This window comes from Cellulosimicrobium sp. NPDC055967 (assembly GCF_042269845.1).
GTDB lineage: Bacteria > Actinomycetota > Actinomycetes > Actinomycetales > Cellulomonadaceae > Cellulosimicrobium.
This window is the reverse complement of the sequence record NZ_JBHJYJ010000004.1, coordinates 58,504-114,975: the sequence shown is the minus strand read 5'-3', so window position 1 is coordinate 114,975 and position 56,472 is coordinate 58,504. Positions and strand designations below refer to the sequence as shown.

Sequence of the window (56,472 nt, the reverse complement as noted above, 5' to 3'; positions counted from 1 at the left end):
GCGGCCCACCGTGCCCGCGGGTTGCCCAGCAGGAGCGGGCGCGACTGGTTGAGCCCGACGCGCGGCGCCGCGTGCGCGAGGCTCACGTCGAGGAACACCACGGCGCCGCCCGCCGCGACGTACGCCGCGAGGGCGGTCTGCGTGTGCTCGTCGAGGACGGCGCCACCACCCAGGGCGAGCACGCCGTCGTGGGTCGCGAGCGCCGTCGTCACGGCCTCGCGCTCCAGCTCGCGGAAGTGCGGCTCGCCGTGGTCGACGAAGATGTCGGCGACGGGCTTGCCCGCCGTGGTCTCGACGTCGGTGTCGGTGTCGCGCTGCGCGAGGCCCAGCAGGTCCGCGAGGTGGCGCGACACCGTCGACTTGCCGCTGCCGGGCGGGCCGACGAGGACGACGACCGGGCGCGTGCCCGGAGGGACGGGCGTCATCAGCGCTGCAGCTCCGGGATCGCCGCGAGGTACGCCTCGGCGTTGCGGCGGACCTCCGCGACGGAGTCGCCGCCGAACTTCTCGAGCGCCTGCTCGGCGAGCACGAGCGCGACCATGGCCTCGGCGACGACCGCCGCCGGCGGGACGGCGCACACGTCCGAGCGCTGGTGCTGGGCCTTGGCGACCTCGCCCGTGACGACGTCGACCGTCGCGAGCGCGCGCGGCACGGTGGAGATGGGCTTCATCGCGGCGCGCACGCGCACGACCTCGCCGTTCGACATGCCGCCCTCGACGCCGCCCGCGCGGTTGCTCAGGCGGTGGATGCGGCCGTCGGTGCCGCGCTCGATCTCGTCGTGCGCGGCGGAGCCGCGGCGGCGCGCGGTGCGGAAGCCGTCGCCGACCTCGACGCCCTTGATCGCCTGGATGCCCATGAGCACCGCGGCGAGACGGGCGTCGAGGCGCCGGTCGCTCTGCGCGTAGGTGCCGAGCCCGGACGGGACGCCGTAGGCGAGCACCTCGACGACGCCGCCGAGCGTGTCGCCCGCCTTCTGGCACTCGTCGATCTCGGCGACCATCGCCGCGGACGTCGCGGCGTCGAAGCAGCGCACCGGGTCGGCGTCGAGCGCGGCGACGTCGTCGGGCCCGGGCACCGCGGCGTCCTCGGGGACCTCGACGGGGCCGATGCCCACGACGTGCGACACGAGGCGGACGCCGAGCGCCTGCTTGAGGAACTTCGCAGCCGCCGCGCCGAGGGCGACGCGCGTCGCCGTCTCGCGCGCCGACGCGCGCTCCAGCACGGGGCGGGCGTCGTCGAAGCCGTACTTGCGCATGCCCACGAGGTCGGCGTGGCCGGGGCGCGGGCGCGTGAGGGGCCGGTTGCGGGCGATCTCGCGCACGTCGCCCGTCCCGGCGTCGACCTGGAGAGCCTCGGGCGGCACGGGGTCGGCGGACATGACGTCGACCCACTTGGGCCACTCCGAGTTCGCGATCTCGAGCGCGAGCGGGCCGCCCTGGGTCACGCCGTGGCGCAGCCCGCCGAGGACGCGCAGCACGTCCTGCTCGAACTTCTGGCGCGAGCCGCGCCCGTACCCGAGGCGACGACGCGCGAGCGCGGCCTTCACGTCGTCCGTCGTGAGCTCGACGCCCGCGGGCAGCCCGTCGAGGATCCCGACCAGCGCCTCACCGTGCGACTCACCCGATGTCAACCAACGCAGCATGATCGCCATCCTCCCACGTCGGCGCGCACGTCCCGGCGGCCGCCCGCAGTGCGGACCGGAGGGCTGTGGACGACGACGGCGCGCCCCCGCGCGGGCGCGCTACGGTGCCGCGCATGGTCCAGCAGGGGGACGGGACGACGGTCGACGGCACGCGGTCGTGCGGCGACGCTCCGGTGGCGGCTGCGCACGAGGAGGCCGACGCGCGGTCGTGGCTCCGGCGCCGTGGTGCGGCCCTGAGCCGGGAGCTCCGGGTGGCCGGGCCGGCCGGGGGCGTCCTCGCGGTCCTCGCGGCGGCCAGCGCGGCGTGGTGGTCCGCGACCTCCTGGGCGACGCCCGCCCTCGTGCTCGTCGCCGCGGCCGGCACGCTCGCGGCCGTCGTCGACGCGCGCACGCACCGGCTGCCCGACGTCGTCCTCCTGCCGACGTGGCTCGGGTCGGTCCTGCTCCTCGCCGTCGCCGCGCTCGGGACCGGGGACGGCGCCGCCCTCGTGCGCGCGCTTCTCGGGGGCGCCCTGGGCTTCGGCGCCTACGCCGCGCTCCGGATCGCGTACCCGCCGGGTCTCGGCTTCGGCGACGTGAAGCTCGCGGGGATGCTCGGCACGCCGCTCGCCTGGATCGGCTGGGGCGAGCTGGTCACCGGGCTCGTCCTGCCGTTCCTGCTCGGGGGCGCGTGGGCGCTCGGGCTGGTCGTCCTGCGACGAGCCCGTCGGGACACCGCCGTCCCGTTCGGGCCCTTCATGGTCGCCGGCGCGGGCCTCGCCGCCGTGCTCGGTGGCGCGATGGCCGGGGCGTACGCGCTCGCGTGAGCGGTGCCTCATGCCGGGCCGGCGGGCCCTGCGACGCGGGGACGCGCGTCAGGCCGGGACGCTCAGCGCGGACGTGAGCGCCCGATCCATGGCCTCCAGCGGCGCCACCCTGCCCGTCATGAGCCGCACCTGCTCGGCCGCCTGGTGCAGGAGCATGCGCTCGCCGCCGACCACGGTGCCTCCCGCCGCGGCCCAGGCCGCCGAGAGCGCCGTGGGCCGGGGGTCGTAGACGACGTCGAGCAGCACGCCTGCGACCGGCGCGGCCGCCTGTGCCAGCGCCTCGGCCACCGGGTCGGCCGCGCGCGACGGCAGGGTCGCCACGACCGCGTCGGCCTGCGCGAGTCGGGCGACGAGCGCGGGCGACGACGGGTCGAGGATCTCGAAGCGCGGCTCGACGCCCATGCGGTGCGCCGCGCGCTGGAGCGTGCCGGTGCGCCCGAGCGCGCGCACCATGACCGTCGGCGTGGTGCAGCCGAGCTCGGCGAGGGCGGCGAGCGTGGACGCGGCGGTCGCGCCCGCGCCGAGCACGACGGCGGTCCGCGCGTCCCGCTCCCCCAGCCCCTCGCGGAGCGCGGCGACGAGCCCGTGCACGTCGGTGTTCGTCCCGACGAACGTCGGGCGCCGCCCGCCGGTGGGCTGCACGACGAGCGTGTTCACCGCGCCGACGACGTTCGCGAGCGGGTCGACGTGGTCGAGCAGCGGGATCACGGCGTGCTTGAGCGGCATGGTCAGACTCAGGCCCGCCCACGACGCGTCGAGCCCGTTGACCAGCGCCGAGAGCTGCTCCTCGGTCGTGTCGATCGCCTCGTACGACCAGCCGTCCAGGCCGAGCGCCTCGTACGCGGTCCGGTGCAGCACCGGCGACAGCGAGTGGGCGACGGGGTGGCCGAGGACGGCCGCCCGTCGCGGAGCGCGCGCGGCGCTCACCCGCCGTTCTCCGCGAGCCACTGCCGGTACTCCTGCTTGAACTGCTCGAACTCGGCGTACGTGTCGGTGAACTTCGTCTCGCCCGTGTCCAGGTTGACGGTCACGTACCAGAGCCACGGGCCGTCGGGCGCGTTCATGACCGCCTGCACGCTCTCGCGGCTGGGGCTCCCGATCGGGGTCGGCGGCAGGCCCTGGTGCACGCGCGACGCGTAGGGCAGGTCGGGGTTCTGGAACTCCTCGGTCGTGATCTCGTTCTGAGGCTTTCCGAGCCCGTAGACGTCGATCGCGTCCATGCCGAGGGGCATGCCGTCCGCGATGCGGTTGTAGATCACCCGCGCGACCATCCCGCGCTGCTCGGCGTTCTTGCCCTCCCACTCGACGATCGACGCCATCGTGAGCACCTCCTGGAAGCGCTCCGGCGGGACGCCGAGGTCGGCGAGCTCGCTCAGGGTCTGGCTGACCATGCCCTGGATGATGCCCGTCGCGTTGACGTCGCCCGGCTCGAGGACGTACGTCGTCGGGTAGAGCCAGCCCTCGTAGTTGCCGTTCGCCTCCGCTGGCAGGCCCATGGCGGCGGTGTCGGCCATCGCGGCCTCGAAGTCGGCGACGGGGATGTCCGTCACGGAGGACGCCTTCTCGAGGATCTGCTTGACCGTGTAGCCCTCGGGGATCGTGATCTTGGTCTCGACCCGCGAGTCGTTCGCCACGAGGCGCGCGACGGCGTCCTTGGCCGGCATGCCGAGGAGCAGCGTGTGGGTTCCCGGCTGGATCTTCCCCGCGTTCGGGTTCTCCTCGAACGCCTTCGCGAACGCCGCCGAGCTGGCGACGACGCCGGCCTCGGTCAGGACCGCACCCATGTCGCGGCCGGTCGAGCCGGGCTCGATGACGACGTCGACGGGGTCCGTGCCCGGGCCCTCGAAGTCCTTGGCCTCGAGCGGGTTCGCGAACCCGAAGAGGTCGGAGGCGTTGTCGAGCAGCAGGTACCCCGCGCCGCCCACCACGAGGAGGGAGACGAGCAGGACGACGAGCGCGCGGCGACGCCGGCGCTGGCGTCGCTTCTTCGCCGCCCGGCGGGCGCGCTGCTCCGAGCGCGACGAGCGCGCGGGCTGCTGCTCGCCCTGGACGGCGGGCCGTTCGAACAGGTCGGTCACGGTCGGTGGTCTCCTGTCGGGTCTACAGGTTCTCCGGCGCGCGCCCCCGCGCCCCGCTCGGCCTCGAGAGCGGATTGCAGAATGATAACGGCGGCCGCCTGGTCGACGACGCTCCGGTGCTTGCGACCGGCGCGCCCCGATGCGTGCAGCGCCTGGTGCGCGCTGACGGTCGTCATCCGCTCGTCGACGAGGTGCACCGGCACCGGCGCGACGACGCGTGCCACCAGTCCAGCGTACGCCCGCGCCCCCTGGGCGGCGGCACCCTCTCCCCCGGAGAGGTGGCGCGGGAGGCCGACGTAGACCACCCGGGCGCCGCGCTCGTCGACCTCGGCCGCGATCCGCGCGACGTCCGTCGGGACCGCGGCTCCGGCCTTCGTGTCACGCGCGAGGGTCTCGACCGGGGTCGCGACGAGCCCGTCGGGGTCGCTCGCCGCGAGTCCGACGCGCACGCTGCCCACGTCGACGCCCAGGCGCGCCCCGCGCGGGACGGGGGCGCGCCCGTCGTCGGCGGGCAGCGGGGGGACGGCCGTCACGCGGCCGCCGCAGCGCCGTCGCGCACGCCCTGCAGGGCGGCGGGCAGCGCCGAGACGTCCGTGCCGCCGCCCTGGGCCATGTCGTCCTTGCCGCCGCCACCACCACCCAGGGTCTGGGCGGCCGCCTTGGCGAGCACGCCGGCGCGCAGGCCCGTCGCACGGGCCGACGCGTTGGTCACGACGACCACCTGCGGGCGGTCCTTCGCGACGCCCCCGACCGCCACGACGGCGGGCTCCGACTCGCCGAGGCGACCGCGCACGTCGAGCGCCAGCGCACGGAGGTCGTCCGCGGAGGCGACCTCGCCGGCGTCGTGCGCGACGACGCGCGTGCCGCCCGCGAGCTCCGCACCGGCGGCGAGCGTGCCCGCCACCGCGAGGAGCTGGGACTGCCGGAGCTGCGCGAGCTCCTTCTCCGCGTCCCGCAGACGCGACACGAGCGCGCCCACGCGGTCCGGGAGCTCCTCGGTCCGCACGTTGAGCAGCCCGGTGAGCTGGCCGACGAGCGCGTGCTCCTTGGCCTGGAACCCGTAGGCGCCGTCGCCGACCAGGGCGTCGACGCGACGCACGCCCGAGCCGATGGACGACTCGCCGAGCAGCGTGACGAGGCCGAGCTGGCCCGTCTGGCGCACGTGCGTGCCCGCGCACAGCTCGCGCGACCAGTCACCGCCGATCGACACCACGCGCACGACGTCGCCGTACTTCTCGCCGAACAGCGCCATGGCACCCAGGGCGCGCGCCTCGGTGATCGGCATGAGCTGGTCCGTGACCTCGAGGTTCTCCTGGAGCTGGGTGTTGACCCGCTCCTCGATCTCCGACAGCGCGCCCGCGGGCACGGCCGACGAGCGGCGGAAGTCGAAGCGGATGCGGCTCGGCGCGTTCTCCGAGCCGGCCTGGGTCGACTCCTTGCCGAGCGACTCCTGGAGCGCCTTGTGGATCATGTGCGTCGCCGAGTGTGCGCGGCTGATCGCCTTGCGGCGGTCGCGGTCGATCGTCGCGGTGCCGGGGTCGCCGAGCGCCGCCGTCCCCTCGACGAGGCGGCCACGGTGCACCGACAGGCCCTTGATCGGGCGCTGCACGTCGTCCACCTCGATGGTCGCGCCGCCGTCGAGCACGATCGTCCCGTGGTCGGCGAGCTGGCCGCCGGCCTCGGCGTAGAACGGGGTGCGGTCGAGCACGACCTCGACGTCCGCGGGCGCGGTCGCGGCGGGCGCGGGCACGCCGTCGACGAGCAGGCCCGCGACGCGCACCGACGCGGAGGACTCGGTGTACCCGAGGAACTCGACGGGGGCGGAGAGCTCGCCCGCGAGCGACTCGTAGGCGGCCGTGTCGACCCCGCCCGAACGCTTGGCGAGCGCGTCGGCGCGGGCGCGCTGGCGCTGCTCGGTCATGAGGGCGCGGAACGCCTTCTCGTCGACCTGGACGCCCTGCTCGGCGGCCATCTCGAGCGTGAGGTCGATCGGGAAGCCGTACGTGTCGTGCAGGGCGAACGCCTGGTCGCCGCCGAGCAGCGGCACCCCGCCCGTCCCCGCGGCGGCCTTGGCCTTGGTGACGGCCGTGTCGAGGATCGTCGTCCCCGAGGTGAGGGTGCGACGGAACGCGTCCTCCTCCGTGTACGCGACGTTCGAGATGCGCTCGAAGTCGGTCGCGACCTCCGGGTACGACGGCGCCATCGCGTCGCGGCTGACGGGGAGCAGCGCGGGCATCGCGCGGTCCTCGACGCCGAGCAGGCGCATCGCGCGCACGGAGCGGCGCAGCAGGCGGCGCAGGACGTAGCCGCGGCCCTCGTTCGAGGGGCGCACGCCGTCGTTCATGATCATGAGCGCCGAACGGACGTGGTCGGCCACGACGCGCATGCGCACGTCGTCCTCCTGGTTCGCGCCGTAGCGCCGGCCCGAGAGCGCCTCGGCGGCCGCGATGACGGGGAACACCTCGTCGATCTCGTAGAGGTTGTCCTTGCCCTGGAGCAGGTAGGCGACGCGCTCCAGGCCCATGCCCGTGTCGATGTTCTTGCGCGCGAGCTCCGAGACGATCCGGAACTCCTCCTTCGACTTCACGTCGTCGATCGCGTACTGCATGAACACGAGGTTCCAGATCTCGAGGTAGCGGTCCTCGTCGACGACGGGGCCACCCTCCTGGCCGAACTCCGGGCCGCGGTCGATGTAGATCTCCGAGCACGGGCCGGCGGGACCGGGCTGGCCCGTGGACCAGTAGTTGTCCTTCTTGCCGCGCGCCTGGATGCGCTCGTCGGGCAGGCCGGCGATGCGCTTCCAGAGCTGCCGTGCCTCGTCGTCGTCGTGGTAGACGGTCACCCAGACGGTCTCCGGGTCGAACCCGTACTTGCCCTCCTCGCGCGAACCCGTGACGAGGTCCCACGCGTAGGTGATCGCGCCTTCCTTGAAGTAGTCCCCGAAGGAGAAGTTGCCGTTCATCTGGAAGAACGTGCCGTGACGGGTCGTCTTGCCGACCTCGTCGATGTCGAGCGTGCGCACGCACTTCTGGACGCTCGTCGCACGGTCCCAGGGCGGGGTCTGCTCGCCCGTCATGTACGGGATGAACGGGACCATGCCCGCGATGGTGAACAGCGTGGACGGGTCCGGGGAGACGAGCGACGCCGAGGGCACGACGGTGTGGTCGCGGTCGGCGAAGTAGTCGAGCCAGCGCTTGCGGATCTCGGCGGTGCGCATGATGTCCTTCGGGTGCGGTCGGTGGTCGTGCGGGGTGCTTGCTGTGGTCGCGGCGCCAGGCCGCGCGTCCTAGAACGAGTAGCCGAGGAGGTCCTCGACGTCGTCGGTGTCGTCGAAGGGGCTGGGGTCTCCCGCGGCCGGGCGCGTGTGGCGGCCGGCCGCGCGGCGCGCTCGGACGACGTCGGGGTCCTCCTGGCCCTCCGCGAGGAGCGCAGCCATGAGCTCCTGCTCGCGCGCGTCGCGCGCGAGCGTGAACTCCGCGCGGAAGTCGCGGGCGATCCCGACGACCTTCTCGCCCAGCCCGTTGACCTGCTCCGTCGCCTGGTCCACGAGCGACGCCGGCGCGTAGCGCGCGAGGATCTTCTTGCCGCGGACGACGACCACGACCGTGATCGCGACCCCGACGCCGACCCAGAAGACGCGGCGCATCAGCGCGACCCCTCGGCACGTCCGGCGCCGTCCGACGAACGGCGCCGACCGAACGAGCGGGCGGCCGCCTGGCGCACGCCGTAGGTGAACGCGGCGACCTTCACCAGCGGGGCGCCGAACGTCGCGGCGTACAGTCCCGTGAGGGCGGAGACGTTCTCGCTCACCTGGGCGGCCGACGTCGTGATCGTGTCGACCTTGACGAGCTGGCTGTTGGTCGTTGCGACCGTCGTCGCGGCCTCGTCGAGGATCGGGACGGAGTGGTCCGTGACCTCCTTGATGCTCGCGCGCGCCTCGTCGAGCACGCGACCGAGCTTGAGGAGCGGCACCGCGAGCAGGCCGACGAGCAGCACGAACGCGATGGCTGCGATGAGGCCGGCCACGTCTCCCAGGGACATTCTTCCTCCAGTGCCAGTCACGGTGCCTTGTGCGCGGACGTCGCGCGGGACGGTCCACGGCGCCGCGGGAGTCCTCACGGACGTGCCCACGACTTCGCGAAACACTACCCGCACCAGGGCGGGGACCGCCGTCGGGCACGGCACGACGGCCCCGACGGTCTCACCACGAGGGCCGGCGGGACCGGCCCGGACGCACGAACGCCTCGCTCGCCGACGAAGCGGTGAGCGAGGCGTCCGGAGCGAGGGTCAGCGAGCGTAGTACTCGACGACGAGCTGGACCTCGCACTGCACGGGGACCTCGGCGCGCTTCGGGCGACGCGTGAGGATCGCGCTCAGCTTCTCGAGCTGGACGTCCAGGTAGCCCGGGACGGCCGGGAGGACGTCGCGGTGCGCGCCTGCGGCCGCGACCTGGAACGGCGTCGTCGCCTGGCTCTTCGGCTTGACCTGGAGGGTCTGGCCGGGCTTCACGCGGAACGACGGGCGGTCCACGATCTTGCCGTCGACGAGGATGTGGCGGTGCGTGACCGCCTGGCGCGCCTGCAGGATGGTGCGGGCGAAGCCGGCGCGCAGCACGAGCGCGTCGAGGCGGGTCTCGAGGTTCTCGACGAGCGCCTCACCGGTCAGACCCTTGTCCTTGCGGGCCTCCTCGTACGCACGCGCGAGCTGCTTCTCGCGGAGCATGTACTGGGCGCGCAGACGCTGCTTCTCGCGGAGACGGACCGCGTAGTCCGACTCGGTGCGGCGGCGGGCGCGGCCGTGCTCACCCGGGGGGTACGGGCGCTTCTCGAAGTGCTTGACGGCCTTCGGGGTGAGGGCGATGCCCAGGGCGCGGCTCAGGCGGACCTGGCGGCGCGAGCGCTTGACAGACGTCACAGCGGTATCTCATTCCTGTCGTGTGGGTACTGACGTCACACCTGGTCCCGAGAGATCGGGTCCGGGTGCGGGACCAGCCGATGGACCACGCATCTCTCCGAGGGAGAGGGCGGGTCGGGGCCGAGGTCCCAGGTGGTCGCCGTGAAGGCAACCTGAGAAGTCTACCGCACCCGCGAGATAGCGATCCCCCGCCGAGATAGCGACGCTCGACCATCATTCTGGCCCTGGTCGTGCCGGGCGTCGCTATCTCGCGGAGGCCCGTCCTCGGGCAGTGAGGACGCGCGCGATGAGCCGGTCCGGGTCGTCGAGGTCCTCCCAGGAGACCCGGAGGAGGATCCAGCCCGCCTCGACCAGCGCGTCGTGGCGCCGTTTCTCCTCGTACAGAGCGCTCTCGACCTCGTCGGGCGCGCCCCGATACTTGAGACGTCCGTCGAACTCGAGCCCGACCTTGAGATCCTGCCAACCGAGGTCGACCCACCGCTGACCCACCCACGTCGAGACCGCGATCGCGGCCGACAACGGAGGCAGTCCCGCTTCACCCAGAACCCAGCGTAGGCGGGACTCCCCCGGAGACTCCACGGCGCCGTCGGCGATCGCCAGCACCCTGCGCGCCGAGCGCACACCCCTCTTGCCCACCGACTCCGCGAGGATCCGCCGGACGAGCGAGCGGTCGATCCCGATGCGCGACGCCGAGTCCGCGACGACCACGGCCTGCTCGCCCGGCAGGGTGAGCGCGCAGTCGACGACCGTGCGCTCGAGCGTCGTCACGGGCACACCGGCGAGTGTCGTGCGGTCACGCGTGGGCAGCACCGTCCAGTGACGACGCACGGGCCCGGCCGACGCCCGGACGTCGGGCGGCCGCAGCTGAGTGATCTCCGCCTCGGGTCGGAGCCCGTACGTCCAGCAACCCCACAGCAGCGCGGCGCTCGTGTGACTCACCCACAGGTCGGTGGTGAGCGACTCGAGCACGGCGGCAAGATGGGTGAGGTGCTGTCGTTCACGCTCGAGCGCCACGCTCGCAGGGCCCTCTGCGTGCGGAGCGGACGCGACGTACACCCCGCGACGCAGGCGGAGGAGCTCTCCGCGCCGCCGCGCCGCACGGATCTCGTCCTCGCGCTCGGGCGTCGAGCGCACGACGGCGGGAAGGCTGCGCGGGCGCGGGATCGGGCTCCCTGGACGGGACGGTGGACGTGTCGTCGGCATGGCAGCCATCTCAGCGCTGACGGCCGAGCGACGGCACCCCGCACTGCCGCCACCTGTGGACGACGACCCGTGGGGACGCTCCTGTGGTCGACCGACAACGGTCGTCGGGCAACCGCGCAGCGCGAGATAGCGATCCCCGACCTCATGCCGCCTCGGACAAGGTCGGTGGTCGCTATCTGGGCCGGGAATCGCTATCTCGCGGTCCGGGCGGGGTCAGCATCGTCACGAGCCAGGATCTCGCGGATGCGGCCGAGCCGGTCCGTGACCTGGCGCTCGTAGCCGCGGTCGGTCGGCGTGTAGTACCGGGATCCGACAAGGGTGTCGGGCAGGTACTGCTGCGGCGCGACGCCGTGGGGCGCGTCGTGCGCGTACCGGTACCCGGTGCCGTGGCCGAGCTGCTTGGCACCCGGGTAGTGCGCGTCGCGCAGGTGCGACGGGACGGACCCGGCCCTCCCGGCACGGACGTCCGCGAGCGCCGCGTCGATGCCGAGGTAGGCGGCGTTGGACTTGGGCGCGGTCGCGAGGTGCACCACGGCCTCCGCGAGGACGATCCGTCCCTCGGGCATGCCGATGAGCTGGACGGCCTGGGCCGCGGCGACGGCGGTCTGGAGCGCGGACGGGTCGGCCATGCCGACGTCCTCCGCGGCGGCGATGACGATGCGCCGGGCGATGAAGCGCGGGTCCTCCCCCGCCGCGATCATGCGGGCGAGGTAGTGCAGCGAAGCGTCGACGTCGGAGCCGCGCATCGACTTGATGAACGCGGAGACGACGTCGTAGTGCTGGTCGCCGTCGCGGTCGTAGCGCACGGCCGCGACGTCCACGGCGCGCTCGACGGCGTCGAGGTCCACCCTCACCGGCGAGCCGTCCGCCGGGCCGGGCTCGCCGTCCTCGTCGGTCGTCGCGTCCTCGGAGGCCGCCACGGGGGCGGGGACCGGGGCGTCGGAGAGCGCGGCGCCGGCCGCCGCCTCGAGCACGGTGAGCGCCTTGCGCGCGTCGCCGCCCGCGAGGCGCACGAGGTGGTCCTCTGCCTCGTCGGTGAGCGCGACGAGGCCGCCCAGCCCCCGGTCGTCGGCGACGGCGCGGCGCACGAGGGCGCGGACGTCGTCGTCCCCGAGGGGCTGGAGCGTGAGCAGGAGCGAGCGGGAGAGCAGAGGCGAGTTCACGGAGAAGCTCGGGTTCTCGGTGGTCGCCGCGACGAGCGTGACCCAGCGGTTCTCGACGCTCGGCAGGAGGGCGTCCTGCTGGGACTTGGAGAAGCGGTGCACCTCGTCGATGAACAGGACGGTCTCCTCGCCGCCGGTCGCGAGGCGGCGGCGGGCGTCCTCGACGACGGTGCGCACGTCCTTCACGCCCGCGGTGACGGCGGAGAGCTCGACGAAGCGGCGACCGGACGCGGTCGCGATGAGGTAGGCGAGCGTCGTCTTGCCCGTGCCGGGCGGGCCCCAGAGGATGACGGAGCCGGGCGCGGCCCGGCCGCCGGACGCGTCCGACTCGATGAGGCGCCGCAGGGGCGAGCCGGGGACGAGCAGGTGCGCCTGGCCCGCGACCTCGTCGAGGGCGGCGGGACGCATGCGCACGGCGAGCGGGGCCCCCGGTCCGGGTCGCGGCGTGCCCTGCGCGCCGGAGGTGGCGGCGCCGAAGAGGTCGCCGCCGAACAGATCACCGGTGGACATGCCCCGAGCCTACGCACCGCCGCCCACGCGCCCGGACGCCGCCGGCGTGGGGAGGTCGGGTGAACGTCGTCCACGGCGCCGCGAGGGATCTGACACGCGGCGCGGACGGATGGGATGCTGGCGCTCGTGTTCTCGAGCCTCGGTCGTCGTGTCGCCCGCCATCCCCGCCTCACGGTCGTCGTGTGGGTCGTCCTCACCGGGCTCGGGTTCGCTCTCGCGCTGTTCGGCGTGCACGGGGAGAGCGTGTTCGACCGGGTGACCACGGGGGCGCCCTCCATCCCCGGCTCGGACAGCGAGCGCGCGACCGAGATCCTCGCCGAGAACGACGAGGGCGGTCCGGAGATCACGCTGCTGGTGAGCGAGGTCGACCCGGGGGACGCGCAGGTCGTGGAGGCGATGACCGAGGTGAACGCGGACCTCGTGGCGGTCGAGGGCGTGGACACGGTCATCAATCCGTACGTGATCCCCGGCGGGGTCGAGGACCCGGCAGCCCAGTCGCTGGTCGCGAACGACGGGGACGGGTTCCTCACCGTGGTGACGCTGCGCACCGACATCGGCGCGGAGCGGACGGACGCCGTGGCCGAGCGCGTCGTCGAGCAGCTCGAGGCGGTGCCTGGCGTCCTCGCGGAGGCGGCTCCGGACGCGGCCGGGGACGCGACGGGCCTCGTGGGCTCGAACGCGCTCATCGTCGACGCCATCACGGGGCAGGTCGAGGAGGACCTGACGACGGGCGAGAAGGTCGCGCTGCCGGTCGCGCTGCTCATCATGGTGCTCGTCTTCGGCGGTTTCCTCGCCGCCGCGATGCCGATGGCGGGGGCCGTCGCGTCCATCGGGACGGGCCTGGGCGTGCTGCTCGGCCTCACGTACGTGCTCGACGTCGACGCGTCCGTGGTCAACGTCGTCACCCTGCTCGGACTCGGGCTCTCGATCGACTACGGGCTGCTCGTCGTCTCTCGGTTCCGGGAGGAGCTGCACCGGCTGGTCGCCGCCGGCGACGACCCGTCCCTGCGCCGACGTCGCGGGGACGGCGTGGTCCACGCGGCGCTGATCCGGACGATGGAGACGGCGGGCCGCACGGTCGCGTTCTCGGCGCTCACGGTCGCGATCTCGATCGCCGGGCTCATGGTGTTCCGCCCGGACATCCTGCGGTCGGTCGGCGCGGGCGGCCTCGGCGTCGTCCTCGTCGCGGTGGCGACGGCGCTCACGCTCGTCCCCGCGCTCCTCGCGTTCTCCGGCCGCCGCCTCGCGAAGCCGGGGATCCTCGGCCGGATCCCCGGCCTGCGCCGCGTGCTCGCCCGGACCGCGGACGTGCAGTCCGACGAGGGCGCGTTCTCCCGTCTCGCCGCGCGCGTGCAGCGCCACCCGGTGTGGGTGCTGCTGACGACGGTCGTCGTGCTCGTCGTCCTCGCGCTGCCCGTGCTCGGCCTGCACATGCGCAACTCGGGCATCGAGCTGCTGCCCCAGGGGTCCCCGCAGCGGGAGTTCGTCGACGAGCTCGCCGCGCAGTACCCGTCGAGCGAGAGCGCCCAGGTCGTGGCCGTGGTCGACGCGAGCGTCGAGGACGCCCAGGCGTGGGCCGACGAGGTCGCGGGGCTCGACGGCGTCGCGAGCGTCGACCCGGCAGCCCCGCTCGGCGACTACGCCGTCGTGGGCGTGCACGTCGACGCGGACGACGCCGGCGGCCCCGAGGCGGTGTCGGTCGTGCGGGAGGTCCGTGCCACCGACCCGGGGTTCGAGGTGTGGGTCACCGGGCAGGCCGCCGGGCAGGTCGACTTCCTCGACGCGCTCGGCGAGCGCGTGTGGTGGGCCGTCGGGATCGTCGTGGGCGCGACGCTCGTGCTGCTGTTCCTCATGACGGGATCCGTCGTCGTGCCGGTCAAGGCGCTGCTCACGAACGCGCTGTCGCTCGCCGCGTCGCTCGGCGTGCTCGTCTGGGTGTTCCAGGACGGGCACCTGGAGGGCCTGCTCGACTTCTCCTCGGTCGGCGGGATCGAGACCTACGTGGTCGCGCTGGTCGTCGCGTTCGCGTTCGGCCTCGCGATGGACTACGAGGTGTTCCTGCTCGCGCGCGTCAAGGAGCTCTACGACGCGGGCCACCCCAACGACGAGGCGGTGCGCCTCGGGCTCCAGCGCTCCGGGCGGATCATCACGTCCGCGGCGGCGATCATCATCGTCGTCTTCGCGGGCTTCGTCTTCGGCGACCTCCTCGTCATCAAGGAGGTCGGGTTCGCGCTCGCCGTCGCGGTGCTCATCGACGCGACGATCGTCCGCCTCCTCCTCGTGCCCGCGACGATGACGCTGCTCGGCCGGTTCAACTGGTGGGCGCCACGCCCCCTGCGCTGGGTGCACCGCAGGCTCGCGATCACGCACTGAGCGTCCGCGCGGACGGCACGGGCAGACGACGCCGTCAGCGGCGCGACTCGAACTCCTGCGTCACGACGAACCCGAGCGCGGCGTAGACGCGGCGGGCGGCGTCGTTGTCGGCGTACATGCCGAGCACGACGATCCCCTCGTCCCGCCGGCACGCCCGCGTCGTGACCGCCACGACGGCTCGGGCCGCACCCCGGCCACGCGCCGTGGGTTCCGTGGCGACCCCGCCGAGCGCCCACGGGATGCCCGGCCCCGGGCGCCGCGCACCCGCGACGCTGCGGACCGTCCCCGTCTCGTCCCGCCAGCCCCACCAGCGGGTCCCGGGCTCGGACGGGTCGAGCTCCGCCGAGGGGTTCGCCACGTCGAGCGCGGCGCGCACGCGAGACCGGCCCTCCTCCCCGTCGAGCGCCACCACCCGCTGCTCCCCCGGCTGGACGAGCGGGTCGGCCGTCGCGGTGAACCAGTCCCAGCGCGAGACGGGCTCCGTGCGCAGGTGGTCGGGGACCGCACGACCGGTGCGACCGCCGAGGGCGGCCGCGGCCGTCGTCGTCCCGCGCGGGAGCGACGACCGCACCACCCCGGCGGCCAGGTCCGGCCGGTCGAGGAGGAGGTGCGCGACCCCCGTCGGCGTGCCGAGGCCCCACAGCGCGGCGGACCCCGCGTCGAACACGCGTCGCACGACGAGCGCGTCGTCGCGCTCCACGGCGTCGAGGACGTCCCAGCCGTCCCGCTCCGCACGGACGACCGGGTGGTCCGCCCAGCGCCCCAGGCTCGGTACGACGCGCGAGGGCGCGCCGACCCGGTCGTCGCGGGTCGGCGCGCCCTCGCGCGCGGTGCGGGTCGTCATGCCTCCGGCGTCGGCTCTCCCGCGTCGCTCTTCGGTGCGGCGGGCTTCGCGTCGACGCCCGCCTCCTTGCGCTGCTCGGGCGTGATCGGCGCGGGCGCCTGCGTCAGCGGGTCGAACCCGCCGCCCGACTTCGGGAACGCGATGACGTCGCGGATCGAGTCCGACTTCGTCAGCAGCGCGACGATGCGGTCCCAGCCGAACGCGATCCCGCCGTGCGGGGGCGCGCCGAACTTGAACGCGTCGAGGAGGAAGCCGAACTTCTCCTGCGCCTCCTCCGGCCCGATGCCCATGACCTCGAACACGCGCTCCTGCACGTCGCGGCGGTGGATACGGATCGAGCCGCCGCCGATCTCGTTCCCGTTGCAGACGATGTCGTACGCGTACGCGAGCGCCTCGCCCGGGTTCTGCTCGAACGTGTCGACCCAGTCGGGCGTGGGCGACGTGAACGCGTGGTGCACGGCGGTCCAGGCAGAGTTGCCGAGATCGACGTCGTCGTCCTCGCCGGTCGGCTTGAAGAGCGGCGCGTCGACGACCCAGACGAACGCCCACGCGTCCTCGTCGATCTGACCCGTGCGCTTCGCGATCTCCTGGCGCGCGGCGCCGAGCAGCGCGCGCGAGTCCGACGTCTTGCCCGCGGCGAAGAACACGGCGTCGCCCGGCTGCGCGCCGGTCACGTCGCGCAGGCCCTCGCGCTCGGCGTCGGACAGGTTCTTGGCGACCGGGCCGGCGAGCGTCCCGTCCTCCTGGAACGTGACGTACGCGAGCCCGCGGGCACCGCGCTGCTTGGCCCACTCCTGCCACGCGTCGAACTGGCGGCGCGGCTGCGACGCCCCGCCCGCCATGACGACCGCGCCGACGTACTCCGCCTGGAACACGCGGAACGGCGTGTCCTTGAAGTAGTCCGTCAGCTCGACGAGCGGGTTGCCGAAGCGCAGGTCCGGCTTGTCCGACCCGTAGAGGCGCATGGCGTCGTGGAACGTCATGCGCGGGATCGGGGTCGGGATCGTGTACCCGATGAGCTCCCACAGCGCGACGAGGATCTTCTCGGCGAGCGCGATGACGTCGTCCTGCTCGACGAAGCTCATCTCGACGTCGAGCTGCGTGAACTCGGGCTGCCGGTCGGCGCGGAAGTCCTCGTCGCGGTAGCAGCGCGCGATCTGGTAGTAGCGCTCCATGCCCGCGACCATGAGGAGCTGCTTGAAGAGCTGCGGCGACTGCGGCAGCGCATACCAGGAGCCGGGCGCGAGGCGTGCCGGCACGAGGAAGTCGCGCGCGCCCTCGGGAGTCGAGCGCGTGAGCGTCGGCGTCTCGATCTCGACGAACTCCTCCGCGTCGAGCACGCGGCGCGCGGCCTGGTTGACCTTGGCGCGCAGGCGCAGCGCGTGCGCGGGGGCGGGGCGGCGCAGGTCGAGGTAGCGGTGCTTGAGGCGCGCCTCCTCGCCGATCGTCTCGGTGTCCGCGAGGGCCGTGGAGACCTGGAACGGCAGCGCCTCGGACGTGTTGAGCACGACGACGTCGCTCGCGACGACCTCGATCTCGCCCGTGGGCAGGGCCGCGTTCTCGTTGCCGTCGGGCCGGCGCGAGACCTCGCCGGTGACCTGGAGGACGAACTCGTTGCGCAGCGGGTGCGCGACGGCCTCGTCGCGGATGACGACCTGGGCGATGCCGGACGCGTCCCGCAGGTCGATGAAGGCCACGCCTCCGTGATCGCGCCGACGGTCGACCCAGCCCGTGAGGGTGACGGTCTGACCGGTGTGCTCGGCCCGCAGTGAGCCGGCCGTTCGGGTGCGCAGCACGGAGGATTCCTTCCAGGTGGGCGGTGGGGGTGGCGCTCCCGGGGGCGGGCGCGCGTCCGCACGAGTCTAGTGCGGGCGGGCGCGGTGCTCGACCGGATACCGTGGCGGTGCCGCCGCTCCACCCGCGCGCCGACCGTGTCGCGCGTCCGGGCCGGCGGCACCGGCGTGCGCCGACCGGCCCGCCGCCCGCACGAGGAGGGGTGATCGTGGCACGCACCATCGCGACGAACCGGCGCGTCGAGCGCGACGAGCTCGAGCAGTTCCTGCGGTCCCGGCACGACGGCGTCCTCGTCACGACGCGCGCCGACGGGCGGCCTCAGCTCAGTCCGGTCACGTACGGGGTCGACGACGCGGGCCGGGTCGTCGTGTCGACGTACCCGGAGCGCGCCAAGGCGGCCAACGTGCGTCGCGACCCGCGCGCGTCGCTGCTCTCGCTGGGCGAACGCTTCTCGGACCCGTGGGTACAGGTCGACGGCGAGGCCGAGGTGATCGACCTGCCCGAGTCGGTCGAGCCGCTCGTCGACTACTACCGCTCCGTCAGCGGCGAGCACCCGGACTGGGACGAGTACCGCGAGGCCATGGTGACGCAGGGCAAGTCGCTCGTGCGCCTGACGATCACGCGCTGGGGCCCGGTCGCGACGGGCGGCTTCCCGGCGCGTCTCGCGGAGGGCTGAGCGCGGCGCGGGGCACCACGGCGTACCGTTCGGTCGTGCCGATCACCCTGTGCGTGTTGCTGTGGCCCACGGAGGGCAGCGCCGACCTGCTGAGCGAGTACGAGGACGACGTCCTCGCGCTCGTGCCCGCGCACGGCGGGCGCGTGCTGTCGCGCATGCGCACGCTGCCCGGTCAGGACCCGTCGCTGCCGACCGAGGTGCAGGTCATCGAGATGCCGGGGGACGACGCGCTGGCCGCGTACCTGGCCGACCCCGCGCGCGTCGCGCTGGGAGCCGTGCGCGACCGGGCCGTGGCGCGGACGGACATCGTCCGCGTCGGCGACGTCCCGGACCGGCCCGCCTGACCCGACGCCGTCGCCCGGCTGCCACCGCCGTCCACCGCACAGGAGTCAGAACAGCACCTGCTCGACTCCCCCGCCCACGACGTCCAGCCCGCCGCCGTCCACCGGCATGCCCGCGAGCGCCCCGTCGTGCCCGTGCCCGTCGGAACGTTCCGGGGCGCCCCCGGCGAGGCTTCCGGTCGGGTAGGCACCGTCGGTCGGCGGGTCGGGCGCGCGGCGCCGGTCGCCGAGACCGCCGAGCTCGCCCCGGCGGTACCGTCCCTCGACGCCGGCGGGACCGCGGTGGCCGGACACCGCGAAGCCGCGCGCCTCGAGCATCGGGCGCACGCGGTCCCACAGCCAGGAGCGGTACGCCTTCGAGGCGTACGCCCCACGGGCGTAGACCCGCTCGTAGCCGGGGACGAGCTGCGGGTGCTCGCGCGCGAGCCAATCCAGGTACCACTCGCGCGTGCCAGGCTTGAGGTGCAGGGGCAGCACCGTCACTCCCGTCGCGCCCGCGTCCTTGACCGCGTCGAGCAGGTCGGTCAGCGCGCGCGTGGAGTCGGTGAGCCACGGCAGCACGGGCGCGACCATGACACCGCACGGCAGGCCCGCCTCGCGGACCGCGCGGATCAGGTCGAGGCGTGCGCGCGGCGAGGGCGTGCCCGGTTCGACGCTCGCCTGGAGAGCCGGGTCCAGCAGCGCGAGCGAGACGCCGATCCCCACCTCGACGCGCGAGGCGGCGTCGGCGAGCAGCGGCAGGTCGCGGCGCAGGAGCGTGCCCTTGGTCAGGACCGACAGCGGCGTGCCGGAGCCCGCGAGCGCGTCGATGATGCCCGGCATGAGGCGGTAGCGCCCCTCGGCCCGCTGGTAGGGGTCCGTGTTCGTGCCGAGCGCGACGGGCTCGCGGCTCCAGGACGCGCGGGCGAGCTCGGCGCGCAGCACCTCGTCGACGTTCACCTTGACCACGACCTCGCGGTCGAAGTCGTCACCCGCGTCGAGGTCGAGGTACTGGTGGGTGGGCCGGGCGAAGCAGTTGTGGCTCACGACCCCGGCGGCGACGAAGTCCCGCGTCCCGGTGGTGATGTCGACGAGCTCGGTCTCCTCCCCGGGCCCGTCGAGCGCCTCGAGCGAGTCGACGCGCAGCGCCTCGTCGCCCGTGACGTCCCGGCCCTCGAGCGCGACCCGTCCGTCCGCGAGCACTGCCGCCCCCGGGCCGAGGAGGACGTCGCCCAGCGCCAGGTGGGAGCGGCGCCCGGCCCCGCCGACGACGTGACGCCAGCCGCGTTCGGTGAGGAACCGGTGGTCGCCGCTCGCCGTGAGGCGCGTGCCGTCCGCGAGGGTCACGCGGTACGCGCGCTTGCGGGTGGTCCAGCGGTCGAGCACGCGCGTGCGCACGTAGCGCCGGTAGGCGCCGTGCGGCGCGGTCCCCACGATCTCGTCGCCGACGCGCAGCTCGCCGATCGGCCGCTGCGTGCCGTCGGCGAGCAGCACCGGCGTCGACGGCGCGAGGCAGTAGGAGCAGGCGTGGCTGCAGCCGCGGTACGGGTTGACCGTCCAGCGGAACGGCATGCGCGACATCGCCGGGACCTTCGACAGCGCGCTCTTGGCCGTCACCTCGTGGAACGTGATGCCCGCGAACTCGGGCGTGCGCACGCTGCGCACGAGGCCCGCCCGCTCCAGCCCCGGGAGAGCGCCGTCGTCCGCGCCGAGCGCCTGTCCGTCCCACCTCACCCGCACATTCGAACAGGTGTTCGATTCGACGTCAAGCCCCGGGGACGGCCGCCCGCCCGACGCCTACCCCCGCGTCCCCGGCGACCCACGCCTTGAGCAGGGAAAGGTTCGCGAGCGGCACGTGGTGCCCGATCCGCGGGTGGTCCAGCGTCACCCCGACGACGCCGGCCGCACCGAAGGAGGCGAGGTAGTCGATCGCGGCCGGCACCGGGACCGCGAGGAGCGGCACGGCGTCGCCCTCTGCGGCGAGCCCGAGGGCCAGCGCGGCCTCCTTCGCGCGGCCGGCGCTGCTGTAGAGGCAGATCATCGGCCCCTGGGCGGCGGCCACCGCGTACGGGCGGGGCCGGTCCTCGGGGCCGCGCGCGATGAAGAACCAGGTGTCGAGCCGGGCCGCCTGCCGCCAGAGGTCGATCTGCGCCGTCGTGTCTCCGGCGGGCGCCGACCGGACGGCCTCGTCGAGGCGGTCGAGCTCGGCGACCGCCGCAGGGTCGTTGTCCGTGGTCATGCCGCCACGCTCTCATGCCCCGACGGCCCGTCCCGCTGGCTGAGACGCCGGGATTGTCCGGGCCGCGCCGAGGGCCTAGGGTCGGGCCGAACGCCCCCGGGGAGCGCACGAGCGCTGAGAGTGCAGGCCGGACACCCGTCCCTCCTGCAGACCCGTGGAACCTGATCTGGTTCGTACCAGCGAAGGGAGCAGGGCCGACGTCACCGTCCCCTGCGCGCTCGTGCCCGCGCGCCCGCGCCGTGCCGTGCGCGCGGGCCCGGCGGTGGCGCGCCGTCGTGCACCCCTCGCCCCGGGGGCCCGACGGAGGGAACCCGCATGGCCGAGCCCCGCACCACCCCGCAGCAGGCGACCCGGAGCGCCGCCGTACCCACCGACCAGCCGCCCGCCGGGTCGGCCGGCGTGTCGCCCGGCGTGTCGGGCGGCGGGGCGCCCGGTCCCGCGGTCCGCCCGACCGGGCGCCCCGCGCCACGTCGCGGGCTGACGCTGCACGAGACGGTGCTGATCGCCGTCCTCGGCGTCGTCTTCGGGTTCGTGTACTGGGCGTTCGTCCAGCTCTGGGCCCCGCTCCAGCTCGCGATGGGCCCCCTCGCGGACCTCGCCGCGAACGTCCTCGCGGGCGCGTGGATCGTCGTCGGCCCCCTGGCCACGTACATCGTGCGCAAGCCGGGGGTCGGCATCCTCGCCGAGACCCTCGCCGCGCTCGTCGAGGTCGTCTTCCTCGCCTCCCCCGCGGGGCCGCTGCTGCTCGTCGTGGGCCTGGTCCAGGGCGTCGGCGCCGAGCTGCCGTTCGCGCTCACGCGCTACCGCCGGTTCGGCTGGTGGGTGTTCGTCGCGTCGGGCGTGAGCGCCGCGCTCGTCACGTTCGCGTTCAACGCCGTGCGCTTCGGCTGGCTCGGTCAGGACTACGCGATGCTCCGGCTCGGGATCCAGGTCGTGTCGTGCATCGTGCTGTGCGGCCTCGCGGCCCGCCTCCTCGGCGACTCGCTCGCCCGCACGGGCGCCCTCGACGCGTTCGCGATCGGCGCGGCCCGCCGTGGGTGAGGCGACCGCGCACGTGGCTGACGTGACCGCGCACGCGCGCGACGTTCCCGACGCTGTCACAGCCGCCGACGTGACCGTGCACCTCGGGCACCACGGCACCCGGGTGCTCGACGGCGTCGACGTCACCGTCCCGGCCGGGACGAGCCTGCTGGTCCTCGGCCCCTCCGGGTGCGGGAAGTCGACCTTCCTGCGCGCGCTCGTCGGCGTCGTCCCGCACACCCTCCCGGGCGCCGTCCTGGGCGGCCTCCGCGTGACCGGCGCCGACCCGCGCGAGGTGCCTCCGCCCGCGCTCGCCGCCCGCGTCGGCCTCGTCCAGCAGCGGCCCGGCGACCAGCTCTGCCTGGCGCGAGTGGACGAGGAGCTGCGGTTCGCGCTCGAGAACCGCGGTGCCGACCCCCGCAGCATGGACGCCCGCGCGACCGCGGCGCTCACCGCCGTCGGCGCCGCGCACCTGCACGACCGCCCGACCCACGCGCTGTCGGGCGGCGAGGCCCAGCGCGTCGCGGTCGCCGCGGCGCTCGTCGCCGAGCCGGAGCTCCTCGTCCTCGACGAGCCCACCGCGCTGCTGGACCCCGCCGCCGCCCACGACGTCGGGGCCCTCGTCGCCCGCCTCGCGCGCCGACCCGGACCCGGGGACGGTCACGACGCCGCGCCGCGGCACCGCTCGGTCGTGCTCGTCGAGCACCGCCTGGACGACCTGGGCACGCTGCCGGACGCGACCCTGGTGCTCGGGCGCGACGGCAGGGTCGTCGCGCACGGCCCCACCGACCGCGTCCTGCGCGAGCACGCGCACGACCTCGCCGGGCTGGGGTGCTGGCTGCCCCTCGCCGTCCGCCTCGAGCAGGCGGGCGCCCCGGGGCCGCTCGGCTCCCCCGAGGCCGACGACTGGCTGGCCGACCTCGCGCGGTCCTCGCCCGCGCGCCCCACCACCGACCCGGCCGTGACCCCGGCCGGCGCGGCGCGCCCCGTGGCGCTCCGGGCCCGCGGCCTCGCCGTCCATCGGGGCGGACTCCGCGCGGGGCGGTCCCGGCACGGCGGCCCGGACGTCGTGCGCGACGTGGACCTCGACGTCCGCGCGGGCGAGGTGCTCGCCGTCGTCGGGCCCAACGGGGGCGGCAAGTCGACGCTCCTGCGCGGCATGGCCGGGCTCGAGCGCACCACGGGCGAGGTCGCGACCGCGACCGGCGAGCCCGTCGCGATGGTGTTCCAGGACCCCGAGCACCAGCTCGTCGCCCGCACGGTGCGCGAGGAGGTCGCCTGGTCGGCGCGGCTCGCCCGCCTCGACGACGTCGACGCGCGCGTCGACCGGGAGCTCGCCGCGTTCGGGCTCGCGCGCCTCGCCGACGCGAACCCGTACCGGCTCTCGGGCGGCGAGCAGCGGCGCCTGTCCCTGGCGACAGCGACCGTCCTGGACCCGCCGGTCCTCCTCGCCGACGAGCCCACGTTCGGGCTGGACCGGGCCCAGGCCGCCGCGGTCGCCCGCGTCCTGCGGGAGCGCGCCGACGCGGGCGGTGCGGTGGTCGTCGTCTCGCACGACCTCTCGCTCGTCGCGGCGGTCGCCGACCGGGTCGCCGTGGTCGTCGGCGGCACCCTCGCGACGGTCGCCGAGCCGTCGACGGTCCTCGCCGACGACGCGCTGTGCGCGCTCGCGGGCCTGCGCCGGTCCCCGCTGCTCGACTGGTGGGCACGCGTGGGCCGCGGTCGCGGCCTCGACCCGGGCGCGCTCGTCCGTGCGCTCGACGCCGCGTGCGACACCCGGCACGACGTCGTGCGCGACGTCGTGCCGGGCGCCGATCCCGGGACCGCGAGACTCCCCGCGCCCACGGCCGCGGTCGCCGCGGAGGTCGCCCCGTGACCGGTCACCGCCCGACGGCCCTCGAACGGTGGAACCCGACGGTCAAGCTCGCGACGGTGCTCGTCGTCTCGACGGCCGCGCTGCTCGTCACCGACCCGGTCACGCCCGCGACCGGCTGGGTGCTCACGGTCGCCGCGCTGCTGACGCTCGGACGCGTTCCCGTCCGGACCCTCGCGCTCGCCCACGTCCCGTTCGTGGTGTTCGCGACGAGCCTCCTGGTGGTCAACGTCGTCACCCGGCCCGGGGGCGCCGCGGTCCCGCTGGGTCCGTTCACCGTCGGCGCGGACGGCCTGACCATCGGCGCGGCGCTCGCGCTGCGCACGCTGCTCGTCGGCGCGCTGTCCCTCGCGCTCGTCCTGACGACCGACCCCGTGCGCCTCATGACGAGCCTGCACCAGCACGCGCGCCTGCCCGCGACCTGGACGTTCGCGGTGCTCGCCGCGCACCGGCTCCTCGTCGAGCTCCCCGACGCGTGGCACACGATCCGCTGCGCCCAGGCGGTCCGCGACCCCCGGCGCCGGCCGGGCCGGCTCCCCCGGTCGCCACGGTCGCTCGGCGCGGCCGCCTTCGCGCTGCTCGTCGGGGCGGTGCGCCGGTCCGAGCGGCTGACGGTCGCGCTCGAGTCGCGCGGGCTGGGCTGCGGCCCCCGGACGTCCTCGCGGCCCGTCCCGCTCGGCGTGCCCGACGTCGTCGCGGCGGGCGCCGTCCTGGCCGTCGCCGGCGCGGTGGTCGCGGCGGGCGTCCTCGGGGGGTGGGTGACCGGGATCGGCGCGCTCACCGCGTGAGGCGACACCGCCGTCGACGCGCCCGGGCAAGCCCGCCGGGCCGACCTACCGGCCGAGCCGCCTCACACGGGCTCGACGACCGTTCCCTCGCCCGGGACCCCGAGCGCGACGCCGCGGACGCCCGCGTCGCGCCCGTGCTCGCGGTAGGCGCGGAACGCGAGCGGCACGCCCCGCGCGGCGTGCGCGTCGGGACCGTCCATGGCCTGCACGTGCACGTGCGGCTGCGTCGAGTTCCCCGAGTTCCCGCACCGACCCACCACGTCGCCCGTCGTCACCCGCTGCCCGGGGCGCACCTCGACCGACCCCCGACGCAGGTGGGCCAGGACCACGAACACGCCCGGGACGTCGAGCGCGACCACCACGTGGTTCCCCGCGAGCGCCGCGCGGCCGGCACGCGCCCGGGACGCCTGCGTGAGCGCGTACCCGAGCAGCGCGAACGGCGAGCGCCGGGCCTCGTGGTCGGGCTCGCCGTCGTGCGCCGCGACGACCGTGCCCGCGCCGGGCGCGAGGACGGGCAGGCCGAAGCCGAGGAACCGTTCGGGCGGCTCGGTGCCGAGCACGGTGCGCCAGTCGCGCACGTCCGCGGTGCGGCGCCCGCGGACCGCGACGAAGTCGATCGCGTAGGTGGTGGCGAACAGGTGCGTCCCGTGGCTCGGGACGCGCCGCGCCGGGCTGTTCTGCACGAGCCACGTGCCCGCGAACGGCAGGGCGAGCTCGACCGCGTCCGCCACGTCGTCTCCCCTCGCCCTGCACGCCGTCCGGTCGGTCCGTCAGGCGCCCGCCGGCACCACCCGCGGGTGCAGGTCCTCGGCGGGCGGCGCCCACGTCGCGGCATCGGCGTCCACCTGCTCGCCCGAGCGGATGTCCTTCACCTGGTCGGGCGAGCGCGTCCCGTCATCCTCGACGCGCCCCGGGAACCAGACGAACGGGATCCCGCGCCGGTCGGCGTAGCGGATCTGCTTGCCGAACTTGGCGGCGGCGGGCGCGACCTCGACTGGGACGCCCCGCGACCGCAGGGCGGTCGCGACCGCGTCGGACGCACCGCGCGTCTCCTCGCTCGTCACCGCGACGACGACGGCGCTCGGCACGGAGCGCGTCGCCCGGACCAGGCCCGCCGAGAGCAGGCGCGAGACGAGGCGGGACACGCCGATCGACAGGCCGACCCCGGGGTAGGTGTTCGCGCCGTCGGACGCGAGCGTGTCGTACCGGCCGCCCGAGCAGATCGACCCGAGCTGCTCGTGCCCGACGAGCACGGTCTCGTAGACCGAGCCCGTGTAGTAGTCGAGCCCGCGCGCGATCTTCAGGTCCGCGACGACGACGCCGGGTGCGCGCACGCTCGCCGCCTCGACCAGCGCGCCGAGCTCACCGAGACCCGTCTCGAGCAGGTCGCTCTCCACGCCGTGCTCGGCCGCGAGCGCCCGCACGCGGTCGACGACGCCCGTGTCGCTCCCGCTGATCGCCGCGAGCGCGAGGCACGCCTCGGCCTGCTCCGGGGTGGTGCCCGCCTCGGCGACGAGGAGCCCGGCGACCTTCTCCGGCCCGATCTTGTCGAGCTTGTCGATCTGGCGCAGGACCTCGTCCACGGCGTCGATCCCGAGACCGCGGTAGAAGCCCTCGGCGACCCGGCGGTTGTTGACCAGGACGCGGACCTCGGGCACCCCGATGTCGCGCAGCGCGCCGAGCGCCTCCGCCATGACGAGCGGCAGCTCGACCTCGTAGTGGTACGGCAGCTCGCCCGCGCCGACGACGTCGATGTCCGCCTGCGTGAACTCGCGGAACCGCCCGTCCTGGGGGCGCTCGCCGCGCCACACCTTCTGGATCTGGTAGCGCTTGAACGGGAAGGCGAGGTGCCCGGCGTTCTCCAGCACGTAGCGCGCGAAGGGGACCGTGAGGTCGAAGTGCAGGCCGAGCTGCTTGTCGCCCTTGTCCCGGCGGGTGTCGTCGGCGTCGCCGGCCTCCTCCTGCAGGCGCCGCAGGACGTAGACCTCCTTGGACGTCTCGCCCTTGCGCAGGAGCTGGTCGAGCGGCTCGACCGCGCGCGTCTCGATCCCGCCGAACCCGTGCAGCTCGAACACGCGGCGCAGGGTGTCGAGGACGTGCTGCTCGACGATCCGACCGTCGGGGAGCCATTCGGGGAAACCGGAGAGGGGTGTGGGCCTGGCCATGGGTCAGATCTTCCCAGACGCCGGCACGGTCGTCCGCATCGTCCCGGCCGACGGACGGGCCGGCCCGCGCACGTCAGGCCGCGAGGAACGGGTTGGTCGCGAGCTCGCGCGCGACCGTGGTCGCGGGCCCGTGGCCCGGCAGCACGTCCCACGCGGGGTCGAGGCGCCCGACGACGTCGCGCAGCGTGCGGGCCATCGTCGCGCCGTCCCCGCCGGGCAGGTCCGTGCGGCCGACCGAGCCCGCGAAGAGCACGTCGCCGCTGAGCACGATCCCCGCCGCGGGCTCGCCCCCGAGGTAGAGGGTCGACCCTTCGGTGTGCCCCGGGGCCCCGACGGCGCGCAGCACGAGGTCCCCCCAGCGCAGCACCCGCTCCTCGCCCGCCGCGACGTCGAACGTCTCCACGCGGGTCGGCTCGCGGTAGTCCTCCGGCCGGGCTCCGGCCGCGGCGAGGGCCGCGCCGAGCGGACCGGAGACGAGCGAGCGCGCGCCCCGGTCGCCGGTGGGCGAGCCGTGCTCGAGGCTGCCGAACGGGTCGGCGAGCCGGTAGGCGTCGGCCGCGTGCAGGACGACGGGCACGTCGAACCGGTCCGCGAGCGCCGCGGCGTCCCACGTGTGGTCCACGTGCCCGTGCGTCGCGAGCACGGCGCGCGGGACGAGCCCTGCGGACCCGACGAAGGCGACGACGGCGTCCGCCACTCCCGCGCCGGCGTCGACCACGACGCAGTCGCCGCCCGGGGCGCTCAGCACCGTGCAGTTCGTCCCGAAGACGGGCGCGACGACGACGCGCACCGTCACGGCGGGCTCGCCGGAGCCGTCGCCGGACACTGTCTTGGACGGAGTGTCGGACGGAGTGTCGGACGGAGTGTCGGACGGAGTGTCGGACGGGGGCGTCGGCGGGATGTCGCGGGGTCGGTCCACGGGGCCGAGGGTAGCCCGCGACGCCTCGTGAGGTCTCCGGTGACAGGGTCGCACCGAGGCGAGGGCCGGAGCGGTCGATACCGGACCGTGACCTGCACGCGGCAAATCCACCCGCCACCAGGGCGCTCGGTGCCTAGACTGTCCCCTACCGACCGCGGCCGCACCGGGGTCGACCGTGCGCGCCACGACGGCGCCGGACGAAGGAGCTGGGGTGTCGACGAAGAGTCGCGAGCGCGAGCAGGCGCGCCGTCGTGAGGAGAAGTGGGACCAGCACGTCGCCCAGCTCCGCGCGAAGCGCCAGCGGACCTGGTCGATCGTCGGCGTCGTCGCGGCGCTCGTCGTGATCGGCGTCGCGGTGTGGTGGGCGCTGTCCGCCGCCCAGACGCCCGGCACCGACGCCGGCGGCGACGGGACCGCTCCGTCCGCCTCCGGCGAGCACACGCTGCCCCCCGCCTCTGCCGCCGAGGGGCGCGACTGGACCTCGACGCTCACCACGAGCGCGGGCGACCTCACGCTCACGCTGGACGGCGCGGCCGCGCCGCAGGCGGTCGCGAGCTTCGTGTCCCTCGCCGAGTCCGGGTACTTCGACGGCACGTCGTGCCACCGCCTCACAACGTCGGGCATCTACGTCCTCCAGTGCGGCGACCCGACCGGCACGGGGACCGGCGACCCCGGCTACTCGTTCGGCCCCATCGAGAACGCCCCGTCCGACGACGTGTACCCCGCAGGGACCGTCGCCATGGCACGCCAGGGCGGGAACGCCGAGTCGATGGGCTCCCAGTTCTTCCTCGTCTACGAGGACTCGACCATCCCGTCCGACGCGGCGGGTGGTTACACGGTGTTCGGCACCATCACGTCCGGCCTGGACGTCGTCCAGGCAGTCGCTGACGCGGGGACGCAGGACGGATCCGGCGACGGGTCCCCCGCCACCCCGGTCACCATCGAAGGAGTTGAGACCCAGTGAGCGATCCCGCCCAGGACCAGGCGAGCGCACCGGCACCGGAGCCCGCGGAGGCGAGCGAGACCGGACGGGTCGACGCGACAGACGTGGAGACGACGGACGAGCCCGTTGCCGACGCCGAGCCCGCGGACGAGCCGGCCGACGAGCCCACCGCCGGGGACGAGCCCACCGACGCGTCGACCACCGACGCGCAGGATGCCGAAACCCCCGCAGCCGAGGACCCGGCGCCCGCCGGCAGCGACGCTGCTGGCGAGGCCGAGACGGCGCCAGCGGCGGCTGCCCCGGCTGCGGCGAAGCCCGCCGCTCCGCGACCGGGCCCGCGTCCCAAGCCCTCCGCCGTGCCCCGCCCTCCGCGCACGCCGTCCCCCGCTGCCGCCGGTGCCCCGGCCGCGCCGGTGGCAGCGCCCGAGGTGCCCGCGGTCCCGGCGCTCGCCGACGACTCCGCAGCGGCGAAGGCCGCGGCGGAGTTCGGCCGGGTCGACGAGGACGGCACCGTCTACGTCCGTGAGAGCGCCGGCGAGCGTTCGGTGGGTCAGTTCCCCGGCGTCGACACCGACGAGGCGCTCGCGCTGTACGTGCGGCGCTACCTCGACCTCCAGGCGAAGGTCGCGCTCTTCGAGGCGCGCCTGACGAGCACCGACCTGTCGGTCAAGGAGATCGACCAGACGATCGCCCGCCTGACGGAGGAGACCGCCGAGCCGTCCGCGGTCGGCGACCTCGACGGCCTGCGTGCCCAGGTCGAGGCGCTGCGCGGTGCGGCGGCCGAGCGTCGCGGCCAGCTCGAGGCGGAGCGCGCCGCGGCCAAGGCGGCCGCCCTCGAGGCCCGGACCGAGATCATCGAGGCCGCCGAGAAGATCGCGGCGACCGACCCGAGCCGCATGCAGTGGCGGCCCGCCGGCGAGGAGCTGCGCGGCCTGCTCGACCGCTGGAAGGAGGCGCAGCGCTCCGGCCCGCGCATCGACCGGGCGAGCGAGGAGGCGCTCTGGAAGCGGTTCAGCCACGCGCGGACCGCGTTCGACCGTGAGCGCCGGCACTACTTCGCCGAGCTCGAGCAGCGCAACGCCTCTGCCAAGGCGGCCAAGGAGAAGCTCGTCGCCGAGGCCGAGGCCCTGTCCTCCAGCACCGACTGGGGCCCCACGGCGGGTGCGTACCGCGACCTCATGGCGCGGTGGAAGGCCGCGGGTCGCGCGAGCCGCAAGGACGACGACGCGCTGTGGGCCCGGTTCCGTGCGGCGCAGGACACGTTCTTCCAGGCCCGCGACGCGGTGAACTCCGCGACCGACGCGGAGTACGCCGCCAACCTCGAGGTCAAGGAGGCGCTGCTGACCGAGGCGGAGAAGCTCGTCCCGGTCAAGGACCTCGGGGCGGCGAAGGCCGCGCTGCGCGACCTCCAGGAGCGGTGGGAGGAGGCCGGCCGCGTGCCCCGCGGCGACCTGCAGCGCGTCGAGGGTCGCCTGCGCGCCGTCGAGAACGCCGTCCGCGACGCCGAGCAGGCCCAGTGGACGCGGACCAACCCCGAGACGCGGGCGCGCGCCGAGGGCGCCGCGGCGCAGCTGGAGGCCGCGATCGAGGGGCTCGAGGCGGACCTCGCGGCGGCGCAGGGCCGCGGCGACGCGCGCGCGGTCAAGGACCTCGAGACCGCGCTGACCGCGCGCCGCGCCTGGCTCGAGCAGGTCGTACGGGCGGCGGAGGACTCGCGCGGCTGACGCACCGTCCTCCTGCTGCTCGGTCCGGAGGGGCCGGCACTCGTCCACAGGCGAGCGCCGGCCCCTTCCGCGTGCCCGGGCCGATGGTGCACGGTGTACGCATGCCTCCCGCCCCTCGCACCGCCGCACCCGCTGCGACCCTGGCGCGCCTCCTCGCGCCCCGCACCACGGACGTGGGGCTCCTGGTCGTGCCGGCCGACGTCGGGGGGCGCGCGGCCTTCCAGGACCTCGTGCGGTCCGGCGCGCTCCGCCGCCTCTGGGGCGACGTCGGCGCGCCTGCGCGGGTACCGGACACGCCGACCCTCCGCGCGCTCGCCGTCCGCGACCTCGTCCCGCAGGGGACGGTTCTCGCCGGGAGCGCCGCGGCCTGGGTGCTCTGCGGCTCTCCCGCGCCGCGCACGCTCGACGTCGTGTACCCGCCCGGTCGCCACCGTCCCGCGCCGCTCGCGGGACGCGCACCGCGCCAGTCCCACGTGCTGCGCGACGACCGCACCCTGGTCGCGGGCGTCCTGGTGACGTCCGTCGTGCGGACCGCCCTGGACGTCGCCACGCGCTGCGAGCCCGCCGAGGCGCTCACGACCCTGCGCCGGCTGCGCGACGTGTGCGGGCTGGAGCCCCGCGTCGCGACCCGGTCGCTCGAGCTGCGGCACCGGTGGTCCGGACGGCCGCAGGCACGACGCACCCTCGCTCTCCTGCTCGCCGGGGAGGACGACCCGGTCTAGGTTGGTCGGCATGGCCGCAGCCACGACCCCTCCCGTCGAGCTCGACGTCCGCGGCCGGACCGTGCGCGTCACGAGCCCGGACCGCGTCGTCTTCCCCGCCCGCGGGGTGACCAAGCTCGACGTCGTGCAGTACTTCCTCAGCGTCGGGGACGGGATCCTCGGCGCCCTGGTCGACCGCCCGACGACGCTCGAACGCTGGCCCAAGGGCGTGTTCGAGGGGGCGCGGATGAGCACCCGCACCGACAACACCGGCGACGCGTTCTACCAGAAGCGCGTCCCCAAGGGCGCGCCGGACTACGTGCGCACCGCCCGGATCGCCTTCCCGAGCGGGCGGACCGCCGACGAGGTGTGCCCGACCGAGCTCGCCGTCGTCGCCTGGGCCGCCAACCTCGGGACGCTGACCTTCCACCCGTGGCCCGTCCGCGGCGAGGACGTCGAGGCCGTGGACCAGCTGCGCATCGACCTCGACCCCCAGCCCGGGACCGACTTCGACGACGCCGTGCGCGTCGCGCCGCACCTGCGCGAGCTGCTCGACGAGCTGGGCCTGCCCGGGTACCCGAAGACGTCCGGCGGTCGCGGCATCCACGTCTTCGTGCCCGTCGCGCCCGAGTGGGACTTCGTCGCCGCGCGCCGCGCGACGATCGCGATCGGGCGCGAGCTCGAGCGCCGTCTCCCGGACCAGGTCACCACGAAGTGGTGGAAGGAGGAGCGCGGCGCCAAGATCTTCGTCGACTACAACCAGATGGCGCGCGACCGCACCATCGCCTCGGCGTACTCGATCCGGTCCAACCAGCGCGCGACCGTCTCCGCGCCGCTGCGCTGGGAGGAGCTCGGCGACGTCCACCCCGACGACTTCGACGTGCTGACCGTGCCCGCGCGGTTCGCCGAGGTCGGCGACCTGTTCGCGCCGCTGCGCGCCGACCGGGACGACCCCGGAGCCTCGCTCGAGGCCGCGCTCGAGCTGTCCCGTCGCGACGAGGCCGAGCACGGGCTCGGCGACCTCCCCTACCCCCCGGAGTACCCGAAGATGCCGGGCGAGCCCAAGCGGGTGCAGCCGAGCAAGGACCGCGACCGACCGCGCGAGTGACCCGTCGGCGCGGTCGACGCTAGGACACCCCGGGCGCGCCCGGGAGGATGCCCGTCAGGTCGTAGCGCACCGGCTCCTCGAGCTGGTCGTACGTGCACGACGCCGGGTCGCGGTCGTCGCGCCAGCGCCGGAACTGGGCCGTGTGCCGGAACCGCGTGCCCTCCATGTGGTCGTACGCGACCTCGAGGACGCGCTCGACCCGCAGCGGCGTGAACGACAGGTCCTTGCCGGAGCTCCACCGCGACACCGCGCCCGGCATCCGCTCGCCCGCGGGGTTCTCCCAGCCGGACCAGGGGTGCGCGTCCGCCTCCGGCGTGCCCGGCTCGACGACGAGCGGCGCGAGCTCGGCGACGAGCGCCGCCCGGCGCGCCGCCGGGAACGACGCGGCGACGCCGACGAACTGGAGCTGGCCGCCGTCGTCGTACAGCCCGAGCAGCAGCGACCCGAGCAGCGGCTTCGCGGGGGTCGAGGTCTTGTGCAGCCGGTACCCGGCGAGCACGACGTCCGCCTCGCGCCCGTGCTTGATCTTGAGCATCGCGCGCTTGTTCGGCTGGTACGTCCCGTCGAGCGGCTTCGCGACGACGCCGTCCAGCCCCGCCCCCTCGAACGTGTCGAACCAGTCGCGCGCGACCGCGACGTCGCGGGTCCGGGGGGTGGCGTGCACGTCCGGGCCGTCGAGGCCGAGCGAGTCCAGCACCTCGTGGCGGCGCGCGAGCGGCTCGCCCGTGAGGTCGTCGTCGCCGAGCGCGAGGACGTCGAACACGACGAGCGCGGCGGGCGTCTGCTCGGCGAGGAGGCGGACCCGCGAGGCCGCGGGGTGGATGCGCTGCTGCAGCACCTCGAACTCGAGGCGACCGCCGCGGGCGACGACGATCTCGCCGTCGACCACGCAGCGGGGCGGGAGCGCCGCGCGCACCGCCTCGACGACCTCCGGGAAGTAGCGCTCCATCGGTCGCGCGTTGCGGCTGTCGAGCCGCACCTCGTCGCCGTCGCGGTACACGATCGCGCGGAACCCGTCCCACTTCGGCTCGTACACGTACCCGCCCTCGACGGCGTCGGGCTCGGGCACCGCCGGCACGGACTTCGCGAGCATGGGCAGCACGGGAGGCATCACGGGCAGGTCCATGTGCCGATGCTGCCACCGGGCGCGGCGCGCGGCACGACGACGCGTCCGGGCGCTGCTCCGGGAGCCCGCCCCCGCGGGGACGGACCGCGCCGGTCAGGCCGGGAGCTGCGTCGCCTCGGCGGCCTTCGTCCCGGTGATGCGGTAGACGTCGAACACGCCGTCGACCTTGCGGACCGCGTTGAGCACCTGCGCGAGGTGCGCCGGCTCCGCCATCTCGAAGACGAAGCGCGACATCGCGACACGGTCGTTCGAGGTCGACACGGTGGCCGAGAGGATGTTCACGTGGTTGTCGGACAGCACGCGCGTGACGTCGGACAGCAGGCGCGCCCGGTCGAGGGCCTCGACCTGGATCTGCACGAGGAACATCGCGTTGCTGCCCGTGGTCCACGAGACGTCGACGATGCGCTCGGGCTGGTTGCGCAGCCCGACGACGTTGCCGCAGTCCGCGCGGTGGACGCTCACGCCCTGGCCGCGCGTGATGAAGCCGATGATCTCGTCGCCGGGGACGGGGGTGCAGCACTTGGCGAGCTTGACCCAGATGTCGTCGACGCCCTTGACCATGACGCCGGGGTCGCCCGTGCGCACGCGGCGCGCGGTGTGCCCGGGGCGCGCGGTCTCCGCGACGTCCTCGACCGTGCCCTCCTCGCCGCCCATCGCCTGGACCAGCTTGGAGACGACGTTCGCCGCCGACACCTGCCCCTCACCGATCGCGGCGTACAGCGCCGTGACGTCGGCGAAGCGGAGCTCGTTGGCGAGCGCGACGAGCGACTCGTGCGACAGCAGGCGCTGGATCGGCAGGTTCTGCTTGCGCATCGCCTTGGCGATCGCGTCCTTGCCGTGCTCGACGGCCTCCTCGCGACGCTCCTTGGAGAACCACTGCCGGATCTTGTTGCGCGCGCGGGGGCTCTTGACGAACGCGAGCCAGTCCCGGCTCGGGCCCGCGTTCTCGGACTTCGAGGTGAGGACGTCGACCGAGTCGCCGTTCTCGAGCGTCGAGTCGAGCGGCACGAGGCGGCCGTTCACGCGCGCACCCATGGTCCGGTGCCCGACCTCGGTGTGCACCGCGTACGCGAAGTCGACCGGGGTCGAGCCGGCGGGCAGCGCCATGACGTCGCCCTTGGGCGTGAAGACGTAGACCTCGGCGCCGCCGATCTCGAACCGCAGCGAGTCGAGGAACTCCGCGGGGTCCGCCGTCTCGCGCTGCCAGTCGACGAGCTGGCGCAGCCACCGCATGTCGTTCGCCGCGGTGTCGTCCTTCGCGGTCTTCCCGCCCGACTTCGCGGTCTCCTTGTACTTCCAGTGCGCCGCGACGCCGTACTCCGCGCGCCGGTGCATCTCGTGCGTGCGGATCTGGATCTCGACCGGCTTGCCGCCGGGGCCGATGACCGTCGTGTGCAGCGACTGGTACATGTTGAACTTCGGCATCGCGATGTAGTCCTTGAACCGCCCGGGCACGGGGTTCCACCGCGCGTGCAGCGCGCCGAGCGCCGCGTAGCAGTCCCGGACGCTGTCCACGAGGACGCGCGCACCGACGAGGTCGTAGATCTCCGCGAAGTCGTGCCCGCGCACGATCATCTTCTGGTAGATCGAGTAGTAGTGCTTGGGCCGGCCGGTGACGGTCGCCTTGATCTTCGCGCTGCGCAGGTCCGCCGTGACCTGCTCGCGCACGACCGCGAGGTACTCCTCGCGCGCCGGGGCCCGCTCCGCCACGAGGTGCACGATCTCGTCGTAGACCTTCGGGTACAGGGCCTGGAAGGACAGGTCCTCGAGCTCCCACTTGATCGTGTTCATGCCGAGGCGGTGCGCCAGCGGCGCGTAGATCTCGAGCGTCTCGCGCGCCTTGCGGCCCGCCGACGACGACGAGACGTACTTCCAGGTGCGCGCGTTGTGCAGACGGTCGGCGAGCTTGATGACGAGCACGCGGATGTCGCGCGCCATGGCGACGACCATCTTGCGCACCGTCTCCGCCTGCGCGGCGTCCCCGTACGTGACCTTGTCGAGCTTGGTCACGCCGTCGACGAGCATGGCGATCTCCTCGCCGTACTCCTCGGTGAGCTGCGCGAGGGAGTAGTCGGTGTCCTCCACCGTGTCGTGCAGCAGCGCGGCGGCGAGGGTCGACCCGTCGAAGCCGAGCTCGGCCAGGATCGTCGCGACGGCGACCGGGTGCGTGATGTACGGGTCGCCGCTCTTGCGCAGCTGCCCCCGGTGCGCGCGCTCCGCGGTCTCGTAGGCGCGCTCGATGACCGTGAGGTCGGTCCGCGGATGGTTGGTGCGGACGGCCTGGAGCACGGGCTCGAGCGCGGGGCTGCCCGCGTTGGGTCGGGCACCGAAGCGGACGAGGCGCGACCGCACCCCGCGCCCGCCGGAACCGCCCGCGCCGGGAGCGGGCTGGGCGCCCGCCTTCTCCGGGGCGCGCGACGTCCGGGTGTTCTCGCTCATGCGCGCCTCCTTCCGCAGGTCGGCGATCGCCGACACCGTGTCGACGACCAGCCGAGACGACCGGAGTGGCAATCCTACGACTCGACGTGGACGAGCGTGGTCACGTCGCGGCCCGCGAGCCGCTCCCGACCACCCAGTCCCTCGAGCTCCAGGAGGAACGCGAGGCCGACGACGACGCCTCCCCCGCGCTCGACGAGCTCGGCGCCCGCGGCCGCCGTGCCCCCGGTCGCGAGCACGTCGTCCACCACCAGAACACGCGCACCGGGCGGCAGTGTTCCCGACCGGAGCTCGATCGTCGCGGTGCCGTACTCGAGGTCGTAGGTCACGGCGTCCGTGGGCGGCGGCAGCTTGCCGGCCTTGCGCAGCGGCACGAAGCCGACGCCCAGGTGCGTCGCGAGCGGGGCTCCGACCAGGAAGCCCCGCGCCTCCATGCCCGCGACGAGGTCGATGCCGCCCGCCGCGCGGGCCACGTCCCCGAGCGCCTCGACGACGTGGCCGAAGGCCTCCCCGTCGGCGAGGAGCCCGGTGATGTCGCGGAACGTGATGCCGGGCCCGGGATAGTCGGGCACGGCGCGGACGAGCTCGAGCACGCGGGAGGCGCGCTGCGCGCCGAGACCGGCGAGGCCGACGGCCCGCAGGCCGTCGACCTCGCCGGTCGGCGTGTGGTGCAGGTCCGTCATCGGGGACGACGGCGACGCGGCTGCGCCTTGTTGCCCAGGTGCTCGCCCGGCTGGAGCTGACGGTGACCCGACACGCCCGCCGCGGCGAGCACGGCGTCGTCGTCCGACTCCTCGCCCGCGTCCGCGAGCCGCTCGGCACGCAGGGCCTCGACCTTGCGCGTGTGCGCGGCGATCGCCGGCTCCCGGGTGCGGAGCCAGACCTCGAGCGGCGTCGCGAGGAAGATCGACGACGCGGTGCCGACGGCGATACCGACGAAGAGCGAGAGCGAGATGTCCCGCAGCGTCCCCGCGCCGAGGGCGAAGGCACCGATGAAGAGGATGCCCGCGACCGGGAGCAGCGCGACGACTCCGGTGTTGATCGACCGGACGAGCGTCTGGTTCACACCGAGGTTGGCCCGCTCGGCGTAGGTGCTGCGGGTCTGGTCGAGGATGCCCGCCGTGTTCTCGCGGACCTTGTCGAACACCACGACCTTGTCGTACAGCGAGTAGCCCAGGATCGTGAGGAACCCGATGATCGTCGACGGCGTGACCTCCCACCCCACCGCGGCGTAGACGCCCGCGGAGATGAGCAGGTCGGCGAGCAGCGCGATGATCGCGGCGAGCGACATGCGCCAGGCGCGGAAGTAGATCGCCATGAAGACCGCGACCAGGCCGATGAACACGACGACGCCCCACAGCGCGCGCGACGACACGTCGGCGCCCCAGGTTGGGCCGACGAACGCGCTCGCGACCTCGTTCACGTCGACGCCGTACGCGTCCGCCAGCGCCTGGCGCACCGCGTTGACCTGGTCCTCGTCGGCGAGCTCGGCGGTCTGGACGCGCAGGGCGCTCTCGCCGACGCTCGACACACGAGGCTCGGCGTCGGGCGCGACCGAGTGCACGGCGTCGACGGCCGGCTCCTGCGACTTGTCCGTGATGCTCGTGACCGTGAACTCGGAGCCGCCGCGGAAGTCGAGACCCAGGTTGAGTCCCTGAACGGCGATCACGATGACGGAGAGCAGGCTGAGGACGCCCACGACGATGAACCAGCGCTTGCGCTGCTGGACGATCGGGTAGGACTTGCGCCCCGTGTAGAGGTCGTTGCCCCACTGCGCGAAGCTACGGGCGGCCATCAGCGGTTCTCCTCGTTCTCACCGTCGATGGCGGAGGGCGCGGCGTCCGCCGGCCCGTCCGTGCCACCGGGTGCCGGTTCCTGTGCGGCGGCGGCGCGACGCTCCGCCGCGCGGCGCTCGGCGATCGTCAGTCGTCGCCCGTCCTCGGTGCGCGCCGGCGTCCGCGGCGCGGACCCGGCGAGGACGAGCTCGTCCTCGCCCTTCGCACCGGCGGGCCCGGTCGCGGCCACGGGGGCGTCGCGGCGGTCGGCGGGCTGCCCCGGCCCGACCACCTTGCCGGCGCCGACGTAGCGCGGGCCGCGCGTCTGGAGCCGGTCCGGCGAGAGGCCCGACCACTTGTGCCCGTCCCGGAAGAACGGGACGCGTGCGACGAGCTCCATCACCGGGTGCGTGAACCAGAAGACCACGGCGACGTCGATGATCGTCGTGAGACCGAGCGTGACGGCGAAGCCCTGGACGCCACCCACCGCGAGGAAGTAGAGCACGACCGCGGAGATGAGGTTGACGGCCTTTGCGGCGAGGATCGTGCGGCGTGCACGCGCCCAGCCCTTGGACACCGCCTGCTGGAGGGTGCGCCCGTCGCGCAGCTCGTCGCGGATGCGTTCGAAGTACACGATGAACGAGTCCGCTGTGAAGCCGATCGCGACGATGAGGCCGGCGACGCCCGCCAGGGAGAGGCGGTAGCCGATCCCCCACGACATGAGCGCGATGGTCAGGTAGGTGACCACGCCCGCCACGATGAGCGACGCGATGGTGAGGAACCCGAGCATCCGGTACTGGAAGAGCGAGTAGATGAACACCAGCACCAGACCGATGACGCCGGCGATGAGGCCCTTCTGGAGCTGCTCGCTCCCGAGCGTCGCCGAGATCTGCTCCTGGCTCTGCACCTCGAACGTCAGCGGGAGAGCGCCGAAGTTGAGCTGGTTGGCGAGCGTCGCGGCCGAGTCGCGCGTGAAGCTGCCGGAGATCTCGGCCTTGCCGTCGGGGATGACGACCTGCGAGACCGGCGCGGAGATGACGAGCCCGTCGAGCACCATCGCGAACTGGTTCTGCGGGGCCGGCAGCGACGTGAGGCGCGTGGTGACGTCGCGGAACTCCTTGGTGCCCTCGGAGTCGAACTCGAGGTTGACGACCCACTCGTTCGTGACGACGCCGTTCTGCCCGACGCGCAGGCCGGAGCTCGCGTTCGAGATGTCGGTGCCCTCGATCTCGACCGGACCGAGGATGTACTTGGCCGAGCCTTCGTCGGCGCACGAGACGAACGCCGAGTCGGTCGGCCCGCTGTCGCCGCCGACCTGGTTCTCCGGCAGGGTGCAGTCGAGCGCGTCGAACTCCGCCTGCAGCTCCGGCGTGATCTGCGCCAGGTCGCTGGGGTTCTCCGGGCGCGTCGCCTCCGCGTCGGTCGCGTCGTCGGCGGGGGCGTCCGTCGCCGCGTCCGCCGCGGGGTCCGTGGCCTCGTCAGCAGCGGGGTCCGTCGCCTCGTCGGTCGCGGGGTCCGCGGACTCGGCCGCGGGATCCGCACTCTCCTCCGTCGCGGCCTCGTCACCCGTCGCGTCCTCGGCGGGCGTCGCCGTCGGCATGCCCACGGCGAGGACCGGTCGGAACCGCATCTGGGCCGAGGTGCTGACGAGGTCGATCGTCTCCTGGGACGGCTGGCCCGGGATGCCGACGACGATCTTGTCGCGCCCCTGGCTCGTGATCTCCGTCTCGGAGACGCCCTGCGCGTCGATGCGCTGGCGGATGACGTTGATCGCCTGGCTGATCGTCTCGGGCGTGACTGCGGACGCGTCCTCCGTCACGGGCTGCAGGACGATCTGCGTCCCGCCCTCGAGGTCGAGCGCGAGCGCAGGGGCGAAGGAGGCGCCGCCCGGGTTGTCCGCCGAACGGCCGTCCGTCTTGGTCCCTGCGAAGAGCACGCCGAAAAGGACGACGCTCAGGAGCAGGAACAGGACGATCGTCCGGACGGGCCGGGAACGGCGCGTGCTGGAGTTGGCCAACTGTCTGTCTCTTCTCGTGCGGTCGGCCGCGAGGCCGACCAGGTCAGGCGCCGGTCGCTCGGGGCGACCGGCGCACGGTCACTTGCTCTCGGTGCCTTCGTCGCGACGGTCACGGTCCTTGTCCGTGGTCCCGCCGGTCAGGCCGGACAGGTCGTCGGGGACGACGAGGTCGTCGACGTCCTCCTTGGACGCGGAGGGCGCGCTGCCGTAGAGCGCGTCGCCGTCGGTCGCCTCGTCGGGCTCCGGCTCCTCCTCGGGCTCGACCGGCGGGTCGACCAGCTTCGCGATGGCCGCCCGCAGCCACCGGGACTGGTTGCCCGGCGTGGACTCGATCGTGATGACGTCGGCGTCGTCGTCGACGTCGACGATCGTGCCGAACATGCCCGAGCCCGTCATCACCTCCTGCCCGGGGGCGAGGTTCGCCCGGAAGTTCTGGGCCTCGCGCTGCTGCTTGCGGGTGCGGCTGGTCATGAGGAACATCGCGCCCGCCGCGAGGGCGAGGATGAGGATGAAGCTGATATCCATGACGGAGTCTCGTGTCCTGTTCTGTGCGGGATCTGCGCGCAGTCTAGGCGTGCGCGCACGGTTCACCAACGAGCCGTCTCGCCGCGGAGTTCCGCCCGCTCGGGTCCCGACCATTCTAGGACCACGTTCGACGCGCCTGTGACCGTCGTCACGGGACCCGTACCCGGACCCGCGAGCGGGCTCGCCTCCGGGCGCCTGGCGGGACCGCCGTCAGGCGTCGAACAGCGTGCCGCCCTCGCGCGGCGGGGTGAGCCCGAGGTGCGCCCACGCGGCCGGCGTCGCGACGCGCCCCCGGGGCGTCCGCCCGATCAGCCCTTCGCGGACCAGGTACGGCTCGGCGACCGTCTCGACCGTCTCCGCCTCCTCGCCGACCGTCACGGCGAGCGTCGTCAGCCCGACCGGGCCGCCGTTGAAGCGCGTGCACAGGGCCGTCAGGACCGCCCGGTCGAGGCGGTCCAGGCCGATGGGGTCCACCTCGTAGACCTCGAGCGCCGCGCGCGCGGCCGCGAGGTCCATGCTCCCGTCACCGCGGACCTGCGCCCAGTCGCGCACGCGCCGCAGCAGGCGGTTGGCGATGCGGGGCGTGCCCCGCGAGCGACCGGCGATCTCGCGCGCGGCGTCCGGGTCGAGCGCGACGCCGAGCAGCCCGGCCGACCGGGAGAGCACGCGCTCGAGCTCCTCGCTCGAGTAGAAGTCGAGGTGCCCGGTGAACCCGAACCGGTCGCGCAGCGGCGCGGGCAGCAGCCCGGCGCGCGTCGTGGCGCCGACGGCGGTGAAGGGCGGCAGCGAGAGCGGGATCGCGCTCGCGCCCGCGCCCTTGCCCACGACGACGTCGACCCGGAAGTCCTCCATCGCCATGTAGAGGAGCTCCTCCGCGGGCCGCGCGAGGCGGTGGATCTCGTCGATGAAGAGCACCTCGCCCTCCTCGAGCGAGGACAGGACGGCCGCGAGGTCCCCGGCGTGCTGGATCGCCGGTCCCGACGTGACGCGCAGGGACGTGCCGAGCTCTGCGGCGATGATCATGGCGAGCGTCGTCTTGCCGAGCCCGGGGGGCCCGGACAGGAGCACGTGGTCCGGCGAGCTCCCGCGGGCGAGCGCGGCCTGGAGCACGAGCGAGAGCTGGTCGCGCACGACGGCCTGCCCGACGAACTCCTCGAGCCTGCGGGGTCGCAGCGCCGCCTCGGCGGCGCGCTCGAGGTCGTCCGCTCCCGCCGCGACGATCCGCTCGGACGAGAACGTGCCGTCCCCGCCGAAGCCGTCCACGCCCACCTGGTCGAAGCTCGCCACCGTCAGCTCCTCGGTCCGCCGAGGACGCGCAGCGCGGCGCGCAGCGCGCCCGCCACGTCGGGCGCCTCGACGACGTCGACGCCGGCCTCGGCGAGGACGGTGGAGACGGCGTCGTCCGCGGCCTTGAGGTTCCAGCCGAGCCCGACGAGCGCCTCGACCACCTGGTCCCGACGGTCGTCGACCCGACGCGGTCCGGTCCCGGCGGCGGGTGCGCCCGCCTCGGGGGCGTCGGCACCCGTGGGCGGTCCGAGCTTGTCGCCCAGCTCGAGCGCGATCCGCTGCGCGCCCTTGTTGCCGATGCCGGGGACGCGCACGAGGGCGGCGATGTCGCCACCGCCCACGGCGCGCCGCAGCGCGTCGGGCGTGTGCACCGCGAGCATCGCGAGCGCGAGCCGCGGCCCGACGCCGCTGACGGTCTGGACGGTCTCGAAGACGGTCCGCTCGTCGTCGTCGGCGAACCCGTAGAGGGTGAAGGAGTCCTCGCGGACCACGAGGCTCGTCGCGAGCCGCGCGTCCGCACCGACGCGCAGGCCCGCGAGGGTGGCCGGCGTGGCGTGCACGAGGTAGCCCACTCCCCCGACCTCGAGCACGGCGCGGTCGAGCTGGACGCTCGCCACGACTCCGCTCAGCGACGCGATCACCCAGGCTCCTCTCCCGGTCGGCAGCGCCGACCTGGTCCGATGGTCCCCCGGCCCGACGACCGTGGACGGCGCCGAGGAGTGCGTCGAACACCCGTACGACCGCGGTCACTCTAGCAAGGTGCGCCCACGCCCCGGCCGACCGACACGAGCCGCGTCAGCAGCCGTCAGCGCGGTGCCCGCCGGCCCTTCGCCGCGTGCTCCGCCGCGACCCAGGCGCGCTGCGCCGGCGTCAGCTCGTGCCGCTCGCCGCCCTGGAGCGCACCTGACGGTCGCCACAGGTGGCAGATCGCGAGCGCGAGCGCGTCGGCCGCGTCCGCGGGCCTCGGCGGCTCCGCGAGCCCCAGGATGCTCGCGACCATGCGCTGGACCTGCTCCTTGCCCGCGCGCCCGCTCCCCGTCACCGCGGCCTTGACCTCCGACGGGGTGTGCAGCGCCACGGGGACGCCGCGCCTCGCCGCACCGACCATCGCGAGACCCGCGGCCTGGGCCGTGCCCATCACGGTCCCGACGTTGTGCTGGGCGAACACGCGCTCGACCGCGACGACGTCCGGCACGTGCTCGTCGAACCACGCGTCGAGCCGCTCGGCGATCCGCAGGAGCCGCAGGTCCACGCTGAGGTCCGGGTCCGTCCGGATCACGCCGACGGCCACGAGCTCGGCCCGCCGCCCCCGCGCGGAGTCCACCACCCCGACGCCGCACCGGGTCAGCCCAGGATCCACACCGAGAACGCGCACCCCCTGACCCTTTCACGTGAACAGCACGGACCGGCCGTGCCACGCGGGCCGGCGACGGACCAGCCAGCGGTGGGGCCGGGAGGTCGGTGCGCGGTCGTGGCGGGCCTGGCGGGAGCGGCGCGAGGCACGAGCGACGCGGATGGTAGACCGCGCACCGACCTCCCGGCCCCACCGCGACCCGACCACCCGGACGCGAGCTGCGCCGGATCAGTCGTCGTTCTCGAGCTCCGCCATGACGTCGTCCGACGCGTCGAAGTTCGCGTAGACGTTCTGCACGTCGTCGCTGTCCTCGAGCGCGTCGATGAGGCGCAGGATCTTGCGCGCACCGTCCGCGTCGACCTCGACCTCCATGGACGGGTGCCAGATCGAGTCGGCGGAGTCGTACTCGAGCCCCGCCTCCTGGATCGCCGTGCGCACGGCGACGAGGTCGCTCGCCTCGCACAGGACCTCGATCACCTCGCCCTGGTCGGTGACCTCCTCGGCGCCCGCCTCGAGCGCGGCGAGCATGACGTCGTCCTCGGTCACGCCGTCCGCCTTCGGCACGACGACGAGGCCCTTGCGCGAGAACAGGTACGACACCGAGCCGGGGTCGGCGAGGTTGCCGCCGTTGCGGCTGAAGGCGAGGCGCACCTCGGAGGCCGCACGGTTCTTGTTGTCCGTGAGGCACTCCACCAGCACGGCGATGCCGTTGGCGCCGTAGCCCTCGTACATGATCGTCTGGTAGTCGACGGCGTCGGCGCCCGTGCCGGAGCCGCGCTTGACGGCGCGGTCGATGTTGTCGTTGGGGACCGACGACTTCTTCGCCTTCTGGATGGCGTCGAACAGCGTCGGGTTGCCCGCGGGGTCACCGCCGCCGGTGCGCGCCGCGACCTCGATGTTCTTGATGAGCTTCGCGAAGAGCTTGCCGCGCTTGGCGTCGATGGCCGCCTTCTTGTGCTTGGTAGTGGCCCACTTGGAGTGCCCTGACATGCGTTCCTACCCCTTCGCGATTCTGACGAACAGCTCGTGCACGCGCGCGTCCCCGGAGATCTCCGGGTGGAACGAGGTGGCGAGCAGCGATCCCTGCTGGACTGCGACGATCCTACCGGCGGCGGCTGCGGGGATGCCGGGCGCCTCGTGGTCGGGGATGCGGGCGAGCACCTCGACGCCGGGGCCGACCTCCTCGACCCACGGCGCGCGGATGAACACCGCGTGCACCGGGCCCGGCCTCGTGACCTCACCACGCCCGCCGTCCCGCGGGGCGAGGCCCGCGAGCTCGAGGTCGGTCTCGAACGAGTCGACCTGCCGGCCGAACGCGTTGCGCCGGACCGTCACGTCGAGCCCGCCGAGGGTCCGCTGGCCGGCCGTGCCGCCGAGGATGCGGTCCGCGAGCAGGATCATGCCCGCGCACGAGCCGTAGACAGGCAGACCCTCGGCGATGCGCGCGCGCAGCGGCTCGTCGAGCTCGAAGGTCCGCAGGAGCTTCTCGATGGTCGTCGACTCGCCCCCGGGGAGGACGAGCCCGTCGACGGCGGCGAGCTCCTCGGGGCGCCGCACGCCGACCGTGCGCGCGCCCGCGGCCTCGAGCGCGGCGCGGTGCTCGCGCACGTCGCCCTGCAGTGCCAGGACTCCGATCGTGATCGTCACGAACGGGAATGATACGTCCGTCGTCGCCCGCACCCCGCCACGGCTGTTGCTAGCCTCGCCGTCGTGACCACTCCGCACGGCCCCGGACCGACACCGCCGTACCCCGCCCGGCCGCCGTCCGGGTACCCGGGTCCCTCCGCCCCGTACCCCGGCCTCCCGCCCCGTCCGCCGCGGAGCACGCGCGGCGCGACGGTCCTGATCGTGGTCGGCGCGGTCCTGCTCGTGGTCGCGCTCGTCGCCGGCGTCCTCGGCGCCACGACCTTCCTGCGGGCGCTGCCGACGGGCGTCGTCGACAGCACGGGCGCCCCCGGCTCGGCGGCGCTCGCCTCCGGCGACGTCCCGGGCGAGGCGGACGTCGCGCTGTCGGGCGGCCAGCCCTACAGCGTGTGGGCGGTCGTGCCGATCGGCGCCGAGGGCTTCGACGCCGACGACGTCACCGTGACCTGCCCCGACGGCGACCTCGACGTGCGGCACCCGTCCGTCTCGGGGAGCTCGGGCTTCGGCTCGCACGAGGCGACGACCGTCGCCGAAGTGACCTCGCCGTCGGCCCAGACGTGCACCGTGGCCGTCGCCCAGGGCGACGCCTCCCCCGGGGCGACCTTCGTCGTCACCGAGGGCTGGCAGTTCGGCGAGTTCTTCGCGACGGTCGGCGGCACGATCCTGCTGTGGTTCGTCGCGATCGGCGGGGCGATCCTCGGTCTGGGGCTCCTCGTCGGCGGGATCGTGTGGCGGGTCGTCGCACGGCGGCCGTAGCCGCCGGGCGAGCCCTCGCGCGCCGCGGCGGGACTGCCGCCGTCGGCCCGGACCTCACTCCTCGCGAGCGGTCCCGAGGTGGCGCGTGACGCCGTCCCACCCGCCCAGCAGCGGCGCGACGAGGTCGGCCAGGCCCTCGGGGAACACCTCGATCCGGACGCCGCGCAGGTCGTCGAGCGACCACCAGCGCATCTCGTCGACGACGTCGTGCTCGACGTCGGTCCACCCGTCCCGGCTCAGCTCACCGCGGGCGGTGGTGCCGTCCGTGCGCGCGAGGTAGAGCACCTCGTCCTGGCGGCAGTGCTGGCGGTAGAAGTCGAAGATCGCGCTGCGCGTGTAGACCGGACCCACGAGCGCACCCGGGTCGAGCCGGATCCCGGTCTCCTCGTGGACCTCGCGCAGCGCCGCGTCGCGGTCGCTCTCACCGGGGTCGACGCCCCCGCCGATGGTGAACCACCACGAGCGCTCGGGCTGGTCGACGTCGTGCCCGCGGGCCAGGAGGATCCTGTCGGCGTCGTCGAGGAGCAGGACGCGCGCACCCCGGCGGAAGTAGAGCCCGTCGTCCCCGAGGACCCAGTCGGGCCCCAGGGACGACGGCGCTCCGGCGGCCTCGGCCATGCTCGCGCGTCAGCCGTCCGTCGCCGGCACGGCGACGGACGGCCCGCCCGTGGCGCGCTCCGTCACCAGCCGCGCTCGGCGAACTGGATCGACCGCGCCGGCTCGTCGACGTTGATGCCGACCATCGCCTCGCCCAGGCCGCGCGAGACCTTGGCGATCACGTCGGGGTCGTCGTAGAACGTCGTCGCCTTGACGATCGCGGCGGCGCGCTGCTCCGGGTTGCCGGACTTGAAGATGCCGGAGCCGACGAAGACACCCTCGGCGCCGAGCTGCATCATCATCGCGGCGTCGGCCGGCGTCGCGATGCCGCCCGCGGTGAACACGACGACGGGCAGCTTGCCCGTGGCGGCGACCTCCTTGACGAGCTCGTACGGCGCCTGGAGCTCCTTGGCCGCGACGAACAGCTCGTCCTCCGGGAGCGAGGCGAGGCGGCGGATCTCGGCGCGGATGGTGCGCATGTGGGTCGTCGCGTTGGAGACGTCGCCCGTGCCGGCCTCACCCTTCGAGCGGATCATCGCCGCGCCCTCGGTGATGCGGCGCAGCGCCTCGCCGAGGTTCGTCGCCCCGCACACGAACGGGACCGTGAACTGCCACTTGTCGATGTGGTGGGCGTAGTCGGCGGGCGTGAGCACCTCCGACTCGTCGACGTAGTCCACGCCGAGCGACTGGAGGACCTGCGCCTCGACGAAGTGGCCGATCCGGGCCTTCGCCATGACCGGGATCGAGACGGCCTCGATGATGCCGTCGATCATGTCGGGGTCGGACATGCGCGAGATCCCGCCCTGCGCACGGATGTCCGCGGGGACGCGCTCGAGCGCCATGACCGCGACCGCGCCGGCGTCCTCGGCGATCTTCGCCTGCTCGGGCGTGACGACGTCCATGATGACGCCGCCCTTGAGCATCTCGGCCATCCCGCGCTTGACCTTGGCGGTGCCGACGACGCCGGCTCCCTCTGCGGTCACTGCGCCCGGGGCGCTCTCGGCAGGGACGTTCTGGTCGGCCACGTTGGTCACCGGTACCTCACACCTTCAGGTCAGGGGAACGTCGCGCGCACACGCACGGACGCCGTCGAACAGGCTCGACGGCACATGCTCCCACGCGCTCCCATCCTATCGCCGGGGCGTCCACCCGACCGGGCCCGCGGGCACGCACGGAGCGCGCGGGCACCCGCCGGGAGGGGGTCAGTCCGGCGTCGCCGCCGACGCGGCCGGGCGCACGACGACCTCGGGTGCGGCGTCGTCGAGCTCGACGGTCGCCGGCATCGGCGCGTGCCCCGCGAGGTGGAACAGGCGCACCCACCACTTGCGCCGCACCCGCTGCGCCTGCGCGACGGCCTCGTTGTGGAACCGGCGCGCGAGCTGGGCGCGGTACCAGGCCGCGGAGAGCGTGCCGAGCAGCTCGTCGCCGACGGGACCGGACCGGAGCTCGGCGACGTCGTCGGCGTCCTCGAGGGCCGAGCGCAGCGTGGCCGTGAGGTCGCTCTCGGCGAGCGCGCGGGACTCGGCCATGCCGCCGAGGAGGCGCCGGGGCGGTGTCCCCTCGTCGGCCCCCTCGCCGCCCGCCAGGCCGGGCACCTGGTCCGCGAGCCGGCGCGTGTCGTCGTCGTCGTCCAGGACGGCGTGCGCCGCCTCGGCGACGAGCACCGAGCTCGCCGGGTCGAGCTCGCCGGAGGCCGCCAGGTCGACGGCGGCCGACGCGCGGCGCACGAGCTGCGCGTCGAGCGCCAGCCGCGAGGCCATCACCTTGCGGTGCAGCCGGTCGAGCCGCGACGCGGCGACCCACAGGACCCACGCCACCAGCGCGGCGACCACGAGGACGAGGACGGTGATCTCGGACCAGGTCACGGGCGGGCCCCCTCGTCGTCGCGCGCCCGGCCCAGGAGGCGACCGCCCCGGCGCGAGCGCGGGTCCTCGTGGACCGGGATGACCGCCTCGGACGCCGCGAGCACCGTCTCGTAGACGGCGAGCACCTGCGCGGTCACGGCGGACCAGTCGAAGCGCCGGACGAACTCGCCGGCCCGGGCGCGGTAGGCGTCGCGCCGCGGCGGGTCCGCGAGCACGTCGAGCACCGCGGCGGCGAGCGCGTCCGGGTCGCCCACCGCGAACAGCGCCCCCGCGGCGCCGTCGTCGAGCACGCGGCGGAACGCGCCGAGGTCGCTCGCGACGACGCACGCGCCGGCGCTCATCGCCTCGACGAGCACGATGCCGAAGCTCTCGCCCCCGGTCTGCGGCGCGATGTACAGGTCGACGGACGCGAGCATGCTCGCCTTGTCCTCGTCGCTCACGCCGCCGAGGAACTCGACGGACGCGGCGTGCTCCCCCAGCGCCTCGATCGCGGCCGCGCGGCCGTCGTCGCCGCGGCCCGCGACGAGGAACCGCGCGCCGGGGACCTTCGCGAGGATCGCCGGGATCGCCGCGGCGAGCACGGGCAGGCCCTTGCGGGGCTCGTCGAGGCGACCGAGGAAGCCGATGGTGGGCGCCTCCGGCGTCCCCTGCCACGCGGGGTTCGCGGGCGCGGACCCGAACGTGTCGACGTACACCCCGTTGGGGATGACGACGGCGTCCCCGCCGAGGTGGTCGACGAGCGTGCGGCGCGCGTCCTCCGAGACGGCGATGCGGGCGTCGATCTTCTCCAGGCTCTGCCGGACGAGCGGGTAGGCGACCTGGAGCGCGCGGGAGCGCACGATGGAGGTGTGGAACGTCCCCACGATCGGGCCCTGGGCGATCCACAGCGCGACCATGCTCAGCGAGGGGTTCACGGGCTCGTGGATGTGGAGCACGTCGAACCGGCCCGCCTCCAGCCAGCGCCGGACCCGGCTCGCGCTCCGCGGGCCGAACGTCACGCGCGCGACCGACCCGTTGTACCGGACCGGGACCGCGCCCCCGGCGGGCGTCACGTACTCCGGGACGGGTGTGTCGTCGTCGGCGGGGGCGAGGACGGAGACGTCGTGGCCCTGGGCGATGAGCGCCTCGGCGAGGTCGCGGACGTGGAACTGGACCCCGCCGGGTGCGTCGAAGGAGTAGGGGCACACGATCCCCACGCGCAGGCTCATGCGACCCGCTCCGCGTCCTGCTCACCCGCGGCGGCCCGGGTCCGGGCGTACCGCGCGGGGTCGAGGTCGTCGACGAACACCTTCTGGAGCATGTGCCAGTCCTCGGGGTGCTCGCGGATCGCGACGCTCAGCGCGTCCACCCAGCCCTGGGTCGCCGCGGCCACCCGCTCGGCGCGGCGGACGTCCGGCGCGACCTCGACCCGCGGGAAGAAGTGGATGACGAGGCCCCAGGGCGAACGGGCGGCGCGTCGGCGCGCACCGTGCAGGCGCTCGTAGTAGATGCCCGCGGGGACGAGCGGCGTGCCGGTGGTCACGGCGAGCGCCGCGGGGCCGGCGGCGACGCGCGCGCGGTGGCCGAACAGGTCGACCTCCACACCACGGTGCGTGAGGTCGCGGTCGGCGAGCAGCGGGATGATCCGCCCCGGCCTGCTCGCGCCGCGGACGAGGTCGCGGAAGACGTCGCCGTCGCCGAGGGCGAGGATCTCGAGGCCGATCGAGTTCCGGAACGCGAGGAACTCCTCGAACAGCTCCTCCGGCTCGAGCCGCTCCGCGACGGTGAGCACGGGCGCGATGTTCGGCGTCGCGTACGCGCCCGCCAGGTCCCAGTTGCCCTGGTGGGACAGCGCCAGCACCGGGCTCCGGTCGCCGTCGAGGTGCCGTGCGAGGTTGTCGAGCCCGACGACCCGGACGCGTGCCCGGACGAGCTCGGGGCCCCAGGCGGGCAGGGTGAACGCCTCGCGGTAGTAGCGCATGTACGAGCGCATCCCGGCGCGCGAGAGCCGGCGCAGGGCCCGCGGCGCGAGCTCGGGGCGGACGCGCGCGAGGTTGCGCTCGAGCTGGCGCACTCCCCCGCCGCGCAGGAGCCACGTCACGTCGGCGATCGCGGTGAACAGCCCGCGCAGGACCGGCTCGGGGACCTTGCGCGCGTTGCGCCAGGCGAACGTGAACGCCTTGCCGGCGTCGAGGGCCATCAGCGACCGTCCTCCTTCTCCGCGGGGCGCGCGGCCGCCAGCGCGAGGGCCTGGCGGCGCACGGTGGCGACGCGCTGCACGACCGTGACCGCGCTCGCGAGCGCGAGCAGGCCCAGGACGACGACGAGCACGACGGGCGGGACGCCCAGGCCGACGATCCCCGCCGCGACGAGCGCGGCGACGAGCCGGTCGGCGCGCTCCGCGATCCCGACCTGCGCCGTCATCCCGACGCTCTCGGCCCGGGCGCGCGCATAGGGCACGACCGCGCCGAGCGCGAGGCACGCGAGCGCGGCGCCGGTCCCCCAGGCGGCGAGGTCGGGGGTGAGGCGCGGGTCGTCCGCCCGGACGAACCACAGCGTGAGGCCGACGAACACGGCCGCGTCCGCGAGCCGGTCGAGCGTCGAGTCGAGGAACGCGCCCCACGGGCCGGACCGGCCCGCGCGGCGCGCCATGACGCCGTCGAGCACGTCGGCGAAGGCGCAGACCATGACGACCATCACCCCGGCGAACAGGTGTCCCGTCGGGAAGAGCCACAGGGCGCCGACGACGACTCCCAGCGTCCCGGCGACGGTCACCGCGTCCGGGCTCACGCCCAGGCGGAGCAGGAGCGCCGCGAGCGGCGTGAACAGGCGCGTCGTGAGCGCGCGCAGGCGGCCGAACATCAGGCGTCCTCCCCGTCCGCGGGCCGACCCGCGACGCCCGGCCCCGGGACGTCCGGCCAGGCGGCGGCGAGGCGTGCCCGGGTGTCACCGAGGAGCTCGGGCACGGCCTTGGTCTGCGCGACGATCGGCAGGAAGTTGGCGTCGCCCGCCCAGCGCGGCACCACGTGCTGGTGCAGGTGCGCGGCGATGCCGGCCCCGGCGACGGCGCCCTGGTTCATGCCGAGGTTGAACCCGTCGGGTGCCGACACCCCGCGCACGACGCGCATCGCGGTCTGCGTGAGGTGCGCGACCTCGAGCGTCTCCGCCTCGGTGAGGTCCGTGTAGTCCGACACGTGGCGGTAGGGCACGACCATGAGGTGGCCCGGGTTGTACGGGTAGAGGTTGAGCACGACGTACGCGGTCTCGCCGCGCGCGACGACCAGCCCGTCCTCGTCGGAGCCGTCCGGGACGCGGCAGAACGGGCACTGCCCGCGCGAGTCGTCCGCCGGCTTGTCCTGCCCGCCGATGTACACCATGCGGTGCGGCGTCCACAGCCGGTCCAGGCCGTCGTCGAACCGCGGGTGGGAGCCCGGGAGCTCGACCGTCGCCCCGGACCCGGGGTCGGGGGCGCCGCCCGCCCCCGGCGGGGCCGCCGCGGGCGGCGGCCCCCGGGGCGCGGCCCGCACGCCCCCGCCCCGCCGGGGCCCGGACCGGGGGTGGGGGGCGCCGCCCGCGGCGGCGGGGCGGGCCGCGGCGGGCGACCCCGTGCGCTCGTCGCTCACGCGCCGTCAGACCTGGACACGGTCGCGGACGGCGGAGACGATGCGCTCGACCGCCTCGGCGACGGGCACGCCGTTGTCCTGGCGGCCGTCGCGGTACCGGAACGACACGGCGCCCGCCTCGGCGTCCTCGCCGCCCGCGATGAGGACGAACGGGACCTTGCGCGTGCTCGCGTTGCGGATCTTCTTGCCGAAGCGGTCGTCGGAGTAGTCGACCTCCGCGCGGATCCCCTGGGCCCTGAGCTGCGCGACGACGTCGGCCACGTAGTCGTTGAACGGCTCCGCGACCGGGACGGCGACGACCTGGACGGGCGCGAGCCACGCCGGGAACGCGCCCGCGTAGTGCTCGACGAGGATGCCGAAGAACCGCTCGATCGAGCCGAACAGCGCGCGGTGGATCATGACCGGGCGCTGGCGCGTGCCGTCGGACGCCGTGTACTCGAGCTCGAACAGCTCCGGCTCGAAGAAGTCGAGCTGGATCGTCGAGAGCTGCCACGTGCGGCCGATCGCGTCCTTCGCCTGGACCGAGATCTTGGGGCCGTAGAACGCCGCGCCGCCCGGGTCGGCGACGAGCTCGAGGCCCGACTCCGTCGCGACCTGGCGCAGGACCTCGGTCGCCTCCTCCCACGTGGCGTCGTCGCCCACCGACTTCTCGGGGTCGCGCGTCGACAGCTCGAGGTAGAAGTCGTCGAGCCCGTAGTCGCGCAGCAGGTCGAGCACGAACGAGAGCAGCGAGCTCAGCTCGTCGCGCATCTGCTCGCGCGTCGTGTAGATGTGCGCGTCGTCCTGCGTGAAGCCGCGGGCGCGCGTGAGCCCGTGCACGACGCCCGACTTCTCGTACCGGTAGACCGTGCCGAACTCGAACAGCCGCAGCGGCAGCTCGCGGTACGACCGCCCGCGCGAGCGGTACACGAGGTTGTGCATCGGGCAGTTCATCGGCTTGAGGTAGTAGTCCTGGCCGGCGCGCTTGACGTTGCCCTCGTCGTCGAGCTCCTCGTCGAGGTGCATGGGCGGGTACATCCCGTCCGCGTACCAGTCGAGGTGGCGCGACGTCTGGAAGAGGTTCGCCTTGGTGATGTGCGGCGTGCTGACGAACGAGTAGCCCGCCTCCACGTGCCGCTTGCGCGAGTACTCCTCCATCTCCATGCGGATCGTCGCGCCGTTCGGGTGGAACACCGGCAGGCCCGAGCCGATCTCCTCCGGGAAGGAGAACAGGTCGAGCTCGTTGCCCAGGCGGCGGTGGTCGCGCCGCTCGGCCTCGGCAAGACGCTCGAGGTACGCCTTGAGCTCGTCCTTGGTCGGCCACGCCGTGCCGTAGACACGCTGGAGCTGCGGGTTCTTCTCGCTGCCGCGCCAGTAGGCGGCGGCGGAGCGCATGAGCTGGTAGCCGTTGCCGATCAGGCGCGTGCTCGGCAGGTGCGGGCCGCGGCACAGGTCCTTCCAGACCACGGTCTCGCTCTCCCGGCCCGCGCCGCGCACGTTGTCGTAGATCGTCAGCTCGCCGCCGCCGACCTCGACGCTCGCGCCCTCGGTGTCGTCGGCCGTGCCGCCCTTGAGCCCGATGAGCTCCAGCTTGTACGGCTCGTGCGCGAGCTCCGCCCGCGCCTCGTCCTCGGTCACGACCCGGCGACGGAAGGTCTGGCCCTCCTTGATGATCCGGGACATCGCCTTGTCGAGCGCCTTGAGGTCCTCCGGCGTGAACGGCGTCTCGACGTCGAAGTCGTAGTAGAAGCCGTCCGTGATCGGCGGGCCGATGCCCAGCTTCGCGTCCGGGTTCACCTGCTGGACCGCCTGGGCCAGCACGTGCGCGGCCGAGTGCCGCAGCACCGCGAGCCCGTCCGGCGAGTCGACGGTCACGCCCTCGACCACGTCGCCGTCCGCGACCGGCGTGTCGAGGTCCTTGAGGACGCCGTTGACGCGGATCACGACGACGTCGCGACGAGCGGCGAACAGGTCCGTCCCCGTCGTGCCCGTCGTCACCGTGGTCTCCTCGGCGTCGAGGGTGATGGTGAGGGGTGACGAGACGACGTCAGACACGTCCGTGCTCCGATCTGCTGGCGGGAGGCGCGCGGCGCGCGCCCGGTCGAGGTCCTGCGGCCGGCGGGCCCTGCCCGACAGCACGAAGGGCGCCGTCGTGGACGGCGCCCCTCGATCGTACCGACCCGCAGGTCAGTCGTTCGCCTCCTTGGCCTTCTCGGCCAGGGTGTCGACGTGCTGGTCGACCGAGTCCGGAGCGACGGACTTGATCTTCTCCGCCACGTCGTCGATCCGGTCGTCGGTGAGGAACTCCTTCGCCTTGCCGAGAAGGTCGCCGAGGCCCCCCTCGTCCTTCGGTGTCTGCTCGCTCATGTCGGCTCCCTCGGGGGTGGTGGTGCGCGCGTCCCGCGCCGGGCGTCGGACCGTCCCGCGCCCGTGCGGAACGCTACCCGTGCCCGCGACGCCCCGCGACGGGAGCCACGGCGTCGTGCACGCGCGCCATCGCGTGCCGCCCGCGGCCGAGGCCTGTCACAATCGTCGCCATGGACGACGACGTGGCACCCGGTGAGCGGACGGCGCGGGTCTTCCGCCGCCGGCTCAACGAGCTCTTCGCACGCGGGCGGGGCGGGCGACCCGTGACCAACCGCGAGGCCGCCCACTGGATGACGGAACGCGGGTACTCGATCAACGAGGCGTACCTCAGCGCGCTGCGCGGCGGGCACCGCACCTCCCCCAGCCTGCGCGTCGTCGAGGGCATCGCCGCGTTCTTCCACGTGAGCACGGGCAGCCTCGTCGACCCCGAGGAGAACCCCGACGACCGCCTCCGGGCCGCGCTCGCCGACGAGGGCGTCGAGCAGTTCGCGCTGCGCGCCCAGGGCCTGTCGCCCGAGAACGTCCGGGCGATCATCGAGATCGTCGACCGCGTGCGACGCCTGGAGCAGCTGCCTCCCGTGACTCCGCCCGCGCCGGACGACGGCCGTGGATGACCTCCTGCGCGCCGCGGGCCTGGACCGCGCACGCAGCCTCGAGGAGGCCTGCCGTCTGGTCGCGGCGGTGCGCGGCCGGCCCCTCGAGGTCGTCGAGGGCGACCTCGGCCCGGGCGTGAGCGGGCTCTGGCTCGCCTTCCCCGAGCGCGACCTCGTGCTCGTCGACGCGCGCCAGACCCTGCCCGGCCCGCACCGCGACCACGTCGTCGCGCACGAGCTCGTCCACGTCCTCGACGCGGCCGCCACCGCGGGCGCCCCCCGCGTCGGCGCGTGCCGCGACGGGTACGAGGACCCCGACGAGCTGCGCGTCGAGCGTCTCGCGAGCGAGCTCATGATCTCGATCGCGTCCCACGGCAGCTCGGCGACCCGGCTCACGGCCCTGGAGCTGTACCGGTGAACCACGCCCTCGACGTCCTCGCCGTGGCGCTCTTCGCCACCGCGGCCGTGTGGACCGGCCTGCGCGCCCGCACGCGCGCCGACGCGGCGCTCCCCCTCGGCCTGGGCTTCGTCGCGGTCGCGAACGCGCTGCGGGCACCGGTCGTGGCCGACCTCCTCAAGGAGCACGCCCCCGCCGGGACGCACGAGGTCGCCAAGCACGTCGCGCTCGTCACCGGCTGCCTCTTCGTCGGCGTCTGGGCGTACAGCGCGACCACCGGCCGGGCTCCGCGCACCCGGCACGTGGCGCTCGCGGCCACCGGCGTGGGGGCCGCCATGGTCGCCCTCGCCGTGGCGAGCGGACCGTGGGCCACCCACGACCTCGACGCGCAGGTCCACGACCGTCCCCTCATGTGGGGCTACTGGGCGCTCTACTACGGAACGTTCCTGACGGCGACCGCGACCTTCGCCGTCTCCTGCCTGCGCACGCGCTCGCACCGGCCGCTCCGGCTGCGCTGGGGCATGGACGTGGCTGGGGCGGGCGCGGTCGTCGCCGTCGCGTGGGCCCTCGTGAGCTTCGTGGCGATGGTGCAGCACGAGCCGGGCAGCACCGAGCCGTACCTGGTCCTCGGCCTGCGGACCCGGTACCTCGTGCTCACCGCGACGGTCCTGCTCACCGCCGGCATCGTGGGCCAGCTCGCGTCGTCCGCCGCGTTCGCGCGCGAGCGCCGCCGCGACCTCGGCTACCTGCACACGTTCCTCCGGGCCGTCGTGGGCGACGGCGGTCTGCGCGGGTCGAGCGCCGCGGTGGACGAGTACCACCGGACCATCGAGATCTTCGACGGGCTCGCCACGCTCGCCCTCCACTCGCGCCGCGACGACGTGGACCACGTGCGGATCGCCGTGCCGGGGAGCCCGCGCGAGGTGATCCTCGCCTACCAGCTCCAGGTCGCCGCGATCCGCAAGACCCGGGGGGACGCGCCGAGCGACGACCCGGACGACTGGTCCGGGCTCCTCGCCGACGACGACGCGCTCCGTCGGCTGGGGCGCGCGCTGCGCGACCGGACGAACCTGGAGGGGACGACCCGCGTCCTCGTGGGCGTCTGAGACGGGCCGCCGTGGCTCGACGCCAAGCTCCCCCTGCGCGCTTGGCCCCGCGCCGAGCCTCGGCCGGCGGGCCTCAACCTACAGACAGACCACCTACGGCGCAACATGCCTCTCAGTTGAAATCTCAACGTTCCCGGGCCCAGGGACGGGCTCGGCCACGGCGCCCGGGAGCGGACCGGTGAGGTAGCCCTGGATCGTCGGGCCGACCGCCCCGACCACGGTCTCCGCCGGAGCCCCCGCGAGCGGCTCGACCCGGAGCACGTACCGCGCCACGACGAGCCCGGCGAGCTGGCTCGCCATGAGCGCGCCGCGCCACGCGGCCCGGTGCGGGTCCGCCTCGCTCCGCGCGACGGTCGGCCGCACGACCCGGGCCAGCACGAACTCGCGCAGCATCCGCGCCGCCCGCTCGGAGCTCGTGGCCGAGCGCAGGAGCGCGAGGGCGACCCGCCCGCGCGGGGAGTCCCAGGCGCGCAGCAGCGTGCGCACGACGTGCTCGCCCAGTCGCGCCGCGTCGTCGGGCGCACCGTCGAGGAGGAGCTCCTGCGGGTCGAAGGGCACGTCGACGGCTGCCTGGAAGAGCTTCTCCTTCGTCCCGAACCAGTGGTGCACCATCGCGGCGTCGACGCCCGCCCGGGCCGCGATGTCGCGGACGGTCGCACGGTCGTAGCCGTGCTCCGCGAACGCGTCCCGCGCGGCGGACAGGATGTCGGACCGCGTGTCGGACCTGCCCGGGCGCCGCCCCCGCCGCCCGGTCACGCCGCTCCCGCCCGGGTCGCGGCCGCGCGGTCCACGAGCACCATGGTCTCCTCGAGCGTCGCGGGCACGACGTCGCACGTCGCGGCGACGCCCGCCGCGGCGAGCGCGTGCCGGACCGTCGCGGGCGGCGTCCCCGCCACGCGCGCCGCGCGGCCGTCGAGCATGACGGGCAGGCCTGCGGCGTCGAGCGCCGCGAACGCCGCCTGCCAGGCCCGGGACCGCACGACGACCGCCTCCCGGCCGCCCACGACGTCGGCGACCGTGCCCGACGCCACGGAGCGCCCGCGCGACAGGACGTGCAGGCGGTCGCACTGCTCGGCCTCCTGGAGGTGGTGCGTCGTCACGAGGACGCCGACGCCCGCGTCGGCCTGCGCGTGGATCGCGTCCCACGCGCGCGCCCGCGCGAGCGGGTCGACGCCGGACGTCGGCTCGTCGAGGACGAGGAGACGCGGCGCGTGCAGCAGGGCGCAGTGGAACGCGAGCTGGC

55 protein-coding genes and 1 riboswitch (2 of these 56 cut by a window edge) are annotated in these 56,472 nt (G+C 74.6%); of the genes, 15 read left to right on the top strand and 40 right to left on the bottom strand.

Translation table 11 applies throughout. The features are described from left to right. Window positions 1–425, bottom strand: partial view of a shikimate kinase gene (locus ACFC2L_RS07170; RefSeq protein ID WP_375823587.1) — the 5' portion only. 184 nt of this gene lie to the left of the window's left edge; only the first 425 of its 609 coding nucleotides appear in the window; it begins with the start codon at window positions 423–425; its stop codon lies beyond the left edge, outside the window. After that, complete coding sequence (gene aroC / locus ACFC2L_RS07165) at window positions 425–1,642, bottom strand: chorismate synthase (protein WP_375823586.1); 1,218 nt, start codon at window positions 1,640–1,642, stop codon at window positions 425–427. Before aroC ends, ACFC2L_RS07170 begins: the two co-directional genes overlap by 1 nt. Before the next feature lie 113 nt (window positions 1,643–1,755). Here aroC and ACFC2L_RS07160 point away from each other — a divergent pair, with 113 nt between their 5' ends. Beyond that, window positions 1,756–2,448: a prepilin peptidase gene (locus ACFC2L_RS07160; RefSeq protein WP_375823585.1), complete on the top strand. Its 693-nt coding sequence runs from the start codon at window positions 1,756–1,758 to the stop codon at window positions 2,446–2,448. Window positions 2,449–2,496: 48 nt separating this feature from the next. On the opposite strand, the gene ACFC2L_RS07155 is transcribed toward ACFC2L_RS07160, so the two are convergent. From ACFC2L_RS07155 to ACFC2L_RS07115, 9 genes are all read right to left on the bottom strand, one after another. Beyond that, window positions 2,497–3,375 (bottom strand): shikimate dehydrogenase, encoded by an 879-nt coding sequence (locus ACFC2L_RS07155; protein WP_375823584.1) that lies wholly within the window; start codon window positions 3,373–3,375, stop codon window positions 2,497–2,499. Then, window positions 3,372–4,526 (bottom strand): endolytic transglycosylase MltG, encoded by a 1,155-nt coding sequence (gene mltG, locus ACFC2L_RS07150; protein WP_375823583.1) that lies wholly within the window; start codon window positions 4,524–4,526, stop codon window positions 3,372–3,374. The genes ACFC2L_RS07155 and mltG overlap by 4 nt, the downstream gene beginning before the upstream one ends. Continuing rightward, a complete protein-coding gene (gene ruvX / locus ACFC2L_RS07145; RefSeq protein WP_375823582.1) occupies window positions 4,523–5,059 on the bottom strand; it encodes a Holliday junction resolvase RuvX in 537 nt (178 codons plus the stop codon). The genes mltG and ruvX overlap by 4 nt, the downstream gene beginning before the upstream one ends. Further along, a complete protein-coding gene (alaS, locus tag ACFC2L_RS07140) occupies window positions 5,056–7,743 on the bottom strand; it encodes an alanine--tRNA ligase (protein ID WP_375823581.1) in 2,688 nt (895 codons plus the stop codon). The genes ruvX and alaS overlap by 4 nt, the downstream gene beginning before the upstream one ends. Window positions 7,744–7,812: 69 nt before the next feature. Next, window positions 7,813–8,172, bottom strand: coding sequence for a hypothetical protein (locus tag ACFC2L_RS07135; RefSeq protein ID WP_375823580.1), 360 nt, complete (start codon window positions 8,170–8,172; stop codon window positions 7,813–7,815). Continuing rightward, window positions 8,172–8,567 (bottom strand): DUF948 domain-containing protein, encoded by a 396-nt coding sequence (locus ACFC2L_RS07130; RefSeq protein ID WP_087472004.1) that lies wholly within the window; start codon window positions 8,565–8,567, stop codon window positions 8,172–8,174. Before ACFC2L_RS07130 ends, ACFC2L_RS07135 begins: the two co-directional genes overlap by 1 nt. 246 nt (window positions 8,568–8,813) lie before the next feature. Further along, the gene (gene rpsD, locus ACFC2L_RS07125) at window positions 8,814–9,440 is read right to left on the bottom strand and encodes a 30S ribosomal protein S4 (protein ID WP_047234514.1); all 627 of its coding nucleotides are present in this window, start codon (window positions 9,438–9,440) and stop codon (window positions 8,814–8,816) included. A 243-nt stretch (window positions 9,441–9,683) separates the two neighbouring features. Next, complete coding sequence (locus ACFC2L_RS07120) at window positions 9,684–10,643, bottom strand: hypothetical protein (protein ID WP_375823579.1); 960 nt, start codon at window positions 10,641–10,643, stop codon at window positions 9,684–9,686. A gap of 191 nt (window positions 10,644–10,834) precedes the next feature. Next, window positions 10,835–12,316: a replication-associated recombination protein A gene (locus ACFC2L_RS07115; protein ID WP_375823578.1), complete on the bottom strand. Its 1,482-nt coding sequence runs from the start codon at window positions 12,314–12,316 to the stop codon at window positions 10,835–10,837. A gap of 126 nt (window positions 12,317–12,442) precedes the next feature. On the opposite strand from ACFC2L_RS07115, the gene ACFC2L_RS07110 reads away from it, so the two are divergent. Then, entirely contained in the window at window positions 12,443–14,689 is a 2,247-nt protein-coding gene (locus ACFC2L_RS07110; protein WP_375823577.1) for an MMPL family transporter, read from the top strand. Between the two features lie 34 nt (window positions 14,690–14,723). Here the strand turns inward: ACFC2L_RS07110 and ACFC2L_RS07105 are convergent, their stop codons facing one another. Together ACFC2L_RS07105 and aspS are read right to left on the bottom strand one after the other, a co-directional pair. Then, window positions 14,724–15,533, bottom strand: a complete 810-nt coding sequence (locus ACFC2L_RS07105) for a GNAT family N-acetyltransferase (RefSeq protein ID WP_375823576.1) — start codon at window positions 15,531–15,533, stop codon at window positions 14,724–14,726. Further along, window positions 15,530–17,329 (bottom strand): aspartate--tRNA ligase, encoded by a 1,800-nt coding sequence (gene aspS, locus ACFC2L_RS07100; protein WP_375823575.1) that lies wholly within the window; start codon window positions 17,327–17,329, stop codon window positions 15,530–15,532. Before aspS ends, ACFC2L_RS07105 begins: the two co-directional genes overlap by 4 nt. A gap of 206 nt (window positions 17,330–17,535) precedes the next feature. Here aspS and ACFC2L_RS07095 point away from each other — a divergent pair, with 206 nt between their 5' ends. Both ACFC2L_RS07095 and ACFC2L_RS07090 read left to right on the top strand, forming a co-directional pair. Next, entirely contained in the window at window positions 17,536–18,003 is a 468-nt protein-coding gene (locus ACFC2L_RS07095) for a PPOX class F420-dependent oxidoreductase (protein WP_375823574.1), read from the top strand. 35 nt (window positions 18,004–18,038) lie between these two features. Further along, on the top strand, window positions 18,039–18,347 hold the full coding sequence (locus ACFC2L_RS07090; protein ID WP_375823573.1) for a hypothetical protein: 309 nt from the start codon (window positions 18,039–18,041) through the stop codon (window positions 18,345–18,347). A gap of 45 nt (window positions 18,348–18,392) precedes the next feature. Here the strand turns inward: ACFC2L_RS07090 and ACFC2L_RS07085 are convergent, their stop codons facing one another. Both ACFC2L_RS07085 and ACFC2L_RS07080 read right to left on the bottom strand, forming a co-directional pair. Beyond that, complete coding sequence (locus ACFC2L_RS07085) at window positions 18,393–20,057, bottom strand: Rv2578c family radical SAM protein (protein ID WP_375823572.1); 1,665 nt, start codon at window positions 20,055–20,057, stop codon at window positions 18,393–18,395. 31 nt (window positions 20,058–20,088) lie between these two features. Continuing rightward, complete coding sequence (locus ACFC2L_RS07080) at window positions 20,089–20,562, bottom strand: hypothetical protein (protein WP_375823571.1); 474 nt, start codon at window positions 20,560–20,562, stop codon at window positions 20,089–20,091. A gap of 87 nt (window positions 20,563–20,649) precedes the next feature. Further along, a riboswitch (TPP riboswitch) is annotated at window positions 20,650–20,769 on the top strand. Window positions 20,770–20,877: 108 nt separating this feature from the next. Between ACFC2L_RS07080 and ACFC2L_RS07075 the strand changes: the two genes are divergently transcribed. Genes ACFC2L_RS07075 through ACFC2L_RS07065 form a run of 3 tightly spaced genes read left to right on the top strand, consistent with a single transcriptional unit; the run spans window position 20,878 to window position 24,243 of the window. Then, a complete protein-coding gene (locus tag ACFC2L_RS07075) occupies window positions 20,878–21,603 on the top strand; it encodes an ECF transporter S component (RefSeq protein WP_375823570.1) in 726 nt (241 codons plus the stop codon). 13 nt (window positions 21,604–21,616) lie between these two features. After that, window positions 21,617–23,458, top strand: a complete 1,842-nt coding sequence (locus ACFC2L_RS07070) for an ABC transporter ATP-binding protein (RefSeq protein WP_375823569.1) — start codon at window positions 21,617–21,619, stop codon at window positions 23,456–23,458. Beyond that, a complete protein-coding gene (locus tag ACFC2L_RS07065; protein ID WP_375823568.1) occupies window positions 23,455–24,243 on the top strand; it encodes an energy-coupling factor transporter transmembrane component T family protein in 789 nt (262 codons plus the stop codon). Before ACFC2L_RS07070 ends, ACFC2L_RS07065 begins: the two co-directional genes overlap by 4 nt. Before the next feature lie 62 nt (window positions 24,244–24,305). Here the strand turns inward: ACFC2L_RS07065 and ACFC2L_RS07060 are convergent, their stop codons facing one another. The 3 genes from ACFC2L_RS07060 to ACFC2L_RS07050 form a co-directional block, all read right to left on the bottom strand. Next, the gene (locus tag ACFC2L_RS07060) at window positions 24,306–24,974 is read right to left on the bottom strand and encodes a peptidoglycan DD-metalloendopeptidase family protein (RefSeq protein WP_375823567.1); all 669 of its coding nucleotides are present in this window, start codon (window positions 24,972–24,974) and stop codon (window positions 24,306–24,308) included. Window positions 24,975–25,013: 39 nt separating this feature from the next. Continuing rightward, the gene (gene hisS / locus ACFC2L_RS07055; protein ID WP_375823566.1) at window positions 25,014–26,408 is read right to left on the bottom strand and encodes a histidine--tRNA ligase; all 1,395 of its coding nucleotides are present in this window, start codon (window positions 26,406–26,408) and stop codon (window positions 25,014–25,016) included. Between the two features lie 73 nt (window positions 26,409–26,481). Continuing rightward, window positions 26,482–27,234 carry an MBL fold metallo-hydrolase gene (locus ACFC2L_RS07050; protein ID WP_375823565.1) on the bottom strand — a complete coding sequence of 251 codons (753 nt, stop codon included), beginning with the start codon at window positions 27,232–27,234 and terminating at the stop codon, window positions 26,482–26,484. 304 nt (window positions 27,235–27,538) lie between these two features. Here ACFC2L_RS07050 and ACFC2L_RS07045 point away from each other — a divergent pair, with 304 nt between their 5' ends. The 4 genes from ACFC2L_RS07045 to ligD all read left to right on the top strand — a co-directional run bounded on the left by ACFC2L_RS07045 (window position 27,539) and on the right by ligD (window position 31,803). Further along, a complete protein-coding gene (locus ACFC2L_RS07045) occupies window positions 27,539–28,291 on the top strand; it encodes a peptidylprolyl isomerase (protein ID WP_375823564.1) in 753 nt (250 codons plus the stop codon). Then, window positions 28,288–29,994, top strand: coding sequence for a DUF349 domain-containing protein (locus tag ACFC2L_RS07040; protein ID WP_375823563.1), 1,707 nt, complete (start codon window positions 28,288–28,290; stop codon window positions 29,992–29,994). Before ACFC2L_RS07045 ends, ACFC2L_RS07040 begins: the two co-directional genes overlap by 4 nt. Before the next feature lie 101 nt (window positions 29,995–30,095). Then, complete coding sequence (locus ACFC2L_RS07035; protein WP_375823562.1) at window positions 30,096–30,716, top strand: hypothetical protein; 621 nt, start codon at window positions 30,096–30,098, stop codon at window positions 30,714–30,716. A 10-nt stretch (window positions 30,717–30,726) separates the two neighbouring features. Then, the gene (ligD, locus tag ACFC2L_RS07030) at window positions 30,727–31,803 is read left to right on the top strand and encodes a non-homologous end-joining DNA ligase (protein WP_375823561.1); all 1,077 of its coding nucleotides are present in this window, start codon (window positions 30,727–30,729) and stop codon (window positions 31,801–31,803) included. 19 nt (window positions 31,804–31,822) lie between these two features. Here the strand turns inward: ligD and ACFC2L_RS07025 are convergent, their stop codons facing one another. The 11 genes from ACFC2L_RS07025 to pdxT all read right to left on the bottom strand — a co-directional run bounded on the left by ACFC2L_RS07025 (window position 31,823) and on the right by pdxT (window position 43,970). Continuing rightward, window positions 31,823–32,929, bottom strand: a complete 1,107-nt coding sequence (locus tag ACFC2L_RS07025; RefSeq protein ID WP_375823560.1) for an ATP-dependent DNA ligase — start codon at window positions 32,927–32,929, stop codon at window positions 31,823–31,825. Between the two features lie 93 nt (window positions 32,930–33,022). Further along, window positions 33,023–35,368, bottom strand: a complete 2,346-nt coding sequence (locus tag ACFC2L_RS07020; protein WP_375823559.1) for a RelA/SpoT family protein — start codon at window positions 35,366–35,368, stop codon at window positions 33,023–33,025. Window positions 35,369–35,442: 74 nt separating this feature from the next. Then, window positions 35,443–36,048 carry an adenine phosphoribosyltransferase gene (locus tag ACFC2L_RS07015; RefSeq protein WP_375823558.1) on the bottom strand — a complete coding sequence of 202 codons (606 nt, stop codon included), beginning with the start codon at window positions 36,046–36,048 and terminating at the stop codon, window positions 35,443–35,445. Next, window positions 36,045–37,160 (bottom strand): protein translocase subunit SecF, encoded by a 1,116-nt coding sequence (secF, locus tag ACFC2L_RS07010; RefSeq protein WP_375823557.1) that lies wholly within the window; start codon window positions 37,158–37,160, stop codon window positions 36,045–36,047. The genes ACFC2L_RS07015 and secF overlap by 4 nt, the downstream gene beginning before the upstream one ends. After that, window positions 37,160–39,157: a protein translocase subunit SecD gene (gene secD / locus ACFC2L_RS07005; protein WP_375823556.1), complete on the bottom strand. Its 1,998-nt coding sequence runs from the start codon at window positions 39,155–39,157 to the stop codon at window positions 37,160–37,162. The genes secF and secD overlap by 1 nt, the downstream gene beginning before the upstream one ends. Window positions 39,158–39,235: 78 nt before the next feature. Further along, a complete protein-coding gene (gene yajC, locus ACFC2L_RS07000; protein ID WP_375823555.1) occupies window positions 39,236–39,682 on the bottom strand; it encodes a preprotein translocase subunit YajC in 447 nt (148 codons plus the stop codon). Between the two features lie 210 nt (window positions 39,683–39,892). After that, window positions 39,893–40,945, bottom strand: coding sequence for a Holliday junction branch migration DNA helicase RuvB (gene ruvB, locus ACFC2L_RS06995; RefSeq protein WP_375823809.1), 1,053 nt, complete (start codon window positions 40,943–40,945; stop codon window positions 39,893–39,895). 26 nt (window positions 40,946–40,971) lie between these two features. Continuing rightward, window positions 40,972–41,610: a Holliday junction branch migration protein RuvA gene (gene ruvA, locus ACFC2L_RS06990; protein WP_375823554.1), complete on the bottom strand. Its 639-nt coding sequence runs from the start codon at window positions 41,608–41,610 to the stop codon at window positions 40,972–40,974. Window positions 41,611–41,774: 164 nt separating this feature from the next. Further along, window positions 41,775–42,344, bottom strand: coding sequence for a crossover junction endodeoxyribonuclease RuvC (ruvC, locus tag ACFC2L_RS06985; protein ID WP_375823553.1), 570 nt, complete (start codon window positions 42,342–42,344; stop codon window positions 41,775–41,777). A 207-nt stretch (window positions 42,345–42,551) separates the two neighbouring features. Continuing rightward, the gene (locus tag ACFC2L_RS06980) at window positions 42,552–43,313 is read right to left on the bottom strand and encodes a YebC/PmpR family DNA-binding transcriptional regulator (protein ID WP_375823552.1); all 762 of its coding nucleotides are present in this window, start codon (window positions 43,311–43,313) and stop codon (window positions 42,552–42,554) included. 6 nt (window positions 43,314–43,319) lie between these two features. Next, the gene (pdxT, locus tag ACFC2L_RS06975) at window positions 43,320–43,970 is read right to left on the bottom strand and encodes a pyridoxal 5'-phosphate synthase glutaminase subunit PdxT (protein ID WP_375823551.1); all 651 of its coding nucleotides are present in this window, start codon (window positions 43,968–43,970) and stop codon (window positions 43,320–43,322) included. 63 nt (window positions 43,971–44,033) lie between these two features. On the opposite strand from pdxT, the gene ACFC2L_RS06970 reads away from it, so the two are divergent. Further along, complete coding sequence (locus tag ACFC2L_RS06970; RefSeq protein WP_375823550.1) at window positions 44,034–44,723, top strand: hypothetical protein; 690 nt, start codon at window positions 44,034–44,036, stop codon at window positions 44,721–44,723. A gap of 54 nt (window positions 44,724–44,777) precedes the next feature. Here the strand turns inward: ACFC2L_RS06970 and ACFC2L_RS06965 are convergent, their stop codons facing one another. The 9 genes from ACFC2L_RS06965 to ACFC2L_RS06925 form a co-directional block, all read right to left on the bottom strand. Beyond that, window positions 44,778–45,341 (bottom strand): NUDIX hydrolase, encoded by a 564-nt coding sequence (locus ACFC2L_RS06965; RefSeq protein ID WP_375823549.1) that lies wholly within the window; start codon window positions 45,339–45,341, stop codon window positions 44,778–44,780. A gap of 62 nt (window positions 45,342–45,403) precedes the next feature. After that, entirely contained in the window at window positions 45,404–46,345 is a 942-nt protein-coding gene (gene pdxS / locus ACFC2L_RS06960; protein WP_375823808.1) for a pyridoxal 5'-phosphate synthase lyase subunit PdxS, read from the bottom strand. A gap of 177 nt (window positions 46,346–46,522) precedes the next feature. After that, the gene (locus tag ACFC2L_RS06955) at window positions 46,523–47,185 is read right to left on the bottom strand and encodes a hypothetical protein (RefSeq protein WP_375823548.1); all 663 of its coding nucleotides are present in this window, start codon (window positions 47,183–47,185) and stop codon (window positions 46,523–46,525) included. Beyond that, the gene (locus ACFC2L_RS06950) at window positions 47,182–48,387 is read right to left on the bottom strand and encodes a glycosyltransferase family 4 protein (protein WP_375823807.1); all 1,206 of its coding nucleotides are present in this window, start codon (window positions 48,385–48,387) and stop codon (window positions 47,182–47,184) included. Before ACFC2L_RS06950 ends, ACFC2L_RS06955 begins: the two co-directional genes overlap by 4 nt. A gap of 2 nt (window positions 48,388–48,389) precedes the next feature. Further along, on the bottom strand, window positions 48,390–49,364 hold the full coding sequence (locus ACFC2L_RS06945; protein ID WP_375823547.1) for a phosphatidylinositol mannoside acyltransferase: 975 nt from the start codon (window positions 49,362–49,364) through the stop codon (window positions 48,390–48,392). Then, the gene (gene pgsA, locus ACFC2L_RS06940) at window positions 49,364–50,026 is read right to left on the bottom strand and encodes a phosphatidylinositol phosphate synthase (protein ID WP_375823546.1); all 663 of its coding nucleotides are present in this window, start codon (window positions 50,024–50,026) and stop codon (window positions 49,364–49,366) included. The genes ACFC2L_RS06945 and pgsA overlap by 1 nt, the downstream gene beginning before the upstream one ends. Then, a complete protein-coding gene (locus ACFC2L_RS06935) occupies window positions 50,026–50,691 on the bottom strand; it encodes an HIT domain-containing protein (RefSeq protein ID WP_375823806.1) in 666 nt (221 codons plus the stop codon). The genes pgsA and ACFC2L_RS06935 overlap by 1 nt, the downstream gene beginning before the upstream one ends. A 102-nt stretch (window positions 50,692–50,793) precedes the next feature. Continuing rightward, entirely contained in the window at window positions 50,794–52,821 is a 2,028-nt protein-coding gene (gene thrS, locus ACFC2L_RS06930) for a threonine--tRNA ligase (RefSeq protein ID WP_375823545.1), read from the bottom strand. A gap of 132 nt (window positions 52,822–52,953) precedes the next feature. Further along, window positions 52,954–53,133 (bottom strand): hypothetical protein, encoded by a 180-nt coding sequence (locus ACFC2L_RS06925; RefSeq protein WP_141388065.1) that lies wholly within the window; start codon window positions 53,131–53,133, stop codon window positions 52,954–52,956. A gap of 170 nt (window positions 53,134–53,303) precedes the next feature. Here ACFC2L_RS06925 and ACFC2L_RS06920 point away from each other — a divergent pair, with 170 nt between their 5' ends. Genes ACFC2L_RS06920 through ACFC2L_RS06910 form a run of 3 tightly spaced genes read left to right on the top strand, consistent with a single transcriptional unit; the run spans window position 53,304 to window position 55,229 of the window. After that, window positions 53,304–53,747 (top strand): hypothetical protein, encoded by a 444-nt coding sequence (locus tag ACFC2L_RS06920; RefSeq protein WP_375823544.1) that lies wholly within the window; start codon window positions 53,304–53,306, stop codon window positions 53,745–53,747. Then, the gene (locus ACFC2L_RS06915) at window positions 53,740–54,144 is read left to right on the top strand and encodes a hypothetical protein (RefSeq protein WP_375823543.1); all 405 of its coding nucleotides are present in this window, start codon (window positions 53,740–53,742) and stop codon (window positions 54,142–54,144) included. Before ACFC2L_RS06920 ends, ACFC2L_RS06915 begins: the two co-directional genes overlap by 8 nt. Then, on the top strand, window positions 54,141–55,229 hold the full coding sequence (locus tag ACFC2L_RS06910) for a hypothetical protein (RefSeq protein ID WP_375823542.1): 1,089 nt from the start codon (window positions 54,141–54,143) through the stop codon (window positions 55,227–55,229). The genes ACFC2L_RS06915 and ACFC2L_RS06910 overlap by 4 nt, the downstream gene beginning before the upstream one ends. A gap of 93 nt (window positions 55,230–55,322) precedes the next feature. On the opposite strand, the gene ACFC2L_RS06905 is transcribed toward ACFC2L_RS06910, so the two are convergent. Beyond that, entirely contained in the window at window positions 55,323–55,985 is a 663-nt protein-coding gene (locus ACFC2L_RS06905) for a TetR family transcriptional regulator (RefSeq protein WP_375823541.1), read from the bottom strand. Beyond that, a protein-coding gene (locus tag ACFC2L_RS06900; RefSeq protein WP_375823540.1) for an ATP-binding cassette domain-containing protein crosses the window boundary here: on the bottom strand, window positions 55,982–56,472 show its final stretch. Its footprint extends 1,321 nt past the window's final position; only the last 491 of its 1,812 coding nucleotides appear in the window; its start codon lies beyond the right edge, outside the window — the gene reads right to left on this strand; it ends in the stop codon at window positions 55,982–55,984. Before ACFC2L_RS06900 ends, ACFC2L_RS06905 begins: the two co-directional genes overlap by 4 nt.

Bases quoted from the DNA above. Each gene is read 5' to 3' on its own strand.
- ACFC2L_RS07080 (WP_375823571.1), bottom strand. From the start codon at position 20,562: ATGACCACGGACAACGACCCTGCGGCGGTCGCCGAGCTCGACCGCCTC.
- ACFC2L_RS07015 (WP_375823558.1), bottom strand. From the start codon at position 36,048: ATGACGGACCTGCACCACACGCCGACCGGCGAGGTCGACGGCCTGCGG.
- ACFC2L_RS07075 (WP_375823570.1), top strand. From the start codon at position 20,878: ATGGCCGAGCCCCGCACCACCCCGCAGCAGGCGACCCGGAGCGCCGCC.
- ACFC2L_RS07115 (WP_375823578.1), bottom strand. From the start codon at position 12,316: ATGTCCACCGGTGATCTGTTCGGCGGCGACCTCTTCGGCGCCGCCACC.
- ACFC2L_RS07035 (WP_375823562.1), top strand. From the start codon at position 30,096: ATGCCTCCCGCCCCTCGCACCGCCGCACCCGCTGCGACCCTGGCGCGC.
- ACFC2L_RS06920 (WP_375823544.1), top strand. From the start codon at position 53,304: ATGGACGACGACGTGGCACCCGGTGAGCGGACGGCGCGGGTCTTCCGC.
- aroC (WP_375823586.1), bottom strand. From the start codon at position 1,642: ATGCTGCGTTGGTTGACATCGGGTGAGTCGCACGGTGAGGCGCTGGTC.
- pgsA (WP_375823546.1), bottom strand. From the start codon at position 50,026: ATGTTCGGCCGCCTGCGCGCGCTCACGACGCGCCTGTTCACGCCGCTC.
- ACFC2L_RS07160 (WP_375823585.1), top strand. From the start codon at position 1,756: ATGGTCCAGCAGGGGGACGGGACGACGGTCGACGGCACGCGGTCGTGC.
- ACFC2L_RS07130 (WP_087472004.1), bottom strand. From the start codon at position 8,567: ATGTCCCTGGGAGACGTGGCCGGCCTCATCGCAGCCATCGCGTTCGTG.
- ACFC2L_RS06945 (WP_375823547.1), bottom strand. From the start codon at position 49,364: ATGGCCCTCGACGCCGGCAAGGCGTTCACGTTCGCCTGGCGCAACGCG.
- ACFC2L_RS07025 (WP_375823560.1), bottom strand. From the start codon at position 32,929: ATGGACCTGCCCGTGATGCCTCCCGTGCTGCCCATGCTCGCGAAGTCC.
- ACFC2L_RS07135 (WP_375823580.1), bottom strand. From the start codon at position 8,172: ATGCGCCGCGTCTTCTGGGTCGGCGTCGGGGTCGCGATCACGGTCGTG.
- hisS (WP_375823566.1), bottom strand. From the start codon at position 26,408: ATGGCCAGGCCCACACCCCTCTCCGGTTTCCCCGAATGGCTCCCCGAC.
- secF (WP_375823557.1), bottom strand. From the start codon at position 37,160: ATGGCCGCCCGTAGCTTCGCGCAGTGGGGCAACGACCTCTACACGGGG.
- ACFC2L_RS07105 (WP_375823576.1), bottom strand. From the start codon at position 15,533: ATGACGACCCGCACCGCGCGCGAGGGCGCGCCGACCCGCGACGACCGG.
- ACFC2L_RS06925 (WP_141388065.1), bottom strand. From the start codon at position 53,133: ATGAGCGAGCAGACACCGAAGGACGAGGGGGGCCTCGGCGACCTTCTC.
- ACFC2L_RS06980 (WP_375823552.1), bottom strand. From the start codon at position 43,313: ATGTCAGGGCACTCCAAGTGGGCCACTACCAAGCACAAGAAGGCGGCC.
- ligD (WP_375823561.1), top strand. From the start codon at position 30,727: ATGGCCGCAGCCACGACCCCTCCCGTCGAGCTCGACGTCCGCGGCCGG.
- ACFC2L_RS07020 (WP_375823559.1), bottom strand. From the start codon at position 35,368: ATGAGCGAGAACACCCGGACGTCGCGCGCCCCGGAGAAGGCGGGCGCC.
- yajC (WP_375823555.1), bottom strand. From the start codon at position 39,682: ATGGATATCAGCTTCATCCTCATCCTCGCCCTCGCGGCGGGCGCGATG.
- ACFC2L_RS07120 (WP_375823579.1), bottom strand. From the start codon at position 10,643: ATGCCGACGACACGTCCACCGTCCCGTCCAGGGAGCCCGATCCCGCGC.
- alaS (WP_375823581.1), bottom strand. From the start codon at position 7,743: ATGCGCACCGCCGAGATCCGCAAGCGCTGGCTCGACTACTTCGCCGAC.
- ACFC2L_RS06965 (WP_375823549.1), bottom strand. From the start codon at position 45,341: ATGGCCGAGGCCGCCGGAGCGCCGTCGTCCCTGGGGCCCGACTGGGTC.